Source organism: Okeania hirsuta (genome assembly GCF_003838195.1).
Lineage (GTDB): Bacteria > Cyanobacteriota > Cyanobacteriia > Cyanobacteriales > Microcoleaceae > Okeania > Okeania hirsuta.
Genome location: NZ_RCBY01000040.1, coordinates 1 through 43914 on the forward strand (window position 1 = coordinate 1; position 43914 = coordinate 43914).

Annotated in this window: 39 protein-coding genes and 1 pseudogene; 22 read left to right on the plus strand and 18 right to left on the minus strand. The window is 34.6% G+C overall.

The window, feature by feature from the left end:
• Window positions 1-135: 135 nt before the first annotated feature.
• From D5R40_RS09465 to D5R40_RS34920, 3 genes are all read left to right on the plus strand, one after another.
• Window positions 136-615, plus strand: coding sequence for an MEKHLA domain-containing protein (locus D5R40_RS09465; protein ID WP_124154549.1), 480 nt, complete (start codon window positions 136-138; stop codon window positions 613-615).
• Window positions 616-902: 287 nt separating this feature from the next.
• A complete protein-coding gene (locus tag D5R40_RS09470; RefSeq protein ID WP_124154550.1) occupies window positions 903-1676 on the plus strand; it encodes an SDR family oxidoreductase in 774 nt (257 codons plus the stop codon).
• Window positions 1677-1728: 52 nt separating this feature from the next.
• Window positions 1729-1875: a hypothetical protein gene (locus D5R40_RS34920; RefSeq protein WP_161564564.1), complete on the plus strand. Its 147-nt coding sequence runs from the start codon at window positions 1729-1731 to the stop codon at window positions 1873-1875.
• A gap of 2 nt (window positions 1876-1877) precedes the next feature.
• Here the strand turns inward: D5R40_RS34920 and D5R40_RS09475 are convergent, their stop codons facing one another.
• The 3 genes from D5R40_RS09475 to D5R40_RS42505 all read right to left on the minus strand — a co-directional run bounded on the left by D5R40_RS09475 (window position 1878) and on the right by D5R40_RS42505 (window position 4110).
• Window positions 1878-3095, minus strand: coding sequence for an FAD-dependent oxidoreductase (locus tag D5R40_RS09475; protein ID WP_124145331.1), 1218 nt, complete (start codon window positions 3093-3095; stop codon window positions 1878-1880).
• A 1-nt stretch (window position 3096) separates the two neighbouring features.
• Window positions 3097-3600 (minus strand): hypothetical protein, encoded by a 504-nt coding sequence (locus D5R40_RS09480; protein ID WP_124145330.1) that lies wholly within the window; start codon window positions 3598-3600, stop codon window positions 3097-3099.
• Window positions 3601-3951: 351 nt separating this feature from the next.
• Window positions 3952-4110 (minus strand): ATP-binding protein, encoded by a 159-nt coding sequence (locus tag D5R40_RS42505; RefSeq protein WP_205127387.1) that lies wholly within the window; start codon window positions 4108-4110, stop codon window positions 3952-3954.
• A gap of 1408 nt (window positions 4111-5518) precedes the next feature.
• Between D5R40_RS42505 and D5R40_RS09490 the strand changes: the two genes are divergently transcribed.
• The 6 genes from D5R40_RS09490 to D5R40_RS09515 all read left to right on the plus strand — a co-directional run bounded on the left by D5R40_RS09490 (window position 5519) and on the right by D5R40_RS09515 (window position 11540).
• A complete protein-coding gene (locus D5R40_RS09490) occupies window positions 5519-6550 on the plus strand; it encodes a chlorophyll a/b binding light-harvesting protein (RefSeq protein WP_124145328.1) in 1032 nt (343 codons plus the stop codon).
• Between the two features lie 1139 nt (window positions 6551-7689).
• A complete protein-coding gene (locus D5R40_RS09495) occupies window positions 7690-7878 on the plus strand; it encodes a hypothetical protein (protein WP_124145327.1) in 189 nt (62 codons plus the stop codon).
• An 81-nt stretch (window positions 7879-7959) separates the two neighbouring features.
• Window positions 7960-8472 carry a flavodoxin FldA gene (gene fldA / locus D5R40_RS09500; RefSeq protein ID WP_124154551.1) on the plus strand — a complete coding sequence of 171 codons (513 nt, stop codon included), beginning with the start codon at window positions 7960-7962 and terminating at the stop codon, window positions 8470-8472.
• A gap of 656 nt (window positions 8473-9128) precedes the next feature.
• Window positions 9129-9878 carry an alpha/beta fold hydrolase gene (locus D5R40_RS09505; protein ID WP_124145325.1) on the plus strand — a complete coding sequence of 250 codons (750 nt, stop codon included), beginning with the start codon at window positions 9129-9131 and terminating at the stop codon, window positions 9876-9878.
• Between the two features lie 309 nt (window positions 9879-10187).
• Window positions 10188-10502, plus strand: coding sequence for a hypothetical protein (locus tag D5R40_RS09510; protein WP_205127386.1), 315 nt, complete (start codon window positions 10188-10190; stop codon window positions 10500-10502).
• Between the two features lie 477 nt (window positions 10503-10979).
• Window positions 10980-11540, plus strand: a complete 561-nt coding sequence (locus D5R40_RS09515; RefSeq protein ID WP_124145324.1) for a Crp/Fnr family transcriptional regulator — start codon at window positions 10980-10982, stop codon at window positions 11538-11540.
• Here the strand turns inward: D5R40_RS09515 and D5R40_RS09520 are convergent.
• On the minus strand, window positions 11530-12333 hold the full coding sequence (locus tag D5R40_RS09520) for a 5'-methylthioadenosine/S-adenosylhomocysteine nucleosidase family protein (protein ID WP_124154552.1): 804 nt from the start codon (window positions 12331-12333) through the stop codon (window positions 11530-11532). The two genes, D5R40_RS09515 and D5R40_RS09520, sit on opposite strands and share 11 nt — an antisense overlap.
• Window positions 12334-12587: 254 nt before the next feature.
• Between D5R40_RS09520 and D5R40_RS09525 the strand changes: the two genes are divergently transcribed.
• The 11 genes from D5R40_RS09525 (at window position 12588) to D5R40_RS09570 (ending at window position 23367) form a co-directional block, all read left to right on the plus strand.
• Window positions 12588-13382: a class I SAM-dependent methyltransferase gene (locus tag D5R40_RS09525; protein WP_124154553.1), complete on the plus strand. Its 795-nt coding sequence runs from the start codon at window positions 12588-12590 to the stop codon at window positions 13380-13382.
• A 1077-nt stretch (window positions 13383-14459) separates the two neighbouring features.
• Window positions 14460-15377, plus strand: coding sequence for a M23 family metallopeptidase (locus D5R40_RS09530; protein ID WP_124154554.1), 918 nt, complete (start codon window positions 14460-14462; stop codon window positions 15375-15377).
• 1391 nt (window positions 15378-16768) lie between these two features.
• Window positions 16769-17548, plus strand: coding sequence for an MBL fold metallo-hydrolase (locus D5R40_RS09535; RefSeq protein ID WP_124145321.1), 780 nt, complete (start codon window positions 16769-16771; stop codon window positions 17546-17548).
• 443 nt (window positions 17549-17991) lie between these two features.
• Window positions 17992-18492, plus strand: coding sequence for a DUF3122 domain-containing protein (locus D5R40_RS09540; protein ID WP_124145320.1), 501 nt, complete (start codon window positions 17992-17994; stop codon window positions 18490-18492).
• A 41-nt stretch (window positions 18493-18533) separates the two neighbouring features.
• Complete coding sequence (gene petJ, locus D5R40_RS09545) at window positions 18534-18869, plus strand: cytochrome c6 PetJ (RefSeq protein WP_124145319.1); 336 nt, start codon at window positions 18534-18536, stop codon at window positions 18867-18869.
• Between the two features lie 414 nt (window positions 18870-19283).
• Window positions 19284-19460 (plus strand): hypothetical protein, encoded by a 177-nt coding sequence (locus D5R40_RS34925; protein ID WP_161564562.1) that lies wholly within the window; start codon window positions 19284-19286, stop codon window positions 19458-19460.
• Window position 19461: 1 nt separating this feature from the next.
• Window positions 19462-19572, plus strand: a complete 111-nt coding sequence (locus D5R40_RS09550) for a GTP-binding protein (RefSeq protein ID WP_124145318.1) — start codon at window positions 19462-19464, stop codon at window positions 19570-19572.
• A complete protein-coding gene (locus D5R40_RS09555) occupies window positions 19565-20548 on the plus strand; it encodes a CobW family GTP-binding protein (protein WP_124154555.1) in 984 nt (327 codons plus the stop codon). The genes D5R40_RS09550 and D5R40_RS09555 overlap by 8 nt, the downstream gene beginning before the upstream one ends.
• Window positions 20549-20672: 124 nt before the next feature.
• Window positions 20673-21311 (plus strand): GTP cyclohydrolase I FolE, encoded by a 639-nt coding sequence (gene folE / locus D5R40_RS09560; protein ID WP_124145316.1) that lies wholly within the window; start codon window positions 20673-20675, stop codon window positions 21309-21311.
• Window positions 21312-21593: 282 nt separating this feature from the next.
• Window positions 21594-21731 (plus strand): cytochrome c family protein, encoded by a 138-nt coding sequence (locus D5R40_RS39365; protein ID WP_240038973.1) that lies wholly within the window; start codon window positions 21594-21596, stop codon window positions 21729-21731.
• Window positions 21732-21924: 193 nt separating this feature from the next.
• Window positions 21925-23367, plus strand: coding sequence for an ATP-binding cassette domain-containing protein (locus D5R40_RS09570; protein ID WP_161564561.1), 1443 nt, complete (start codon window positions 21925-21927; stop codon window positions 23365-23367).
• A 117-nt stretch (window positions 23368-23484) separates the two neighbouring features.
• On the opposite strand, the gene D5R40_RS09575 is transcribed toward D5R40_RS09570, so the two are convergent.
• The 9 genes from D5R40_RS09575 to D5R40_RS09615 form a co-directional block, all read right to left on the minus strand.
• A complete protein-coding gene (locus tag D5R40_RS09575) occupies window positions 23485-24633 on the minus strand; it encodes a glycosyltransferase family 4 protein (protein WP_124145314.1) in 1149 nt (382 codons plus the stop codon).
• Window positions 24634-25331: 698 nt separating this feature from the next.
• Window positions 25332-25733: a helix-turn-helix domain-containing protein gene (locus D5R40_RS09580; protein WP_124145313.1), complete on the minus strand. Its 402-nt coding sequence runs from the start codon at window positions 25731-25733 to the stop codon at window positions 25332-25334.
• Window positions 25717-26070, minus strand: a complete 354-nt coding sequence (locus D5R40_RS09585; RefSeq protein WP_240038972.1) for a type II toxin-antitoxin system HigB family toxin — start codon at window positions 26068-26070, stop codon at window positions 25717-25719. The genes D5R40_RS09580 and D5R40_RS09585 overlap by 17 nt, the downstream gene beginning before the upstream one ends.
• Window positions 26071-26428: 358 nt before the next feature.
• The gene (locus D5R40_RS09590) at window positions 26429-27919 is read right to left on the minus strand and encodes an MFS transporter (protein WP_124145312.1); all 1491 of its coding nucleotides are present in this window, start codon (window positions 27917-27919) and stop codon (window positions 26429-26431) included.
• A 194-nt stretch (window positions 27920-28113) separates the two neighbouring features.
• Window positions 28114-28998 (minus strand): DNA repair protein RecO, encoded by an 885-nt coding sequence (recO, locus tag D5R40_RS09595; protein WP_124145311.1) that lies wholly within the window; start codon window positions 28996-28998, stop codon window positions 28114-28116.
• Window positions 28999-29453: 455 nt separating this feature from the next.
• Window positions 29454-30134, minus strand: coding sequence for a deoxyribose-phosphate aldolase (gene deoC, locus D5R40_RS09600; RefSeq protein WP_124154557.1), 681 nt, complete (start codon window positions 30132-30134; stop codon window positions 29454-29456).
• A 345-nt stretch (window positions 30135-30479) separates the two neighbouring features.
• The gene (rpsU, locus tag D5R40_RS09605; RefSeq protein WP_011613894.1) at window positions 30480-30668 is read right to left on the minus strand and encodes a 30S ribosomal protein S21; all 189 of its coding nucleotides are present in this window, start codon (window positions 30666-30668) and stop codon (window positions 30480-30482) included.
• Between the two features lie 272 nt (window positions 30669-30940).
• On the minus strand, window positions 30941-31615 hold the full coding sequence (locus D5R40_RS09610; RefSeq protein ID WP_124154558.1) for a Uma2 family endonuclease: 675 nt from the start codon (window positions 31613-31615) through the stop codon (window positions 30941-30943).
• A gap of 69 nt (window positions 31616-31684) precedes the next feature.
• Window positions 31685-32326: a Uma2 family endonuclease gene (locus D5R40_RS09615; protein WP_124154559.1), complete on the minus strand. Its 642-nt coding sequence runs from the start codon at window positions 32324-32326 to the stop codon at window positions 31685-31687.
• Window positions 32327-32389: 63 nt separating this feature from the next.
• Here D5R40_RS09615 and D5R40_RS40895 point away from each other — a divergent pair, with 63 nt between their 5' ends.
• Window positions 32390-32518, plus strand: coding sequence for a hypothetical protein (locus D5R40_RS40895; RefSeq protein WP_282433618.1), 129 nt, complete (start codon window positions 32390-32392; stop codon window positions 32516-32518).
• 67 nt (window positions 32519-32585) lie between these two features.
• On the opposite strand, the gene D5R40_RS09620 is transcribed toward D5R40_RS40895, so the two are convergent.
• The 4 genes from D5R40_RS09620 to D5R40_RS09635 all read right to left on the minus strand — a co-directional run bounded on the left by D5R40_RS09620 (window position 32586) and on the right by D5R40_RS09635 (window position 40537).
• The gene (locus tag D5R40_RS09620; RefSeq protein ID WP_124154560.1) at window positions 32586-33230 is read right to left on the minus strand and encodes a Uma2 family endonuclease; all 645 of its coding nucleotides are present in this window, start codon (window positions 33228-33230) and stop codon (window positions 32586-32588) included.
• Window positions 33231-33309: 79 nt separating this feature from the next.
• On the minus strand, window positions 33310-39594 hold the full coding sequence (locus D5R40_RS09625; RefSeq protein ID WP_124154561.1) for a WD40 repeat domain-containing protein: 6285 nt from the start codon (window positions 39592-39594) through the stop codon (window positions 33310-33312).
• Window positions 39595-39869: 275 nt separating this feature from the next.
• Window positions 39870-40316 (minus strand): type II toxin-antitoxin system VapC family toxin, encoded by a 447-nt coding sequence (locus D5R40_RS09630; RefSeq protein WP_124145308.1) that lies wholly within the window; start codon window positions 40314-40316, stop codon window positions 39870-39872.
• Window positions 40304-40537, minus strand: coding sequence for a hypothetical protein (locus D5R40_RS09635; RefSeq protein ID WP_124145307.1), 234 nt, complete (start codon window positions 40535-40537; stop codon window positions 40304-40306). Before D5R40_RS09635 ends, D5R40_RS09630 begins: the two co-directional genes overlap by 13 nt.
• Before the next feature lie 166 nt (window positions 40538-40703).
• Here D5R40_RS09635 and D5R40_RS09640 point away from each other — a divergent pair, with 166 nt between their 5' ends.
• Window positions 40704-41621 carry an Rpn family recombination-promoting nuclease/putative transposase gene (locus tag D5R40_RS09640; RefSeq protein ID WP_124154562.1) on the plus strand — a complete coding sequence of 306 codons (918 nt, stop codon included), beginning with the start codon at window positions 40704-40706 and terminating at the stop codon, window positions 41619-41621.
• Window positions 41622-42015: 394 nt separating this feature from the next.
• Here the strand turns inward: D5R40_RS09640 and D5R40_RS09645 are convergent.
• Window positions 42016-42956, minus strand: a pseudogene (locus D5R40_RS09645) (MBL fold metallo-hydrolase).
• Between the last annotated feature and the right edge of the window lie 958 nt (window positions 42957-43914).

A 43914-nucleotide genomic window follows, 5' to 3' on the forward strand; every position in this document is an offset into this window, starting at 1 on the left:
GTCAATCCTCTCCTTGAAAAGAAGAGGTAATTCTAAATTCTAAATTCTAAATTCTAAATTCTTGAAGAGCAATCTAATTTAAAAGGTAGAAAATCAAGATAGAATGCTTGATAATTAACTGTTGAAAAATCATCAATGACTGAAAATATCTTATATCCCTGGAAACAAGAAACTATAATTCGCCATACTCAAAGACTGTTATGGAGCTATAAATATTGGACTGGTCAAACTCTGCTCGATATCGACGGAACACCGGAAGCAATAGCTCAAGCTTTATGGGAAGCTTCATTTGTTGTTGCTTCTGGCGGTATGGAAGAAAACCCTATCTTAAATTATGGTAATCAGCAAGCATTGGATTTGTGGGAAATGAGTTGGGAGCAGTTCACTCATACCCCATCTCGTGAGACAGCACAACCTGTAGAGCGCAAAGAACGCGAACTATTACTGACCCAAGCCCAAACTCAAGGGTATATTAGTGATTATCGGGGGGTTCGTATTTCCAGTAAAGGCAAACAGTTTTGGATTTCAAATGCTGTCATCTGGAATCTTCTAGATGAAAATCAACAGCAATGTGGTCAAGCTGCTACTTTTAAGGAGTGGGAGTATATTCAGTAGTGGTGAATTATGATGATTTAGTGCCACTACGCGGAAGTTAAAAGTCAATCATTTTTGATTGGTAATGCTTTTAGGATTTTGTAACTGGTTAGTTATTTCTGTCATCCTGCACTAGGGAAGAATATATCAGGTATTTTAGACTTTATTTTATGTGCAATGATTTATCATTAAAAGGCTGAAATGATACAATCTTAATTGATAAGTTTTTTGAATTTTTTATGTAATAAAACCACTATAAATACTAAGATTAGTTTGAACATAATAATTTTTTGAAAAGGATAAAAGCAATGAATCTAATTAAAGAATTTGAGGGCAAAGTTACTCTAATTACAGGAGGTAGTTCAGGTATTGGTAGAGCTGCCGCCCTAGCTTTTGCCAAAAAAGGAGCAAAGGTAGCGATCGGCAGTCGTAGGGAAAAAGAAAGTCAAGAAACAATAGCAATGATTGAAGAAATAGGTGGCGAAGCTATCTTTGTGAAAACAGATATTACTCAAGCTACTGAAGTTGAAAACTTAGTTAATCAAACAATTAATACTTATAATCGTTTAGATTATGCCTTCAATAATGCAGGTACAGAAGGCATATTAGGACCTAGTATTGAACAAACTGAAGAAAATTGGAATCAGATTATTAATACCAATCTTAAAGGAGTTTGGTTATCAATGAAATATCAAATTCCACAAATGTTAAAAAATGGTGGGGGAGCAATAGTAAATAATGCTTCTATATTTGGATTAGTTGGTGTTCCTAATGGTTCAATTTACTGTGCTAGTAAACATGGTGTAATAGGGTTAACAAAAGCTGTTGCTTTGGAACAAGCTGAAGCAGGTATTAGAATTAATAGTGTTTGTCCTGGTGTAATTCAAACGGATATGAATGACCGTATTTTTGGCAAGGATGATGATAGTGAAGGTAAAGTACAAATGGCAGCAGCACACCCTATTGGTCGTTTAGGTAAACCAGAAGAAGTAGCTAATGCTGTTGTTTGGTTATGCTCCGATGCGGCTAGTTTTATTACAGGTCATTCCCTAGCAATAGATGGTGGTTATACTGTGAAATAGTTCGAGTTATATTTCCTAGTTAAGTCGAGAATTTGTACAAAAAAAGAAGGTTTTGCAAATTGCAAAACCTCTGTTAAAACTATTAAATTATCCACTGAATTCTTACATAGATTCTCTCCCAGAATTACCAGAAAAATTCCCAGAAAATCTGAATTTACCTGATGGGAAAGTGGTATTACTCAAACCGTCTAATCATTAAATTTAACTATTCAAACGTACAGGTGCAATGCCAAATGCAATCAACCGCGCGAGAATATCTCGCAGTATAGGCAACCGCAAAAAAGCAGGAATAGTAAACTGCTGATTTTGATTCAGCGCACGAGCAATCATTCGTTTTTGAGCTAACCCCTGAAACCATTGAATAACTGTAGTTGGAAATTCTCTTTGCCGTTGCACCTCTGCCAAATCCCACAAATGCCAACTCCCACGTTTTAGCGGTTCGCTGAGAATATTTGTTGCTACAACTGCATCTTGAATAGCATAGTTAATTCCGACTCCACCCACAGGAGACATCACATGAGCAGCATCACCAATAAGTAGTAAACCTGGTCGATACCATTGAGGAAGACGACTAGACTCTACAGACAAAAAAGCAATATCAGACCAATCTTCAAGTAAATGGGAGCGGTCGCTAAATTCCGGCACTAACTCAACCAAAGATTTTCGCAAAAAATCTATACCAGCAGTACGCAGTTGTGCGAAAGCACCCTTAGAAATCATATAACCTACTTGCCAAAAATCTGAGCGATCGAGCAAAACTACCATCTTGCCATTACCCACACGACCTGATAAACCATTAGGTTCCTCTGACTTGCGTGGCAAACGAAACCACATTACATCCATTGGTGGAGAAGTTTTAATTGGTTCAAAACCTGCTAACTGACGCATTCGGGAGAAACGACCATCTGCACCGACTGTTAATAATGCTCGAACTTCGTGCCAACCTCCATGACCGCGATAACGTATCCCACTCACTACTCGATCCTCTTCAATAATTTCCTGTACGTTTGCACCCATAATTAAATTAAAATTAGGATACTGTTGCGCTTCAGTAGCAATAAATTCTAAAAATTTTGCTTGTGGGAGGATAGTAATATAAGGATATGCACTTTTTAAGTGACTGAAGTCAGTCAGAGTAATGTCACCAGTGGGAGAATTTAACTTGAGTGTGCGAACTTTGGAATGGGGTAACTCTAACAAACGGTCAGCTAAACCTATTTGTGCCATTATTTCCATTACGGAAGGATGAATAGTATCTCCTCGAAAGTCGCGATCGAAGTCTTGATGTAATTCCAGTAGAGTAACTGGGATACCTTGACGCGCTAATAGTAATCCTAATACAACTCCTGCTGGTCCGCCACCAACTATACAACAAGTTGTTTGCTGTACATCAATAATTTCATGGGTATGATTAGTCATTTTATTTAAGTTTTTCTTTCAATTGATTTAACTGTTCTGGTGTTAGTTTAATTTGTACTTCTAATAACTGAGTTGCATCCTGAAATAAGATAATATTTTTTTCGACTAAAACTGCAGGATTATTAATTTCAATTCTTTGATATTTTACCTCTGGCAATGCAACTCTAATTACCAATTGTTGTTGAGATTTAGGAAAAATATATAATTCCTGACTAGTATGATTTAATTCTAACTTTTGCACAGTTGTATTGCTTTCTGTCGGAGAATTAGGTTTCCGCCAATAAAGAGTAATGCCACGAATTTCTGGTGTAGCTATCTCAAATATTTCATCAAATCTTTGAGGTTCCCAATCAAGTTCTGTAATATCGCCACTAGCAGGAATAAGTCGCTGTCGCCAGGTAATTTCTGTGTCAGCTATGGCTGCCCACCATTGACGGATCGTGTCTAGATTATTTGGATTTTCTGGATTATTGCTACCTAATTGCCAAATAGTTTTAAGCTGCATATATAGATGGTTTTAGTTAAGTGAGTATGAATTGATTTTATCATAGTTTTATAGTATAAAATTGAATCAAATTGAAATAATACGACAAAAAAATGACTAATCTTTTTTACCGTTTAATATTAACAAAAACAGGAGGGTGAGCAATCACTTTTTGGGTGCATCTCATATTTGCAAAAATACTTTTTTACTATATATTCCCTGTTCCCTGTTCCCTGTTCCCTGTTCCCTAAAAGCAATATTTTTTTGGCTTTATTCAAAATTGAGGTGCACCCCACTTTTTTCTCTTCCATTCAATCAATCATTTTAAATCAAAGGAAGAGAAATAATCAATTCTGTGCGTTTATCTAATTCTCACTTAAAAGTTATTGTTCCGCCATGTTTTTCTACGATAATTTGCCACGCGATCGCCAGTCCTAACCCTGTTCCTTTGCCCACCCCTTTTATTGTAAATCCCTGCTTGAATATTTTTGAGTGCGCTTTTTCACTAATTCCTTGACGATTATCCGCAATTTATACCACCGCCATATTTTTCTCAGTACTTAACTTAATTTCGTACTAATAGTAATGCGATTATTGTTGACTTCAATGTCAGCGTAAATTTTGCCTTCACTTGCTTCGTCTAATGCGTCAACTGAAATGGTGTTTTAGATGGGGAGATGGGGAGATGGGGAGATGGGGAGATGGGGAGATGGGGAGATGGGGAGATGGGGAGATGGGGAGATGGGGAGATGGGGAGATAAAGACACCTAGAAACAAAAATAAGAGTGCACAGTTTTAGCTGTGTCAGTCTAGTAGAGACCTTCCATGGAACGTCACTACTGTGGTCTATTCAAATGAAAACTGCTGTAAGTTGTGGAGAATGGCAAATAAAAAGAGTCCCTAATTGCTTTCCAGTCAAGCTATGAATATTTTCAGTATGACTGAGGGACTCCGTTGTCCTACCAGAGAGAAGAACACCATAAGCAATGTAATTTATATTATTAAATTAATGACAAGCTTTGTCAATACTTTTAGGTGATTAATTTCAGATTCGTTTTGTATCAACCATTTGTAGCAGCAAAATCAAAGAGTTTTATTTCATGAATTTTAGGGATTCTTAAGATTTAACTTTGGTAAGGCCAAAAAAAAATAATGATCAAAAATATCAAAAAAACTCTTGACAAATCCAGAAATTTATTGAATATTAGTTGCAATAAGTATGTAATATCCTCTGTAACAAGAGGTAAAAGGCCATAACTATCAATCTGGACATCAGAGAAAAAGTATTCAAACTTACTCTAGTCCAGAAGCAAAAAAAATGACCACTGTAATTAGTGGCCAAAGCTATGTATTTTGATTAAGAATATGATATCACAATTAGAACCTTCCACCCATTTCAGCAATACAGAATAGAGCTGAGTCATTACTGAGATGAGCGATCGCATTTCTACATACTGCCATCTGCTCAAATTAGTGACTTGGCCGACACAAAATTAGAATTTATGCTAGGGCAGTCTCCAATTTTATACTGCCATAGTTGTTGACTTTATGAAAGAAAGTTTTACCAAAAATGGTGTAACTTTCTGATAGATTGTCAACCAATTTTATCTGTAAAAAATAGATAATTATTCCCGGTATATATCTGCTTTATCAGTAGTTTAATTTACATATTTAGTAGACAATAATCTATTAATAGCCATCTTAAGCATAACTGCCTAAGCATTATTTAGTTGTAAAATTTATTGAACAAAATTAAATTGATATTTTTTCAAAAGACTCTTCAATAAGTTTTTTTTACAAAAGTAATTAATCATACTGTTTTTCTATGATTATGTGTATAATATATTTTTATATACACAGATATTAACTGATGTATAAAAAATAGTAGTAATTGTTGCCATAACAATTGCTAACCGGACTATAATCCAAGGAAAAAACCATGCAAACTTATGATAATTCAGAGGTTAAATACGATTGGTGGGCTGGTAATGCTCGCTTCGCTAAACTATCTGGTTTATTCATCGCTGCTCACGCAGGTCAAGCAGCTCTAATTACCTTTTGGGCAGGAGCTTTTACTCTATTTGAAATTTCTCGATATTCCCCTAGTTTACCTATGGGAGAACAGGGCTTAATTTTACTGCCACACCTAGCAACTTTAGGTTTAGGTATAGGTAACGGTGGAGAAGTGGTAGATACTTATCCCTATTTTGTTGTTGGTATTGTACATCTAATTTCATCAGCAGTCTTAGGTGCAGGAGCACTTTTTCATACTTTTAAAGTTCCAGAAAACTTAAAAGATGCAACAGGTGGAGCTAAGAAATTTCACTTTGAATGGGATAACCCAAAACAGCTCGGAATAATCTTAGGTCATCACCTACTTTTTTTAGGATTTGGTGCTCTATTATTAGTAGCCAAAGCTATGTATTTTGGTGGGCTTTATGATGCGACAACTCAAACTGTACGTTTAGTAACTAATCCCACTCTCGATCCATTAGTAATATATGGATATCAAACTCATTTTGCCAGTGTTAATAGCTTAGAAGACTTAGTTGGAGGCCACGTTTATGTGGGAATTCTGCTAATTTTAGGTGGCCTTTGGCACATTATCAAAGAGCCACTTCCTTGGGCAAAACGGGTTTTAATCTTCTCTGGCGAAGCAATTCTTTCTTACTCTCTAGGTGGAATAGCTTTAGCAGGATTTGTTGCGGCTTATTTCTGTGCCGTTAATACTTTAGCTTATCCTGTAGAGTTTTATGGCCCAGTTTTGGATATTAAGCTTGGGATTACTCCCTATTTTGCTGATACTTTAGAGTTGCCTTTAGGTGCTCATACTGCTCGTTGTTGGTTAGCTAATGCCCATTTCTTCTTAGCTTTCTTCTTCCTTCAAGGTCATCTCTGGCACGCTCTGCGAGCTATGGGTTTTGACTTTAAGCGTGTTGAAAATGCTTTGAATGGTGTTGCTGAGTCTTAACAACTAACGCCTAAAACTCAGGAGTCAGGATGTTCTTTTACTTAGGTCTGAGGAACTGACTCCTGTCATCAAAGTGTTTCAGGGAAGAGGGAACAGGGAATAGAGGAATGTCCGCGCCATATTTGCGTAGCGCTATAGTTTTATAGTCAGTAGTCTATCTTCAGTAGTCAATAGTCGGTAGTTATGAGCAAACAGCAAATATGATGTTTGAGCGATGAACGCTGCTTTTTTTCCTTGCAAGCTTACTTATTTCCTTCTGAAGTAAGTGCTTTTGAGTTTTCTTGATATCAAGTGGAAAAAATTTTGTTTTTAGACTTGACAAGTTCACTTAGGTTGTGGGTTAATATTAATAGAAATATTTCTCATTAGTTTGACGGAAATCTCCACTAACAATACAAAGGATTAAACATATTGTAAACTAAGACTTTAACCAAAAATATTTTTCGCATTTTATTGAGATATTTTATCATCTTTTCTCAGGTAAATTTTGAGTACAGTAAGCTTTCAGGTATCTAAAATTGCATATTTTTCAAGAGTTATTATGGATAAAATACTTATATGTAAAGGGCGATCGCGATTTTATCCGATAGTAAAATATGCAGCTTGAATAGGCAACAATTCAATAGATATTGCTTTAAATAGAGTAGTTTGTCTTCAAAGCATAGCAGGAAACAGCGGTGCTACCCCTCGTCGGAGCTTCCCGTAGGGTGGGATGACGTTCCGGTTCCGGGACTGTAGGGAACAGTTTCCTCGCCATATCCAATCGACCAAGAGAGGGAACGCCCACTCCTGTGAGAGAACAGTGGGAAAAACATTTCCCCTGATTCAGATCATCATCCGCATAAGTCTTAACCTATCTCTCTATTACTATAAGTTAGTTAGTTGGTTCCCATGAATAAGTGGACTGTATATTTATTTTGTGCTATTTTCAGCCACCAACTTACACGCAAACGACGATACCTTTATTAGTTGTTCTCTGTTCGATAATAATTACTGCTTTGTCAAGTGATTTCAGATAAATAAACAATCAGAATTAATGGTAATTTGAATGATATTTAGCTACTGAAAAGTATGAATTACTAAACTTTACTTAAGCAACTTAATTTCAGAAATCAAATAAATATAGGAAATCAAAACAAATGCAAACTTCACGAAAACTAGCTTCATGGAAAATCAGACAAGTCAACAAAAATGGTCATCAAAAAAACCAGACTAAATATTTAGAAGTAGAAACTAATGGGCAAAATCAAACAATCAATGCCAACAATAATTTGGATCGATTACAAAGTGATTGGTCTGGTTATTGTGATGAATTAGATATTGATTAATTCTAATTCAAGAACTTTAATTGCCAAAAGTTAGTAACATCTAACTACCATTAATATAAATCATTACCAAGGAGGTAAAAAATGTCAAATATTGGTCTTTTTGTCGGTAGTACAACAGGGAAAACTGAATCAGCAGCAGAGATGGTTCAGGAAGAATTTGGTGGAGACGATGTGGTTACTATCCATAATATGAATGAGGTAAATACCGAAGATTTTGATGGTTATCAAAACATTATAATTGCTAGTCCCACCTGGAATATTGGCGAACTACAAAGTGATTGGGAAGGTTTTTTTGATGAACTAGACAATATTGATTTTAATGGTAAAACAGTAGCCTATTTTGGCACCGGCGACCAAATAGGATATGCTGACAACTTTCAAGATGCCATGGGTATTTTAGAAGAAAAAATCTCTAGTTTGGGGGGTACAACAGTTGGATATTGGTCAACAGATGGCTATGAGCATACTGAATCTAAAGCTGTCAAAAACGGTAAATTTGTAGGTTTAGCTCTTGATGAAGATAATCAAGCTGAACTTACAGAAGAACGCGTCAAAAAATGGGTAGCACAACTCAAAATAGATTTTGGAATTTAGTCTGATTTTATTTAGAGGGTAAAAGGAAATTTACTAAACTGTATTGATTTATATAAATCTATCTAACTCTCTGAATAGATCAATGCTTTCTTCCTTCTAGAAAGCTAGGAACATCTGATTTTATTTAGAGGGTAACAGGAGATTTACTAAACTGTATTGATTTATATAAATCTATCTAACTCTCTGAATAGATCAATGCTTTCTTCCTTCTAGAAAGCTAGGAAAAAAAGAGAACTAAACAAACTCGATCAATACAAAATTCAGAAGTCACGCCCGTCATAATTTCTGAATTTAATTCTGTACAATCCGCAGATTTCGGGAGTAATTTTGAGAGCCAAGTTCAATCATAAATTTGCTGGTATTTTATTAACTAGTAGGAAATTAATACCCACCACTAATTAATATGAAATGTGAAAAAGAATGCTATAGAAAATATTCTCAATTCTTGCTTTTAAGAGAGAGATATGTAGCAAGATTTTACTATTTAATTTAATTATTTATCTTGATTTTTCCTCCTAACTACTGACATCAGATTTAATCTATGAAACTCTCAACACCTACTCCTGAAATTACCTTCTTGCTTCTGCACAATTATTTTGTACTTAAAGATACTATTTACTAATTATTATCTTGATAACTTAGGAGAATGAAAAGCAATGTCTAAGATTCCAGACGTATTGTGGTTAAAGACCAGTCCTAGTCTACAAGTTTTTGACCGACGATTGATTAATTACCTATCAAGAAAAGTATTAATTGCTGAATGGGATTATTTTCAAACTGCTGATGAACCTTGTACTCTAGACGTAGCTGTAACATTACTCCATGATTATCTCAAATCTTTGAATAAACCTATTCATCTTATTGGTCATAGTACAAGTGGATTAGTAGGATTAATGTATGCTCGTAAATATCCAGAAAGAGTGAAGTCTTTAACTTTATTATCTGTCGGCGTTCATCCTACAGTTGATTGGCAAGCACATTATTATGTACATCGCCATCTTTTACCTTGTAGTCGCCAAACAATTTTGATTAATATGGTGCAAAGTTTATTTGGCGAACAAGATAAAAGAAATACTCAAAATTTAATCAGGATATTAGAGAGAGATTTAGATTTATCTCCATCACCTCACTCATTGTTAAAACGCCAAAGTATGGTTCCTAGAGGAGTTCCTGTACCTTTAATGGTATGTGGTGGCAATGACGATCCGATTATCGATCCTAATTTAATTGGAGGATGGCAACCATTTTTAAAACCCGGAGACCGGATTTGGGAATGTCCTGAAGGTGGTTATTTTTTCCATCATTTTTATCCTCTAAATGTAGCACAAGCACTGCTAGAATTTTGGCAGAATAATGCACTGGTTTTATCGGATATAACTCAGGAAGTAATAGCGAGTAAAATTTGATATTCGTAAAGTAACTAGGCAGAAAATTATTATTGCTAATTATTGGCTTATTTTTCTGAAAAATAAGTGTTTTATTTCTTTTGAAAAAACCGTAAGTAAATAGTTAGCAATCTCTTAAAATTTTCCTAGTTATAGCGTTTCTCAGGTTAGCGAGGTACAGTTATCTTTTTTCTTTATATTTCCCTGTTGCCTGTTGCCTGTTGCCTAAAACCCAGAATTGTGTACCTCACAAGTATGATAATTACTATATACGACTAAATATAATTAGTAATTTTTCCCAAATTATTAATTCAGAATAGAGTTAAAACTATGATTAATTTGATTCCAGAATATCTACTTCAAGAGCTAGGTCGTATCATTTTTATGATGGGTCTTCTATCATTAATTACTATAGGTTTGCGGAATTTTTGTTTGACCTTTCAGCAAGGAATAAGTTATGTTAGACGACTGCATCAAATTCCTTGTAGTCGCTGTATATTTTTTACAGGAGATTATCGTTTGAAATGTACCGTACATCCTTATAATGCTCTTACCGAAACAGCTCTAAATTGTAGTGATTATGAACCAAATAATTATCTAGCAAAACCAATCTTACAACAATGTAAATCTAATTCACAATATTAGTCAGCATTCAGCTATCATATCATGTCCGGTAGCATCGGTATTGTATAGCTAAGGTAAGGAAGAGGGTAGAGGGAAGAAGGAAGAGGGAAGAGGAAGGAAGACTTAAGTTAAGAGCAAGAAAAAACTTAAATTTCCTATATATATTCATATATTCATGCTTGGGTTTACACAAACTATACAAACGGACATGATATCAGTTATTAGTTATTAACTTAATTATCTTAGAAGGAGAATTCAAAATTATGTTTGCTAAGACATTTTTCAATCCTGTTTCCTGACGGATTCCGCAGGAAAAAACCTTTTACAGCTAGCTATTCCCTGCTCCCTATTCCCTAGTGCTACGCGCTATAAAATGAAGTAATTTTGCGATTAATGTATAACCTGATTTTATATTACTCTTTGTTTTGAGAAATTTAACAGCAAATTTTGCTTAGTCAAATCCGGGAATTTTCAGCACAAATAAATAGGAGAATAATTATGAGCTTAAATTCAGTAATTACTAAACCTCAAAAACTGAAGCAGCATCAATTTAAACGTCGCCAATTAATACCATTAACAGATATATTATTATGGCGAATAGATGCTGGGGTGGTTCGCACTCTTACCAAAAATGAAGAAGAAAATACGATCACTTTAGGATTTTGGGGTACAGGAGACATCGTTGGTCAACCTCTATTTCCATCTTATCCTTATCAAGTTGAATGTTTAACTATTGTAGAAGCAAGTATCTTACCAAGGGGTTATTTCTATACTCAAGAAGTAATGCTTTCTCACATTCAAAAAACTCAAGAGTTACTAAGAATTATTCATTCTAGAAAAATTAAATTACGACTGTTGAGATTATTAAAATGGTTGACCGATAGATTTGGTAATCAACTGCCAGAGGGAAAAATATTGGATATGAGGTTAACTCATCAAGAATTAGCTGAAATTATTGGTACAAGTCGCGTTACTATAACACGACTACTAAATCAGTTTGAAAAAGAACAGAAAATAGGATGGTCCCAGAATAATTGCCTAATTATTTTTAATCACTAAAAAGACAACTTGTAACCTCCTGCAATACTTTTAATCCTTGAATACTACCTCGAATAAGTTGGAAAGCAGGCAGTGGTTGGCGAAACATAGTGTTTGCCAATGCTAAAGGTTGCAAACTTCCAGATGATGTCAGAGCAGAAGAGATATTGGGAAGGTCATGATAACAGTCATCGCTGACCACTCTCACCATCGCCACGGAGACAGGTAAATGAGCAAAGAAATTTAGAATTGCAAAACCTTCCATATCTACCACTTCTGCATCAGTATTTTTTCCCAATAGTTGTTTTTCCGCTGCTTTGTAGATGAAGCGATCGCTAGTTAAACCCGTTACTAAAGAAGCTTTTCCTTTTAAATGTGTTTGCAACTTAGCTGTTAAAACACTATCGCACTTTTGCCGGAGTAACTGAGAATAATCTTTTGATTTTGGGTTTAATACCCTGCCGTCTACATGGTGTTTACACTTGATTGGAGTTTGAGTCCCCATCCACTTCTTCCTTCTTCCCTCTTCCTTCTTCCTTCTTCCTTCTTCAATATATTCAACACACTCATTATAAATAACCACATCTCCAGGTTGATATTGACTAGATAAACTACCACACAATCCCATAACCAATATTGTAGAGGGTTGATGGGAGGAAAAATCTTGTCTTTTTTGCCAGTTATTCAAATAACGAGTAACAGATGCAGCACCTATGGGCAAAGACAATAATTTAGGCTGAGATAACTCAGGGGTAAGGCCGCGCTTCACAGATTTTAGTTCTGGCCCTTGGACAACCAAAATTGTATCAATCATTTTACAGCAGTTTTCGAGTCTCGGAGGTACAAAGTTTTATTCCTTTAGGGAACAGGGAACAGGGAACAGGGAACAGGGAACAGGAAATATAAGAATAGCCTTACAACTGTACCTCACGCTTCCTCAAAAGTGCTGTAATTATAAATACAAATGTTAAATAATTCTAAATTTTTGAACATCTTAAATTGCATACCCTCTTATGTTGTTGGAAATATAAGTAATTAGCCAACAATAGAAGGGGGATATTTTTATAGATGTCAGGGTCTACAGACTATATTTTTAGCAATACTCAAAATCTCAAAGAATTAGAAAGACTACAGGCGATCGAACAAATTTTTGACCAAAAAACTCGTGAACGAATTTTAACAACTGGAATCACAGAAAAATGGCAATGTCTGGAAGTAGGAGCAGGAGCAGGAGCGATCGCTAAATGGCTCGCAACAGTTATTGGAGATAGTGGAAAGGTTATTGCCGTTGACCTAGATACTCGTTTTTTAGCAAAAATTCAATCATCTAATATTGAAGTTTTAGAAGCAGACTTTTGCCGTCTTGCACTGGAAAGTCAATCTTTTGACTTAATTCATGCACGTTGTCTTCTCATCCATATTCGAGACTTTCAACTTGCCTTATCAAAAATGGTAGATTTGCTCAAACCTGGTGGATGGTTAGTCATTGAAGAACCAGATTTTTCTGCAGCTAAAGCTATTGCGGGAGATAGTCAAATGTGTCAGTCAGTAGACCAAGTCAATCTTGCTATTGAGAAAATGTTTGCAGATAGAGGAACAGATTATGCTTTAGGAGCGAAGTTACCAGAGATATTGCAAAAGTATGATTGGCAAAAGTTATCCGTAGAAAATGATGCTCCTGTTTCTCCAGGGCGATCGGGAATAGCCAAAATGATGAAAATGTCTGCAATGCAGCTTACAGAAAAATATATTGCAACTGGTAAAGCAAGCTACTCTGACGTTGACAACTATTGTTTGTTTGCAGAAGACCCTAATACGCAAGCAATTTATCACGCAACAGTAGGAGTTATTGCACAAAAATAAAAATTGGCGTTGCTGAAGCACGTGTATGGTATTAATTTTAATTCTTTAGGAGTCAGGAGTCAGGAGTCAGTCCTCAGGAAGGAAGAAAGAATAAGAAACCCCGAGTAAAAGGAGAAAGTTTTTTGCTCGCCCTCTTATCCGGACAAGATATCATACCTCAAATCAGCAACGCCTAAAAATTTTATAGCAGGGAACAGGGAACACCAGATATGGGAACAGCAGTGCGACCGTGAGCGCACGACAGATGTAATATCAAATCCGGTAGCATCGGTGTAATTAGATAGTTAATCTAGGAGAACCTCCTCAGGAAGACCTCCTCAGGAGGGAAGAGAATGCGCGAAACATTTACTCTTGGATGAAGATGAAAATTTTTTTTATACCGAACCCGAGCGGATTTGATATAAATTAGCAAAACCCTATGAGAATGCTGATTCCTGTGAGGGAACAGCGGAAAAAACTTTTTCCTGTATTTGATTCACGATCGCAATAAATCCTAAATAACTCAATATTTGCTATAGAACCTATTAGACCTCTGCGGAAAAGAGGGAGCTAGGGAGCAGGGGGAAAGAATTGATGATTTTTGCGCGATCATTGATTGAATTTTTGGGCGTTGGTAATTTGAGGTATGATACCATGTCCGGATAAGAGGGCGATAGAACTCCGTTACCTTTACGCGACCAAAAAACTTTCTCCTTCTACTCAGGGTTTCTTCTTCTTTCTTCCCTCCTGAGGACTGAGTTCTGACTTCCCCTCCTGGGAGGTGCACGCGGGTGGGTTGACTCCTAAAGAATTAAGATTAATATCATACACGCGCTTTACCAACGCCGATTTTTGATGATCACCAGATGTCTATTTGGGATCTATGCTGTTGCGTATTGCCTATGTTTACTACTCCCCCACTCCCCTACTCAATAGCCAAGTTGAAAAGTTTTTGAGAAATGATATTACTCATCATCTCACTCTAGCTCTAGAAAATTTCAACGTTTCTTCCTCAGACAAAAATTGTCTAGGGGAAAAAATCTCTAATCAAAGGCTAATATCAAACTGGTAACTATTTTTTTCCAATTTGTACTGCTTATGACTTCTCAATCCTACCTTTACCTTTTTACTACATTATTGTGGTTTATTAATCCACTTTTATTAATGCAGGCAAATGCTCAATCTCAACCTATGAAAATTCCTGCTCCTTCCATTTCAGAAGAAGCAAAAGAAGTTTGTCCCCCACCAGCTTTATCTCGCCTCCAACGTCATACAATTACCACTGGAGAAACCATTGAAACTATTGCTCAAAAATACAACCTCATTCCTCCTACCCTGTTAGCATTTAATCGAGTACTACAGAAAAGTCCGCCAACCGTAGGTACTGAGATAATTATTCCTCCCTATAATGGTATCGCTGTGAAAGTACCTACTGGCACAACTTGGAAAAATGTTGCAGAAAATTATAATATCCGTGCTGACGCATTATATGAAGTTAATGGTTGTCCACAAACACCAGAACAACAGACACCAGAAGTGGTTTTTTTACCAGGAGTAAATTGGTCTCCAGGGCGAAAAACACCCCCACAAATTTCTTCATTAAAAGGTTATCCTTTACCTTTTGAAACTAGGGTTATTTTAGGTTATGGTTGGTTACTACATCCGATTAAAAATCAAGTAGTTTTTCATAGTGGTTTAGACTTAATTGCTAATAGTGGTACATCAGTTTTTTCTGTAGGAGAAGGGATAGTGGCATTTGCTGGCAAACAAGGTAATTATGGCAATTTAGTAGTAATTAACCACGCTGCTGGCAAGCAAACTCGTTATGCCCATTTAGATTCTATTAATGTTAAAACTGGTCAAAAAATAGCACAGGCAGAACTTTTAGGTACAGTTGGTCAGACAGGAAAACCTGATTTTGAGGAAGCTCATCTTCATTTTGAAATTAGATATAATTCTCCTTTTGGTTGGGTTGCTGAAAATCCTAATTCTTATATTGAAGTTATTTTTAAGTAGCTGAAAATAACTACTAATAAAGTGTAATTACTGATAAGTATACACCACTTAAATATTGACTCAATATATCTCTATTTTGCTTCTGTGTGTTATTAATAAATTTCTCTCCAGTAAATACCAATTTTTCCTGTTGGGATGACAACAAAAGCAAACTATGTCATAATTAATCTTAGGGGTCTTTTTGGTTTTTATAGGAAATGGTTAATAAGTTTCCTAGAAAAAATGAAGATATAATTGATTCCCAAACAATAAAAAACACACGAACTAGAATAAAAATTAGGAGTATAGATGATGATAAGCGTACCACTTTACTTAATGATGTTATGTTTCCTAGCTACTATTATCTGGGAAAAAGTAAAATATAATTCTGAAGCAGATTCTCAAAGCTAAATTCAGAACTCAGAAAATTTTTTCTCCTCCAATGGTTATGTACAAAATGATTTAAACTCCCTAAATTTACCGATCGAATTTGGTTATTTATGGAATATATAGCAGAAGTCAAGAAAGAAGAAAGCTTTACTTATCTAGGAGAGAAGGAATAAGGTTGAGTATTGATATTCCATTGTTTTAAATATTCCATAAGTCAAGAGTAATCATAGCAGTTACTATATATTCTTCCCCTATCTCTCAAGATTACTGCTATCTATAACTTTTATATAAGCAGGTTTTTTACGAAAGTTATCGGAAATATAAATTCACTTTTTTTGTTATATCTAAGTGGCATTATATCAATAGTCCTGATCTGAAGTTAATGAATATTAATACTCAATCCCCACCAGTAAAAGACCTTGAAAAAAAACACAAAATTTTACCTTGGTAAGAAACTTTTAGGATATTTTTTTCAAAGTTAATCACAGCTAGATTTAAGAAGTAATATCATGTGCGTTGGTATTGTTTGTATAAAAACTTGGGAAATATCTACTTTTTCTTTTTTTCAAATCTTCTTCCTTCTCTCCCAGATAACTAAAGTCTTCTTTCTTCCCTGAACTTTATAATACTGATCCTGCCGGACTTGATATCAGATATTTGCGAGCAAAATTCTCACACCGTTTACCCAGCAAATTTAATTAAACTAGACACAGTAATACTATCGAACATATTAGACATCTGGTAAAAATCCAAAATCAAAGCAATTCTTATCTATAAATTGTCAATTATTTATCCCTGTTACCTCTCTTTGTCCGCTACCAGGTGCATCTGCCGCCGACCCGGGGTCGCACCACTGTTCCCTGTTCCCTCTTTTCTGGAAATGTCTATTATTAATTTCCTCTACTCAGCTATCTGCGATCGCCTCTTAACCCTAAGCAACTGATGGCCGATGGACAATATCCCATCAATTGTAATAAATTGTTACAATAATGATTGAAAGATAATTTAATTTTATAAATATTATGCATCTGACTTGGTTAGATAGTAATTCCTGGTTAATTGAAATTGGAGGCAAACAACTCCTGCTGGACCCTTGGTTAGTTGGCCCCCTAGTTTTCGGTAATCTACCTTGGTTATTCAAAGGAGAGAGGCGTACTCCCCGTGCCATACCAGAAAATATAGATTTAATTGTATTGTCTCAAGGTTTAGAAGACCATGCTCACCCTCAGACCCTAAAACAGTTAAACAAAAATATTCCTGTAGTCGCCTCTCCCACTGCAGCAAAAGTAGTACAAGAGTTGGGCTATTCTCAAATAGTCACACTTGCCCATGGTGAGACATATTCTTTTGATAATAGTATTGAAATTAGAGCAGTTCCTGGTTCACTCGTTGGCCCAACTTTAGTAGAAAACGGTTACATTTTTAAAGACCTAAGCACTGACAATACAATCTACTATGAACCACATGGCAGCCATTCTGAAAAAATCAAAGAATTTGCTCCTATAAATGTGGTCATCACCCCTATTATAAATTTGAATTTACCGTTAGTCGGGCCGATAATTAAAGGAAATGAAAGTGCTTTACAAGTAGCTCAATGGTTGAAACCCCAAGTCATGTTACCTACAGCAGCAGGGGGCGATATAGATTTTCAAGGATTATTAATATCTTTACTCAAAGCAGAGGGTAGTGTGGAAGAAACACAACTTCAGTTAACCAAAAATAATCTGGATACAAAAGTAATAGAGGCTCAACCTGGAGAACGTTTTGAACTACAATTAGAACAGAGAGTATTAGCTAATTAGGGTTTGCTGAATAAATCTTTTGGTATGAGCTAGGAGTCAGGAGCAGGAGTCATAAGTCAGGATAAATGGGGAATTTATAGTAGATAGTCGGATATTTTCTCCCTTGATTTTTCTGCAATTATTCTGCCTTTTATCCTAACTTTTTGGTTGCTCAATCTTCAAAAGTTGCACTTTTTTTCGCTGTAAAAAATCTAAAACCTTTACCTGTCAGTGCTTTTATATTTAATCAGCATAGCAATAATTAAACTACATTTAATTAACAGCTTTTAATGATAGTTAGTATATTTTGAAAGCTGCTGACTATTAATGTTATGAAGCTAATTTTTGAAGATTTGAGGTTAATCATATTGTTAATCAAATGCTGCACAACTGACTTCTCCTAACCATAAAACCCTTTAACAGTTTACTATTCCCTATTTCCTATTCCCTAATGCTATAAAAGTATGATTAATTTTCGTTGGATTTTTACAGTAATATTATCCTTGTTTTTGATTATTGGTAATTCTCAACCAGCTTTAGCTTCTATTCATACTTACCCCGAATCTTCTACACAAATCATGTATCGTTCTCGGCAAAGTTTGCGAGACCTTTCAGATAGAGCATGGCAAACTGTACTATATAAAAGGATCAAATCTGGCAAACTAATAACTTTAAACTTACGATTGGTAGGATTTCCTGGAATAATTGAACTAGCTCATCCCCAAAAATTGCAAATTACTACTGGCACTGGTAATATCTGGAATGCAGAGGATATTTTGGTTGATTCTTCTTTTCCTGCTAATGTTGGAGAATATGACTTTTTGGAAGTAATGAAACACTTAAATTATGATGCTCCACTGCGAATAAATATACCTTTGCAAGGTGAAAAATCAGCAGAATTAGTCGTACCAATTTTTGCTGTTAAAGAATGGCATAAATTATTTGATGAAGTTAATTTTTGGTGATTTTTTATTGTATTAGTTTTCATTAATTAAGGAGAAAAAAAGTGAAAAAAATAATTACAGTTTGCTTATTAATATTCACATTGATAAACTTTATAGAAATACCTCCTGCATTAGCAGCAGAAACAGCGAAAGGAGCAGAAATTTTTCAAATTAATTGTGCTGGATGTCATGCTGGAGGAGGCAATATAGTTAGATGGTGGAAAAACTTAAAAATCAGAACTTTGAAAAGAAATAAACTAGATTCTGTTGAGGCGATCGCTTACTTAGTTAAGAATGGAAAAAATAATATGTCTGCTTACAAAGACCGTTTAACAGAAACAGAGATAGAAACTGTATCAGATTATGTATTGAAGCAGGCAGAAAATGGTTGGCATTAGTAAATATAGCTATAAGAGCTAATATTTAAACATTACACATCTCCAGAAAAGAGGAAGTAGAGAGTAGGGAGAAATAATTGATGATTAATGTACAATAATTAATTTTATTTTTGATTATTGGAGATGTCTATTATGGTGTATATGACTTACTGTTGCTTTATTCTTACCAATATGTGGATAAGTATAGCCAAGAATCTTTGTCAAAATTTACGCGTAAGGAAGAAGATTTGAAAAAAAGAAAAATATAGATATTTCCCAAGTTTTTAAACAAACTATGTCAATGGACATCACGATTATCCCACCAATTATCAATGCCCATTCAAAAATAAGATTGAGGCGTTTGTCACTCTATTAATGAAAATTTTCCCGAATCTCCATTGACCATTGACTAGATGTCAAATTTTGATTATGATCATGATTATCATAGAGACCCCAAAAGTAAAATATCCACATATTGAAGCAAATCAGCTCAAAGAATCTCTTAAGTCAACTAGAAATAGCAATTTTCCAGCTAGTCAGCAACCCATATTAACAATGCTTTTCTACGGAATGCTGCGCAAACAACCAGAGGTACTGATAACTGATAACTGAAATGACTGGTTTTCTTGTTAATGACAAAACAACCTTTCTCAATCGTATTCTTCAAAATCAACAAGATTTAAGAGTAGCTGTTTTCGTCAATGAATTTAGCCATAATGAATAATTCACTACAATTAGATATTCCTAAAAGAGGGATGCCAATAACAATAGTAACTGGATTTTTAGGCAGTGGTAAAACAACCTTAATAAATCAAATTTTGCATAATAAGCACAACTTAAAAGTTGCAATATTAGTTAATGAGTTTGGGGACATTAATATAGATAGTCAGTTATTAGTAGATATTAATGAAAATATGGTAGAACTTAGCAATGGTTGTATTTGTTGTACTATCAACGAAGGATTAGTAGATACAGTCTACGAAATTTTAGAACGGGATGAAAAAATTGATTATCTAATTATAGAAACCACTGGTTTAGCAGACCCCTTTCCAATTATGTTAACTTTTTTGAGTACAGAGTTAAAAGATTTAACTCACTTAGATTCTGTACTAACTTTAGTAGATTGTGAAAATTTTACACCAGACCATTTTGATAGCGAGGCAGCTTTTAAACAGATTGCTTATGGGGATATTATTTTACTCAATAAAACAGATTTAGTCTCCCGAGATCGAGTAGATTATTTAGAGTCTTATATTAAAACTGTAAATAATGGAGCTAGGGTTTTGAGAAGTGAGTACAGTAAGATACCATTATACTTAATTTTAGATGTAAATCTATCCAAGCTTCAACCTTATTCTCTAGAAGAGAATAATAATCAGCATGAACTACAAAAAATTCCTAAAAATCATCTAATAAATGATGGTTTTACATCTATTTCATTCCAAAGTAAAAGACCTTTTTCTGCCCTCAAATTTCAACATAATTTTCTAGATGAATTACCAGATAATATATTTAGAGCAAAAGGAATTCTTTGGTTCAAAGAAAGTGAATCAAAACATATATTTCAATTGAGCGGTAAACGCTATGATATGCAAGTAGAGGAATGGTCAACTACTCCGACAAATCAGTTAGTATTAATTGGACGAAATTTGAATCCATTAATTATTCAACAAGATTTAACAAACTGTCTAACTATGTGATAAATTAAGAGTAGCTATTCTCAGATAAATCGCAGGTAAGAATTCCCATAATTAATCAGAAATTTATGTGGGAAAATATCTGCCAAACTGTTCAACAAAATATTAAGCTTAAAGCCTTTCAATTATGACTTTACCAACAGTTCCAGATTTTGTTTCTACCAATGATTTGAAAACAAAATCTCAGCCTCCTGTTACAGAAGCTGAAATGATTCAAGCGGTGAGAACTTTATTAATAGGATTAGGAGAAAATCCAGACCGAGAAGGATTATTAGATACTCCCAAACGAGTTGTAAAAGCCCTAAAATTTCTCACTTCAGGTTATCATCAATCTCTAGATGAATTGTTGAATGGAGCTGTTTTTAATGAAGATATCTCAGAGATGGTTTTAGTTCGAGATATCGATCTTTTTAGCTCTTGCGAGCATCATATTTTGCCTATTCTTGGTCGCGCTCATGTAGCATATATTCCTAATGGAAAAGTAATTGGACTATCAAAAATTGCTCGAATTTGTGAAATGTATGCCCGACGTTTACAGGTACAAGAACGTCTAACAGCACAAATAGCTGATGCACTTCAAGGATTACTTCAGCCTTTAGGTGTTGCTGTAGTTGTTGAAGCAACTCATATGTGTATGGTCATGCGTGGAGTACAAAAACCAGGTTCTTGGACAACTACTAGCGCTATGCGTGGTGTTTTTGCTGATGATGTGAAAACTCGTCAAGAATTTATGAGTTTAATTAAGCATAGTAATTCTTTTCATTAGTTTTTTTAAGTTAAGCGACAATAATTAAAAGTTGATTGGTATTAAAATTTCTGATGATGCTAAGACAAAAAGCATTAATACTAAAATCAGAAAGGAAGAGACTTTTTGCCCCATACTTAGGATTGCTCCTATCGAGTTACCAAGTAGATGAGCATCAATAAATGTAACAGGACTTACGCACCCAAACAAGAAACCGGGTTTATTGCCCTAATTATTGTTTTTTAAAGCACGAAATTTAGTTGCTAAACCTGATTTTTGCGTAAGTCCTGTTTATTAATATTTATGTTTTTCCATGTTACGAAAATACCTAATGAATTAGGTGCAGAAATGACAGAAGGTGTGGAACTTTTTCAGATTCATTGTGTAGGTTGTCATGCTAATGGAGGTAATATTGTTAGATGGGAAAAAATTTCAAAATAGAGACTTTAGAAAAAAATAAACTAGATTTTGTGAAGGTGATCGCTTACTTGGTTAAGAATGGGAAAAATAATATGTAAGCTTACAAAGACTGTTTAACAGAAACAGAGATAGAAACTGTATATGGTTATGTATTGAACTAGGCAGAAAATGGTTGGTGTTAATATTTAATTTAGACCAACTTAGGATGCAAGTAATGCCAGCAGAATCAGAAAAACTAAATCGACAACCTGAAGACTTTCAGCAAGAAATAAAAAAGCTTATTCAAGATAATCAGCTTGATTTAGCTACTAAAAGAGTAATGGATTTTGCTGATGATTTTGCAGTTTATAAAAAACGTAAATATGAAGCAATTGATTTTCAGCGTCGCTATACTAAACTGAGAGAAGATAAACGAAAGTCTAGTTCTTCAGAAGAAACTATCAGGGAAAAATTTTCAGGTTTAACTTTTTCTGTTTTAGAATTTGTTGATTTAATAGTTGAAGAATATAGAAAAGATTACTCACCAATACCCACAGTTGTTCCTCCACAAGAAAATAACAATAAGTCTCCTTCCAAATCTAATTCAAAAGATAATACTACCAATGTTAATAAAAAACATCTAGACCAAGAAAATACCGAAAAAAATATACCAAAAACTTCATACGAACAAATAAAGGAATCATGGAAAAAGCAAAAAAAATCAAGTATTAAAAGCTCTAATATTAATGTAGTAGCTAATATAATAAATATCACCAAAAAATATTCAGGTAGATTAACAGACTTCCAGTTATCTGTATCGGGATTAGAATTAAAATTTGGTGAAATAACCTCTCTTGTTGGTGAAAATGGTAATGGAAAAACGACTTTATTAAGAATAATTGCTGGTGAGTTACACCAAACCAGCGGTATTATTAAATATCCAGGTTTGACAAAATCAAAAGATAAATCTTGGTACAAAATCAAACAACAAATAGCATACGTTCCTCAAGAGTTGCCACAATGGACAGGAACCCTAGTTGATAATCTGCATTTTGCAGCAGCTATTCATGGTATTAGAAGAAAAGAAAATGAAGATGAAGTTGATTTTATTCTCTGGCGACTTGGTTTAGATAAGTATAAAAATGCAAGTTGGAATGAGATTTCTGGTGGTTTTAAAATGCGATTTGCATTAGCTAAAGCATTAGTCTGTAATCCTCAACTTTTAATATTAGATGAACCTTTAGCAAATCTTGATGTTAATACTCAGTTACTATTCTTACAGGATTTAAGATATTTAGCTGATTCTTTTGCTCATCCCAAAACTATACTTTTGAGTTCACAACATTTACATGAAGTTGAAAATGTCACTGATAATATTATTTTTATCAAAGAGGGTTCTGTAGTTTACAATGGTAAATTAAAAAATTTTGGTGAAGATAGGGAAGAAAATGCCTTTGAATTAAGTTGTAACCTATCAAAAAATGAATTAATGGATTTACTTGAAGAAATATCATATACTCAGATTGAAATGGTTGCTCACAATCAATATATTATCAACACCTCAAAAAATGTTGGTAGTAATGAAATAATTAAATTTTTTCTTGATAATAATATTACCTTGAAATACTTTAGAGATATAAGCAGTTCTACTCGACGTTTATTTAAGACAGAAAAATGAAAAATCCACGGCTAATAATAGACTTTTTAAATCCTGGATTTCTCAAGAGATTGGATCGATATTTGTTAAGGTTTTAGCAAGTATTGATACTTGTTATGAATAGTCTGGAATGTGGGTCTAAATAAAACTACTTAACTTTAGATTTCTCTCTCGCAAAACTTCGCCATAAAGCATTTCCAATTGAGCAATATTTCCACTCAAAGTATAACGTTCTAAAACTCTCCGACGCGCTTTTTGACCCAAAATACTAGTTAACTCAGGATGATCCTTAAACAAAGGCAATAAAGTTTGCAACTGAGTAGTAACATTATGAGTATTTAAAATTATACCCGCACCATTCTCCAACACCTCACCATCAGCACCCGCATCCGTCGCCAAACAAGCCAAACCACAAGACATTGCTTCCAACAAAGCCAAAGACAAACCCTCAACCAAAGAAGGTAAAATAAACACATCCGCACCACGAAAAATTTCTATCCGTCGTTGTTCATCACTCACATATCCAAACCAACTAACTCCCTTCACATCGCTATAAAACATTTGCAAAGAAGCAGCTAATGGTCCATCACCAACAATAATCAAATGGCTACCATTTCCCATATCAGAATGTTTCCAAGCCTTAAGTAGAGATTCAACATTCTTAGCTGTGGAAATACGACCTAAATATAGGAATATACGTTGAGCATTTAACTCAGCCTTGAGACTAGACATACCAGGAGAATATTTATCTATATCAACCCCATTAGGAATTACTGCTACCTTTTGACTAGGGACTCCTAATTTCACCAAAAAATCTCTCTGTATTTCAGAAAAAATAATAACTCGGTCATAATGTGCCAAAAAAGGAGCATATAACTGATAAGCCAAAAATTGAGTCCCCGATTTTATATTGCGCGGTTTACTATCAAACTGGGCATGAAAAGTAGCAACTAAAGGAATATTTAGCTCTTCGCAAATTTCAGGCAGTAAGAAATCAAGAGGAGAAAGAGTTAAAGAAGCATGAACAATATCAGGCTTGAGTTTCTGTAAAGCCTCACTCAAAACTTTGCTAGATTTAAGACTAGGTATGGTGTAACCCTGAGATTTGTAGATACAAGGTAGAGACACTTCATGAAATCTTGGCCATTTATCAGGTTCATTATCTTCAGTAGCAAAATGAAGAAAGCTAACCTGATAGCCCCGGTCTAATAGAGCATTGGTTATTTCTCTAGAGTAGGTAACGTTGCCACAAAAAGGATATTTTTTTCCAAGCCAAGCAATATGCATTCAGATGAATAGGCAGATATTATTTTTGAGAGATTTTATCATTGATATAGCAATCCTATTTTATTCGTCTCAAAAATCTTACTGCTTTTTAGGGAACAGGGAACAGGGAACAGGTAAGAGTTTTAATTTTTTTATTTACTTTTTGATTACCCGCAACCTATTTAGAATTGCTATAGACAAAAACGCCTCAGTTTGTAAATAATACCACTTGCTATCTAAAAAGTTAGATAAGCTAGTTATTAGTCATAAGTCAGGCATTAAAAGTCAGAAGTCGGTATACTTAATGTTTGCTTTTTTCTCTCTGTATTTCATTTAATCCTCATTCCTGACTTCAGCGATCGCTACTTGTGAAAAGTTTTAATTATCAATCTGAACTTCTGATTTTAAAATTTTCAACTTTGTCATCAATCTCTGACAAAAAATAGGAAAAATTTCCTGAAATCGCCAACATAGTTTCAATAGTTTCAGCCTTTCCGTGATAGTATAAATGAACAATAATCCAAGGGTTTTTATTACCTAAAAATATTTTACAGCCTGAAACACTTATGATTTAGTTGCTTAGACAGGCGATCGCCTCATATTGATTTAAGGATGACGAACTAATTTTTTCAAGTTACCTATACGCTCGTTTGACGTATTTGCAATTATATGGTATCTAGGAGAATCTATCGAAATCAACTTTATCCATTAACTAAGACCTACAATTGAAAAATAGTTGGAGAGATTTGGAAATAATCTGCTAGAGCTTTTGACTGCCAGTTATTCAAAGAAAGTTTACCATCCATAAGCTGAGAAACTACCTCATCAGAACCAATAATTCCCACTAAATCTTGTTGACTAATTCCGCTTGCTACTATTAAATGCTGTAAAATTTCGTAAGGCTCTACCGGTGTCATCGGATAATTTTCAGTTTCATAGTTTTCTACTAACAAAACTAACAATTTATATAAAGCTTTTTCCTCCTGGGTGAGATTTTTAGCAAAAGTAAACTCTTCTAATACTGCCAAATATGCTTCGTATTCTAGTTCTGTTTCTATAACTTTTGGAGTAAATTTGATTAGTAAATTACGATAATATATCTCGTCAAAAGTAAGGGTCATCTTTCCACTTGTTCTTGTCATATTCAGCATGGGTTAAAAAGTATTTATAGTACATAGTTTGATTTTCGTAATTAATTCCAACAATCAAACGGTAACTATTTCCTTTAATATTAAAAACCGTAAAATTTCCTACAGCTTCAGCATCTCGATAAATTCTGCGAACTTCTTCTAAATTTTTCCACTTAGCACTTTTAACAGTTGCATACCAAGCATTGACTTGGTTTTGAACATCATGCTGATGTGGTGCTAGATCGTGACGGAGATTCCGTATAGAAATTAGGTGCATAATCAATAATGTACCAGAATAGTTTAACACCCAATTGTAATTAATACCCATCCGGGTTTTATGATTCTGGCAGTCAATTTTTCAGCTTCCTGAACCCTTATAGTTTTTAGGAGCCTGAAGACGGCTTTCCTAAAAACTTTGTATTTTAAGAAAAAATACCAAATGGGTTATATATTTCATATACTTGGAATCTGCTATATCTTTATTTTGTCAAAAGTGCGCCTGTTTCAGCTCTTCATGCTCATGCATGGAGCGTATTTTAGGCGCATAGTTGGGCAGAACAATTCTGGGACAATTCTTACCGAAAAATTGTGGTTTAAAGCCTCCCCTTGTAAGGGGATAATAAAGAAAAATTTTCATTATTAGTCAATCCTCTTCTTTTCAAGGAGAGGTAATTATTCATTATTCATTATTCATTGTTGAATTCTACCTCCTCGCTCATTCCCATGTCTCCTGTCTCCTGTCTCCTGTCTCCTGCCTCCTGCCTCCTGTCTCCTGTCTCCTGTCTCCTGTCTCCTGTCTCCTCAAAATTCGGTATAGAAAAGAAACTGAAGAAAACACCTGCTAATATTGCCACCCCTGCCAACCCAAGAAGAACTGTCGATAAACCCAAAAAAGTTTCTGCAACTCCCGCTAAAGCCAAAGGTAAACTAAGAGCAATATTAACCGCATTATTCTGGAGACCAAATACCTTACCCCGCATTTCTTCAGGAGTTTCAGCTTGGACAGTAGTTTGCATTGGCACTCCCACTATTGCACCAAACATTCCCAAAAGACCAATCAAACCCATACTCACCCACAACTGTTGGTTAAATATGGACAAACCAACCAAAGAAATTGCCATTCCTATAGATCCAATGAGACTGAGTTGGAAATGGGATAACCAATGTCCAAGTTGACTAACTATTCCAGCGCCTATAGCCATACCTATGCCAGCAGCAGCTAATAAAAATCCAAATTCTTCAGCCTCCATACCAGGAATAATCTCTGCCAGACGTACAGCTAAAACTGCCAAAGCTGCAAAAATAGAAAATAAAATGATTTGCTGAATAATCGCGTTACGAACTTGAAGATGATTTTTCAGATAATTTAGGCCATCCCCCAGGTCTTCCAAAATATGAGGTTGTTCCTTTTCACTTAAGTCCTTCTGTTCCCCAGTTGTGATTAAAATTAGTAATAAACCAGCGATCGCGTAACTCCCTCCTACAACCAACTCTTTACCTATAGCTTCACCTACACCAATTTTACTTACTAAACTATCAGCCAACTCTAATAATGGGTCTCCCACTGCAAAGCCAATAATTACAGAAGCCATCATCGTCGTTGTATATAAAGAATTAGCCGAAAGTAGATGTCGCTTTTCCACAATTAAAGGAATTACCGCTTGTTCAGCAGGGGCAAAAAATTGAGTTAGGGTAGAGACTAGAAAAGTTAAAAGTAACATTAAGCAAAATCCCAAAGGTAAATTGCCCAGGTTTAAATCGTTAGACAGCCACAATATTAGTGGCAGAATCAAAACTAATCCTCCTCTTAGTAAATTAGTGGCCACTAATACTATCTTTTTCGGCCACCTATCCACATAGACACCAGCTCCAGCTCCAAATAGCACCGCAGGAATAGTAAAAGCAATCATAATTGCCGATACCCATCTACTTATAGTTTGGTCTGCTGCTTGGAATTGATTAGCAATAATAGCGATCGTGAGTACCAGATAAACTTTATCTGCAAGTTGGGAAAATACTTGACCGCCCCAGAGGATTAAAAATTTACCATTTTTCAGTACTGGCAAAAGTCCACGTTCGGGTTCTATGTCTGCTAAGGATGCAGCCGAAATAGGGTCTGCTTTTGGTTGTGTTTGTTCTTTTTCTGTTGTATTTAACTCGGAATCAGACAATTGCATTTTTTATTAAAGGAGATATAGATTCTAAATAGGGCTTGCTGATTAAATATCAAAGCATTGACTGATATTGGTTTCAGCCTTTTTTAGTCAAAAAAAGTGCGCCTGTTTTTGGTCTGAAAAACTCAAAAAGCTAGTATTTTGGGATGATTATGGCAGAAAAATCACTCTTACAATTCTTACTCCTACCTCCTCGCTCATTCCCCTAACTCCTGTCTCCTGTCTCCTGTCTCCTGACTCCTACCCATACCAAAAGAATTTCCATACGCAAATCCTAAATAAGTATCGATAAGAGCCGCAGAGCGGATAGAGTAACCCAAATGATATTGAGTATATTTTCTTAAAAGTTTTTCAACGATGACCCAATCTTGATGAGAAGTAAGTTCTACCTGAGCGTTGAGCTGAGGTTGAGCTAACTGCTGAAATAGTGAAAGTTGATTGGCATTGAGCATAGTATTTATCCTAACTTGCTGCTGTGAAGATGAAATCACAGAAGTATGGGCAAGTTTAATGGTTCCACCTGAATCTATACTAAATCCCACTTGCCAATTAGGATGATTAAAGTTTGGCTGTAATGGACGTCCAGTAATACAACAGATTTGTACTTGGGGGGCAATTCCTTCTATGGCTAATAGATGATAAATGCCATGAGCTAGATATGATATAAGTTGGGTATGCCAGAGGCGGTCGGTTTTATTTTTTAGTTTTTCGATACGTTCCAAATGTTCGCTGAGAAGATAGAAAAGTTCTGCTTGGGGATGTTCGCTCAAGGCTTGATGGAGAACTAATTCTGCTAAGTATTGACCTGCTGCTAGTTTTCCTAAGTTTTGACTAAGACCCGCATAGGATAATATGGTTTCTGCTTGATTTATTCTATCAAGCGATCGCCCCTGGGAAATTAATAATTGATTTACGACAAATAGTTCACTTCTGCCCCCCAATTTGGATTTTGGCTTCCTCACTCCTGGTGCTACTACTCGAATCAAACCATATTCTGGAGTCAAAATGGTTAATAAACGGTCTGATTCGCCTATGGGTATAGCTTTAAGATTTATTCCAGTTGCTTTGTAGGTTCGGGACATATTTTAAGAAGGAAGAAGGAAGAGGGAAGAAGGAAGAAGGAAGAAGAAGTTTAGAAGTCAAAAGTCAAAAGTCAAAAGTGAAGAAGAAGTTAGAAGTTAGAAGTCAAAAGTGAAGGAGAAGTTAGAAGTTAGAAGTCAAAAGTCAAAAGTCACCCTTTCCTTCCACTGCCATATCAGCTAATGGCGATCGCTTTATCTTCGTCAAAATCTAGGCAAAACACTATATCCAGTAAGTAACAACTATAGTGCTACACTAAATATAGAGTTTATCAATATTTTCTAGATGTGATGCGCAATTTTAATAGTTAATTATTATATCAAATTAGTTTAATTCAGTATAAAAATATGTGGAGGCAGGCATCTTGCCTGCCCAAAAATATAAAGAACGGATATAAAGAACGGGCCAGAGGCCCATTCCACAAAACCCATTCCACAAAACTATTAAAATCATAATGTCAATATCCGGATTTGTCCTTTTGCTGATTGAGCAATTCTAGACCACGAGATGTACCTAACCTAGTAGCACCCACAGAAATTAGATCCACTGCTTGCTCATAACTTTTAATTCCTCCAGCAGCTTTAATTCCCACATTAGTCTTGGTCATTTCCTTGAGCAGTTGCACATCCGCCACCGTTGCTCCACCATACCATCCCGTATTAGTAACAATAAAGGCCACACCAGAATCCATTAAAACTTCTGTCGCTAATCGCTTTTCTGCTTCTGTAAGTAATGCCATCTCTAAAATGGCCTTAACTGCTTTACCAGTTTCCTCAGAAATTTCCGCAATTTCCCGATGTAATTCATTAGTTTGGCCTGTTTTGATTTGACTCAAATTAATCATCACATCTAATTCTGAAGCGCCATTTTCTACAGCTTCTGAAGCTTCATATAATTTAGCTTTACCAGTACTTTGACCATGAGGAAAACCAATTACAGTACAAACTTTTGGATGTTTGCCGTGGAGAAATTCAGCTACTTGTTTGACATAGTAAGGATATACGCAAACTGATGGAAACTTAAATTTTTCAGCGTCCGTACAGAATTTTGAAACTTGTTCTGGGGTGGCGGTAATTGTTAATAAAGAATGGTCAATAAAAGGGGAAATATCTATAAGTTCCGGCTGCTCTACAGCCATTTTTTTTCTCTCCCAAAATTATAGTGTCAAATTCAATTATTAAATTAAGATTAATTTAGCAGAAAATTGTGATGTATAAATATGATTTTTGAAATATAAGGTTTTTTACTACTAGGTGAGGTACAGTTGTCTTTTTCTTTGCTGTTGCTTGTTGCCTAAAAGCTAGAATTTTGTACCTCACCAAATATTAGTAATTGCTGATGTTTAGTTCTTTTTTTGTTAGTAGTCTTAGGGAGACGCACCCAGGCGTCTCAACAACAGTTATCTTAACAGCTTCTTAATGAGTTATAGACTTAGAAAGACACTAATTGACAACAAATTAAAATTACAATAAAGCAATAAAGATTAATAACGGGAACGTCTTTTCCTTTGTTTCTGTAGAGCCATTGCCTTACGCTTCCGTTTTTCAATGGGTGTCTCAAAGTGACGATGCTTTTTCATATCTGGGAATATTCCAGCTTGAGAAACTTGTCGTTTAAACCGACGTAATGCAGATTCAATTCCTTCATTTTCTCCTAGTATCACTTGGGTCATCTATGCATTATCCTCCTAATAGATATTTTGACTTTATTTTTGTTTTGTGGAGCAAAAGCAGTTATTCTTTGCTAGTTCTGATTACAGAAAGCAAGGTTAGCCAATTTTGGCTACCACTTTAAATAGCTCTAACAGTTCAAGTTTTAGTATATTAGCATAAATCATCTAATCTTCATAGCAGAAGGAGGAAGGAAGAAGGAAATGGTCTAATTCTGGTATAATCGAAGTCAATACTTATGATTCAAGATTATTTCTGAATAAGAAAGAATTGCTTATATTAAGCAACCTGATATTAGTCTGCCTATTTCCTGGTATTGAAACTGACTGAATAACCAAGTATAAATGTCGAGTTGATTTTCTTGACGAGTGCGTTGCAGTGCTTCTTCTAATAAAGAAATGGCTAACCCAGGCAAAACTTGAGACTGGTTAATTCTTTGACTACCTCCATTAGCAATAGCAAAGGCAATAACTTCTAGCTTCTGTACGTCAACTATCCAATATTCAGCTACATTCATTGCTTCATACAGCAAACGTTTTTCCCCTTTATCATCAGCAAGGGAAGTATTGGCAACTTCAATAACTAGATTTGGTGGAGGATAAATATCTAGGTCAATAATAGATGCTTCCCAAGAAACTACATCTGCATTTTCTCTAAAATAATAGGAAGCATCTGGTTGAGCCACTCGAAGTCCTGTTTTGCGATAAATACACTCATTTCTGCCATCTACCTTAATCTTTTTTGCCATTGCAAATAAGTTAACTATGGTAGTAATAACCATGTGGTCTTTACTGTGCTTGTTTGCTGGTGACATTTCGATTCTGAGTCCTCCGTTGTGGTAATAAACTTTGGCTTTTTCGTAACTTGGGTCTTCAATAATTTGGATGTATTCTTCCCAAGTTGCTGTTATCCAAGTGTCTGTGGGTAATTGTGTTTGAGTTTTGTTCATTGCTTTACAGGAAAAAAGGTGTATTTTTTATTATAGCCAAAATAGGCGATCGCTCTACCTTAGCAAATTCTACGACTGAAACTGATTGAATAACCAAGCGTAAACTTGAGCTTGATTTTCTTGACGACTGCGTTGCAGTGCTTCCTCTAATAAAGAAATTGCTAACCCTGGAAAAACTTGAGACTGGCTAATTCTTTGACTACCTCCATTAGCAATAGCAAAGGCAATAATTTCTACCTTCTGTACGTCAATTATCCAATATTCAGCAACATTCATTGCTTCATACAACAAGCGTTTTTCCCCTTTATCATCTGCTAGGGAAGTATTGGCAACTTCTATAACTAGATTTGGTGGAGGATAAATATCTAGGTTAACCATAGAAGTTCCCCAAGGAATGGCATCAGCATTTTCGCCAATGTAATAGGAAAGATCGGGTTGAGTTGCTTGACATCCTGTTTTGCTGTAAGTGCAATTATCTTTACCAGTCAGGGTGATGCTTTTCGTGACGGTAAAGAGGGTAATTGCTGCGACGACAAGTACATGGTCGTTAGAATGATCGCTTCCTAATGGTGACATTTCGATTCTGAGTCCTCCGTTGTGGTAGTAAACTTTGGCTTTTTCGTAACTTGGGTCTTCAATAATTTGGATATATTCTTCCCAAGTTGCTGTTATCCAAGTATCTGTGGGTAGTTGTGTTTGAGTTTTGTTCATGGGTTTACAGGAAAAAAGGTGTATTTTTTATTATAGTCCAGTAGGGTGTGTTAGCGGAACGAAGTGGAGTGTAACGCACCATTTTTAACGTTGCCTGGTGCGCTACGCTATTATCAGTTATCAGTGGCTTTGTTGTCAGAAAATTTTAGTTTGTCAGAAGGATTATTTAATAAAGAATTGGTTAAAACATAGACTAATGATGAATCTTAACAACGGAAATGCTTTTCACTCCTATTCTCTATTCCCTATTCCCTATTCCCTACGACTGAAACTGATTAAATAACCAAGTGTAAACTTGAGTTTGATTTTCCTGGCGAGTGCGTTGCAGTGCTTCTTCTAATAAAGAAATGGCTAACCCTGGCAAAACTTGAGACTCATTAATTCTTTTACTACCTCCATCGGCAACCGCAAAGGCAATAACTTCCGCCTTCAAGGCCGCGTCAACTATCCAATATTCAGAAACATTCATTGCTTCATACAACAAACGTTTTTCCCCTTTATCATCTGTCAAAGAAGCATTGGCAACTTCTATAACTAGGGTTGGTGGAGGATAGATACCAAGATCGATAATAAAAGTTTCCCAAGGAATGACATCAGCATTTTCACCAATGTAATAGGAAGCATCAGGTTGAGCAGCGAGATACTCGGTTTTGTCATAAGCGCCATTATCTAGACCGTTGAGCATGATGTTTTTGGTGGCAGCAAACAGACCAACTACTCCAATAACAAATGCGTGGTCACTAGCATGAGCGTTACCCACTGGTGACATTTCAATTCTGAGTCTTCCGTTGTGGTAGTAAACTTTGGCTTTTTCGTAACTTGGGTCTTCAATAATTTGGATATATTCTTGCCAAGTTGCTGTTATCCAAGTGTCTGTGGGTGGTTTTGTTTGGGTTTTGTTCATGGGTATTTTGGTTATCAGTTATCAGTACGCTCGAATAATAATGAAGTTAAAGAATATTGTAATGTTTTTGAGGAAGGTCTTAATCGCAAAGATGTTTGATATCTTCATTTTCAGTAGTTTTGAGATAAGCGCTCGCCCAATTACAAGCACGGTTAAGTAAGTCGTCTAAGTCTGCATTTAATAGCAAGACTCCTGACTGGTTTTGTACAGCGATCGCTTTCCCATCAGGACTAAATTTTTCGCCTAAGAATGAATTGGTTGTGTAGAGTTCGGTTTCTGTGACAAAGATGCCATTGAGTAGATGGAGTGTTACTTTACCATATTCGTGTTCGATGGTAAGGATATCACTATTAGGACTGAAACTAATACTTTTAACTTCCTCGCTATTTTTAATCTCTTTGTGTTCTCTTGTGTTTACATTCCATATTATGACATTATTATTTTCACTAACTGAAGCGATCTTCTTGCCATCAGGGCTAAAAGTTGCCTTAATAATTTTATCTGTATGAATTTCCTCAAAAGGAGGGTTAATCAATTCTCCGTCAAGACTCCAAAGCTTCAATATTTTTTCATCACCACCAGAGAGAATTGTTTTGCCATCAGGACTGAAACTTGCAGTGTTTACTATATCTTTTTCTTTAATAGTGTTGAGCAACTGACCATCCTTGTGCCAAATTTTAATAGTTTTATCGTCGCTAGCAGAGACAATTTTTGTTCCATCATGGTTAAAAGTAGCGCTATTTACCCAAGCACTATGACCCTTGAAAGTTCTGATTAACTTACCATCAAGACTCCAGAGTTTCAAAGGATATTCTGTTTTACCCCAAGCAATTGTTTGGCGATCATAACTATAGTCTAAAATTTTGGAAAACTCATCACAAGATTTAGATTCTTGAGGAGTATTGAATTTTTTACCATCAAGCTGCCAGAATATCAAAGTCTCACATTCTGAGCTGTCATTAGTAGAAGTAATAGAAGTAATAGAATTATTTTCCTCCTGAAATCTAACTTTATCTCCCCTCACATCTTTTTTTAAAAGATTACCTTCTTTATCCCAAAAAATGATTGTCTTTTCTCCGTCTATACTATATTCATCATCATCATCAATAGAGGCAAAGAAGTTTCCATCTGGACTAAATTCTATAGATTGAACAGGGTATTTATGTCCTCTAAGAGTCTTTATTTCTTTACCATCTTCATTCCAAAGCTTAATAGTTTTATCGTCACTAGCTGTGGCAATTATTTCACCATCTGGACTAAACTTGACATCATTGATTTCTCCATAATGTCCTTTTATAAGGGAAACAACATTTCCATCAAGATTCCAAAGTTTAATAATATTACCAGAAGTAGAAACAATAATATTGCCTGCTGGATTTAACTCAATATTATTAATACCAGGATCATTAATTTGTTGATATGGCTTCATTAGAGTTCCATCACTTTGCCAAAGATTAATTACACTATTTTCTTCCCTGTCAGGGTTATAGCTAAGAGTAATAATTATTTTACTATCAAGGCTAAAATCCAAACTTTCTACTTGATCTCGGTGCTCTAATTTACCAGCATAAGTACCATTCCTTCTCCAAATTTTCGCAAAATTATCATCACCAATAGAAGCAATAATCTGACTATCTGGACTGAAAATAACCTTTTCAACTTTCTGATGATGTCCGCCTAAATCTTTAATTAATTTGCCATTAAGATTCCATAGTTTGACTTGATTGTAACTTTGAGTAGCAATTATTTGTTTATCTTGACTGAGAAGAATTTTTTCAATTTTTTCATTATGGCCATCAAAAGAATTTATTAATTTACCGCTTCTATTCAAAAATATCCCTTGATTATCACATATAACAGTAATGACCTGACTATCTGGACTAAAAAAAATATCTTGTAGTTTTTGATAATCTCCATCTAATTCCGCAATTAATTCACCTTCATTGCTCCAAATTTTAATGCCATAAAAACTGACAGAAGCAATAATTTGGCTATCTGGGCTAAAAGCCAGTTTTTTTACTTGATTATGTTCTAGAATTTTTAGTGGAAATCCTTTGTTATTCCACAATTGAATAATGTTATTATTATTAATAGCTGCAACTGTTTTTGCATCAGGGCTAACTTTGATGTTTTTTAGATATCCAGTATTTTTCTGTAAAGCTATTTCTTTCTTGTCAGTATTCCACAATTTAGGAGTGTAACTATAGTCATCACTATTAGTAATGAAATTTTGATTGTTACGACTGAAACTAAAAACATAAGAATGTGGCACAATTATTGTTGTTATCAAATTTTTATCCTGTTGCTGTATTTCGATTTTTTTGAGGGATGTATTAATTGGTACAATATCTGCATTTAAAGATTTATCAAAACTGTTTTTCCGATGCAGGAAAAAAAAAGGACTATGGTAATCAAAAATTTTCAAAAAATTGTCTATTTTCCAAAGTATTACTGTATCGTCTTCGCTAGCTGATATTATAAATTTGTCATAGGGGCTAAAGCTTAGATGAGATATATTTTCACTATGATTCTTTAAATTTCCGTGTTGAAAAGTGTATAAATAACGGAGGTAAGTATGATAATTGCTTCTTGTCAATATTTGTGCATAATTTTGATTATAATCATCAACATAAACTATAAACATTCTATGATTACTAATAATATTATGAGTATAATCTGCTAAAGATTCACCATATCTTTTTATAAGTTCTCCATTCACTTTATAGATTTTAAAATCATTACCTCGGCTCGAAAAAATAATAGTTTCATCATCTATAAACTCAATATCAGTCGTAGCATAATTATCAATCTCTACTTCTTTCTCTTCATCAATAAACCAAAGTTTCACATTATCATAATTATCTGCAGAAGCAACAATTTTACCATTCGGACTAAAACTAACGTGGGCAACAGGAGCAGTATGACTATCAAAAGTTTTCACTAAACTACCATCTTTTACACTCCAAATTTGAACTTTTCCATCTTTACAACCTGTCGCTACAAACTGATTATCTGAACTAAAACTAACATCCAGTACCTCCTCATTATGTGGTAAAGAAATAGATTCTCTACTATCATCTAACCACCTAACTACTGCCGAATTATCTTTACTAGCAGAAGCAATCATTCTACCATCAGAACTAAAGCCAACCTGGGTAATATCATCCTTATGTTCGTCAAAAGTTTTTTCCTCTTGACTACCATCAACCCACCAAACTTTTACCGTATCATCCTTACTTCCCGTAGCAATCATTTTCTCGTCATTACTAACACTAATATGAGTTACACCATCCTCATGTTTAAATCTATTAAACTCTTTTACTTCCTGAATTGCTGTACTTAATTCTGACAAAACTTCCAGTTTTATTTCTGGCATTGCTCCAAAGGATAACCATTTTAATTTCTTTCCTGTTTCAATAGCAGATACTAACCGATCTAATTCTTGATTTTGCTTAGAAGCAGAACTTAAACCTAACAAATAAGTGTTAACTCCAACTAAGGTAGACATAATAGCAACTGCCCCAAATGCCAACATCATTCCCCCTAAAGTAATAGCCGCACGACGGGCAGAATTTAATTGCTTTTTCAAAGCATCATTTAACATTTTTTCTGTCTGTTTCCGCAGCTCTCTTTCCTTCTCCAACTCAGCAGATATCTGAGCTGCTTCTGACATTTCTTTTCTGACAAAATATGCCAAATAATCGTGAACTAATTGATAATTATCTGAAGGACTTGCGGGAATTCTAAATACCAACCTAGACTTAACTAAAACAGTTAAAATTAATTCCATCCGTTCGGGTTTTTCTGTATATTCTTCCAACTCCACCCGACTTTTCAGAGGGCGAGTATTATTCTCATCTGTGAGGAAATATAAAACTACTTTTGCTAACCTTTCGTTCTCCGGTCCGCAATACTTAATTACCTCCTCTAAATACCGCCCGACGAAAGCTTGTTTCGGACCCTTTTTTTGATACTCTACTAAAGTAGTAATATTCTCATTTTGCAACTGCGACCCCACAATTTGTAACTCAATTGGTCGCACAGTATTCAAATTTCCTGCTAAATCTTTGACTAATTCATCTATTAATTCTGGGGTTAAAGTAAAAGTAGTCTGGGATGTTATCCCTTGAATTACCGACTTAGCATTTTCGATAGAAAAATCACCAATATAATAGATATGCTTTTTGCTGAGAATGTCATTATTAATAATATCTAAACTGACCAGACGATTACATTCTAAAAGATAGTTAATGAAATCTTCCCGCAGGGAAATAATTACATTGACAAAAGATATTTTCAAACATTCTTGGAGAAAATCATAAAATTGTAGTCGTTGATTTATATCCTTGTTATTAAAGAAAAATTCCTCAAATTGGTCGAAGATTAAAACAGTGACTTTATTCTGCTTTTCCAGCGCTCTTAAAATTGACAATAAGTCATCATTAGAAAGAGTCTTCAAAGTCCCCCTTTCTAAGGGGGATTTAGGGGGATTGTCAATGTGCCTCATATTTCTAAGGGAAGAGTCTTCAAAACACCCCTTTTCTAGGGGAGAAGTCTTCAAAGTCCCCCTTTCTAAGGGGGATTTAGGGGGATTATATTCCCTACTTTCCAATTCTGAAATAGCCTTTACCAAACTATCACCAAGATTTTGCCTCCAATCAGTATAAACTTGCTGCAAAACTGGCAAAATATCCCTAGCATCTACAGAATCTCCTTTCAAAATTGGAATTAATCCAGCTTCCACTAAAGAACTTTTACCAACTCCAGAAGAACCATACAAAATTGTGAATCTATGGTGAGAAACTTTAATCCGACTGACTAAATTCTCCACATCCGGCAACCTACCAGAAGTAGCTATTTCTTGAGTTAATTTTTTTGATGCTTGAATCGAGGATAAATCAGGATTAGAACGATGTTTTCTTGGCTGTAATTTCCCAGCTCCAATGAAAGCTTTAATGGCAAACTGAGTCTCAATTTCTTGTTGTTCTAATTTTTGATTAAATGCCCTTAAATAATCTCCTCTATGGAAATAACAATTTCCCAATTCTTTCAAAATTAACCGATAAAGTTCGGGGTCGTAACTAGGCTTAGTTATAGTTTTTGCTGCTTCTAAAGTTGTAACTGCTGTTTCTACTTGGTCAAGGTTTTTTTGAGCTTTAGCTAAAGAAAATAAATACCAACCTTTGTGATAGTGGAGTTCCCAATCTAATACTGGATTAGTTTTTTCAGAATCATTAGATATTTCAACAACAGCTTCTGCTAATAAAGATAATGCTTGTTCAGCAAATTCTTGAGTTTCATGCCAAGCTTTTCGATTCGACTTAACTTCTGCTAAAAATCCATAAGTTCTTGCCATCCTAAATTTGGTTTGATGACTTTGATGAATATTTAAAGCCTTTTCAGCAACTTTTTCCAACTCATCCCAATCCAAAAGTCGATGATTAACCTCTGCCAAATAATTGATAAATCTATCAACTAAATCGCTCCTTTGAGCAAATTCAAAACAATTTATACATTCCTGAAAATAATCTTTTGCTCGTAGACAACTATGCTGATATTCCTGACGATTTCCTTCAGCATAGTCTCGCCACCATAAGCCCAAATAAAATGACAAATATCCTTGTTTTACCAGATTATTATTTTGTTTCCACAACTCCAAACTCTGCTCATAATGCTGCCGAGATTCCTCCAAATCATCACCTAATCTTCCCAGAGCAAATTCTAAACTTGCCTCTAATTCTGACTCTATTTTTACCCCACCATTTAATAACTCTTGAAAAGCCGCCTTAAGTTGGATATCTGTACAACTATCAAAATCATCTTTACCCAGAAAAATATTCCCAGATTCAAAAGTTTTGTAATAAACATCTTCGCTAATTGACCGAATAAAATCAACCACATCATCTGCCGAAGCTTCAAAATCAATTGTGACTGCCCAACTATAAAAATCTGGAGCCAAACGAATCATTTCAGCTAACACATTATCCGTCACCCATAGCACCAATGGAAAGTGAAAATTATCGCTAAATTCTCCCCGAATTTGATTCGCACTAGGCAATAGTCGAGAAATTTCTTTCACCGACTCTAAACCCAATACCATTAAAGCTTGAAATTGTTCATTTCCTATTTGTTTTTCAATAGTAGAATAGAGAGTAATTGCAGAAGGTTCTAAATTAAGTTGCTGAACTTTTACAGAACAGATATTAGCTAATCTTTGTATGAGATTATGTTGTAAACTCTTAAAATTACAATGAACTAAAATCAAGGAAAAATTTTTCCCTTCAGCTTCAAGAGCAAAAGCTAATTCCTGTAAAGAATTTTGATTTTTCTGTGAAAGATTTTCTAGTTTGTTTGGGTTTGTCATTTTGTTAGATTAAGTCCGCTAGCATTGATGTAATTAGATTCAGAACTTTTTCAGGTAGTATTTCATAAAAAATTGTGATACAATATATATATTGGGGGTTGCTCGCCCCTGCGCATGATTTTTTATTCAATTTAAATTATAAAATTAATCGACTAAAGCGATCGCAACGTCATCCCGTAGCAACAACAACTTTCTAAAATGGGAACAAGCAACACCTAAGACGGGAGCAAGATGCTCCCACTGCCATGCACCGAAAATAATATTACTTCGGTTAATTAACTAGACAACAAATTAGATAAAATAAGAACGTTAATACCAGAAAGAGCTTCTAAGCGTTTATCGTTAGTTAAAAAAGTTTCACATCCATTTAAAATTGCAGTTGCACCATGAATTGCATCTGGCAGTCTTAAATTAATCATGGTTCTTAATCGAGCTGATTCTATCAGAATTTTTCGATTTATTGGTACTACTTTAAGCAATTGCGAATTTTGGATGGCATTTTCATAAATTAAACAAACTTCAGTATTATTCTCAATTAATGGTTTTACTAAAACTTCTGCTAAAGTTAATTCGCTAGTAATTGCTTTGAGACTTCCATTATCAAAAGCCTCAAATAACTCATTTAATAAAGCTTGAAATTCAGCATATCCTTCTACTGCATAAATAAAGATATTAGTATCTAAATAAACTCGTGTTCCTGTGATTGCTTCTAAAATTCCCATTGACCTCGCTCTTGATTAATAAAATTATCTACTTCCTCTGGAGTCGCAAAACATCCTTTGCCACTACCGATGATACTTTTTAAAGAACTTTTTTTGTTGGATGAAGATTTATATTTCTGAATTTTATTAGCAATATAAGCAATTAATTCTAATTGTTGATCCAGATTCATTCCATCTATTTGTTTAATTACATTTTCCACAGAAACAATATTTTCGTTCATAGTATAACTTCCTTTTTGTCTACTATTTGAGTGAGATACTTACTATTACTATAGCAGATATAAATCTATATTTTACATACTTGGAATATGCTATAATAGTTGCCAAATTTGTTAATTGTAAACCTGGCTCAAAAGTCCCCTAATATAAAACTATATCAAAACCATTATGAAATTTATCAATCCCAAGGTCGATTACGCCTTCAAAAAAATATTTGGCTCCGAACAAAGCAAAGACATCTTAATCAGCTTTCTCAATGCCATAATTTATGGAGGCAAAAAAGTAATTCAATCTCTAACAATTCTTAACCCTTTTAATCCCGGTCAATTAATCAATTTAAAAGACACCTATTTAGATATAAAAGCAGTTTTAGTAGATGGCTCAATTGTAGTTATTGAAATGCAAGTAGCTAGAATGGCAGGTTTCAACAAACGAGTAGCTTACAATTTGGCTAAAGCTTATGCCAATCAGTTAGAAACTGGAGAAGATTATCTGCTACTAAATCCAGCCATAGCCGTGACAATTACAGATTTTATTCTGTTTGAAAAAAAGGATGATTTTATCAATAAGTTTGTATTTAAGGAGGAGACTAAAAATTTTGAATGTCTTGATAAACAATTACGATTAATTTTCTTAGAGTTGCCGAAATTTAAGAAAGCTTTATCTGAGTTAAATACTTTGACGGATAAATGGATTTATTTTCTGAAAGAGGCTAACAGATTGGATAGTATTCCTGAAAATTTAGGGGAAGTTTCTGAAATAGAAAAAGCTTTAAATATTGCTAATAGAATTAATATGACGGTAGAAGAATTAGATATAGTTGAGCGTCGAGCAATTGCAATGCAAGATGAAAGAGGACGGATAACTTATGCGAAAGAACAAGGAGAAGAACAAGGAAGGTTGAATCAAACAATTGCTCTGGTTATGCGTTTACTGAAAAAACGTTTTGGAGAAATTCCAGAGACAATAAATAATCAGATTGAAGATTTACTTTTGTCAGATTTGGAAAGTTTAACGGAGGATATTTTGGATTTTAATAGTTTGGAGGATTTAGAAAGTTGGTTGGAGGAAAATTCGCCTTCTTAATTGAATAGATTATATCATGTGCCCCTTCTAGGGCAGATACCCTAGTGGATAATTACTTATAATAAAGTTTTTGTTTGTAGTTGGGCTTTAGCCCTTACAATACTTATATTATACCATCCATGAAAAAAGAATGTGTTCGAATAATAAGCATCATAAAAATACTTTCATCTCAAGTCTATTTGACGAAAAATATAATTTACAACATCAAAAATGATATTAAATCTATCTATTCAGCAATTCTGTTTGCGGAGCATTCCGTAGGAAATTCTAATAAATACCCTAACTATTTGTAGCAAACATTTATCAATTTGGTATTAGGACTAAAGCCCAACTACGAGCCTAGTTATAACTGTTCTACCTATTTTATATAGAGCGACATAACTGTTAGAAAAACTCATAATTTTTCCATCCAATTAATACACTTTTGTAACTGTTGTTCCATGGTTTTTGTATCAGCATAATATCGATGACCATGACCAGGTAATACCCACTCAAAACTATAAGGTATAAGTTTACCCATAGATTTAATTTGTTCTGACCAAGAATACCCACAATAACGGCGAAAAGCATAAAGTTGATTTAAACGACTAGACCAAGCTAGATGGTCGCCAGTAAATAAAAATTTTCCATATAGTAAGACTGTATGACCTTTACTGTGACCAGGTACAGGAATAATTAATAAATCAGGACTTAGGGAAAATGGTTCTGTTCCAGTTAATTTTATTTCTACATTATTAGTAGTTGAAGAAATATCATCTACATGAAGAATGCGATCGCAGTTAAAATGTTGTCTAAATTTTTGATGGTCTGCTACATCATCTTGGTGGGTTAAATACATATATTTAATTCCTCCCATTTCTTCCAAACGCTTCACTAATGGAGGTAAAAATTGGGAGGAATTAAATACATATATTTAATTCCTCCCATTTCTTCCAAACGCTTCACTAATGGAGGTAAAAATTGGGGTGAGTCTACTAAAATATTCCCCTCTGGTCTGACAATAAAATAACTAGCTGCTCCAAAAGATTTTTCTGAATGATATCCACAATGATAAACATTATCTGCTACTAAAATTGGCAAGGTTTGCTGAATTTTTTTAATATCTTTTGGTGCTTCAATAGTACCGATAGAATTTGTCGGACAAGATAGTAAAGCTTGTATTGCTTCCTGTCTTTCTTTGTCGTTTTTTGGTTGATGATAAACTGCTGATTTATCTCCATTTCGATGAAAAACTGTAGGTGACATCCAGCGACAAGTATCACAGTCTATACAGGTACTATCAACGTATATATCGCCATTAATATTTTCAGTACGTCGTAATTTAATTTTAGCCATTTTTACCTATTCAAAAAAGCTTATTATGAATTATGATTAATTTTGTAAGCATTTAGCTATTAGCGGTCAGCGGTCAGCTTTTTATTTTTGCTTAACCTGTTAATAATAATACCATTTATCAAAAACTTTTCTACACTTTTTTAAGTAGGGGATTCATTAATGGATAATGGATAATGGATAATTGATAATTACTTCTCCCTAAAAGAAAGAGGATTGACTAAAAGGAAAAAAATTATTTTTTCCCCTTTCAAGGGGAGGCTTTAAACCTGAATTATTTAATTATTTAATTATTTTATTATTAATTCTTCGATAAGGGAGTGGGGGATTGGGGGAGAGACAAACATCAGAATAATTAGTATTAACTTGCTAATAATTAGGAAATAAGTTATTAGACCTGTATTAATTACTTGATAACTGAAGTTTCAGCCAAGTATAACATTACTTTTTGGTATTGGTATAATCCCTCTGACAAAGATAATTATATTCTGTATGTTGGAATAACCACAAGAAAAAATTTAGGAATTAGGGAGTAGGGAACAAGGGGAAAGAACGAAAAATATTCTCACTTCAACAGCTATATAATTTTTATTATGAATTGATATTAGCTTATGGCTGATAACTGATAGTTGGGCTTGAATGCTTACTTGATTTTAACATTTTCCGACAGGAATTCAGATGTAAGAATTTGAATGTTCCTTCAAAGTAGAGAATATAGCAGTTATCATGTTCATATATATTCATTTTTTTCTTTTTTTCTGCTCCCTGTTCCCTGTTCCCTTTTTCCTGTTCCCTGTTCCCTAAAATTCTCCAATATTTCACAAGTTAAATCATATTGCTATAAAAATAATGGATAATTGATAATTGATAATTGATAATTACCTCTCCCTAAAAACGGATAGGATAGAATAAAAGGAAAATTAATTCATTGTTTCTCCTCATTAGGAGAGTATTTTTACCT

What these genes read in the sequence shown, in the direction of transcription:
- D5R40_RS09465 (WP_124154549.1), top strand. Translation starts at nt 136, where the DNA reads ATGACTGAAAATATCTTATATCCCTGGAAACAAGAAACTATAATTCGC.
- D5R40_RS09470 (WP_124154550.1), top strand. Translation starts at nt 903, where the DNA reads ATGAATCTAATTAAAGAATTTGAGGGCAAAGTTACTCTAATTACAGGA.
- D5R40_RS09475 (WP_124145331.1), bottom strand. Translation starts at nt 3,095, where the DNA reads ATGACTAATCATACCCATGAAATTATTGATGTACAGCAAACAACTTGT.
- D5R40_RS09480 (WP_124145330.1), bottom strand. Translation starts at nt 3,600, where the DNA reads ATGCAGCTTAAAACTATTTGGCAATTAGGTAGCAATAATCCAGAAAAT.
- D5R40_RS09490 (WP_124145328.1), top strand. Translation starts at nt 5,519, where the DNA reads ATGCAAACTTATGATAATTCAGAGGTTAAATACGATTGGTGGGCTGGT.
- D5R40_RS09495 (WP_124145327.1), top strand. Translation starts at nt 7,690, where the DNA reads ATGCAAACTTCACGAAAACTAGCTTCATGGAAAATCAGACAAGTCAAC.
- fldA (WP_124154551.1), top strand. Translation starts at nt 7,960, where the DNA reads ATGTCAAATATTGGTCTTTTTGTCGGTAGTACAACAGGGAAAACTGAA.
- D5R40_RS09505 (WP_124145325.1), top strand. Translation starts at nt 9,129, where the DNA reads ATGTCTAAGATTCCAGACGTATTGTGGTTAAAGACCAGTCCTAGTCTA.
- D5R40_RS09510 (WP_205127386.1), top strand. Translation starts at nt 10,188, where the DNA reads ATGATTAATTTGATTCCAGAATATCTACTTCAAGAGCTAGGTCGTATC.
- D5R40_RS09515 (WP_124145324.1), top strand. Translation starts at nt 10,980, where the DNA reads ATGAGCTTAAATTCAGTAATTACTAAACCTCAAAAACTGAAGCAGCAT.
- D5R40_RS09520 (WP_124154552.1), bottom strand. Translation starts at nt 12,333, where the DNA reads ATGATTGATACAATTTTGGTTGTCCAAGGGCCAGAACTAAAATCTGTG.
- D5R40_RS09525 (WP_124154553.1), top strand. Translation starts at nt 12,588, where the DNA reads ATGTCAGGGTCTACAGACTATATTTTTAGCAATACTCAAAATCTCAAA.
- D5R40_RS09530 (WP_124154554.1), top strand. Translation starts at nt 14,460, where the DNA reads ATGACTTCTCAATCCTACCTTTACCTTTTTACTACATTATTGTGGTTT.
- D5R40_RS09535 (WP_124145321.1), top strand. Translation starts at nt 16,769, where the DNA reads ATGCATCTGACTTGGTTAGATAGTAATTCCTGGTTAATTGAAATTGGA.
- D5R40_RS09540 (WP_124145320.1), top strand. Translation starts at nt 17,992, where the DNA reads ATGATTAATTTTCGTTGGATTTTTACAGTAATATTATCCTTGTTTTTG.
- D5R40_RS34925 (WP_161564562.1), top strand. Translation starts at nt 19,284, where the DNA reads ATGATTATCATAGAGACCCCAAAAGTAAAATATCCACATATTGAAGCA.
- D5R40_RS09550 (WP_124145318.1), top strand. Translation starts at nt 19,462, where the DNA reads ATGACTGGTTTTCTTGTTAATGACAAAACAACCTTTCTCAATCGTATT.
- D5R40_RS09555 (WP_124154555.1), top strand. Translation starts at nt 19,565, where the DNA reads ATGAATAATTCACTACAATTAGATATTCCTAAAAGAGGGATGCCAATA.
- folE (WP_124145316.1), top strand. Translation starts at nt 20,673, where the DNA reads ATGACTTTACCAACAGTTCCAGATTTTGTTTCTACCAATGATTTGAAA.
- D5R40_RS39365 (WP_240038973.1), top strand. Translation starts at nt 21,594, where the DNA reads ATGTTTTTCCATGTTACGAAAATACCTAATGAATTAGGTGCAGAAATG.
- D5R40_RS09570 (WP_161564561.1), top strand. Translation starts at nt 21,925, where the DNA reads ATGCCAGCAGAATCAGAAAAACTAAATCGACAACCTGAAGACTTTCAG.
- D5R40_RS09575 (WP_124145314.1), bottom strand. Translation starts at nt 24,633, where the DNA reads ATGCATATTGCTTGGCTTGGAAAAAAATATCCTTTTTGTGGCAACGTT.
- D5R40_RS09580 (WP_124145313.1), bottom strand. Translation starts at nt 25,733, where the DNA reads ATGACCCTTACTTTTGACGAGATATATTATCGTAATTTACTAATCAAA.
- D5R40_RS09585 (WP_240038972.1), bottom strand. Translation starts at nt 26,070, where the DNA reads ATGGGTATTAATTACAATTGGGTGTTAAACTATTCTGGTACATTATTG.
- D5R40_RS09590 (WP_124145312.1), bottom strand. Translation starts at nt 27,919, where the DNA reads ATGCAATTGTCTGATTCCGAGTTAAATACAACAGAAAAAGAACAAACA.
- recO (WP_124145311.1), bottom strand. Translation starts at nt 28,998, where the DNA reads ATGTCCCGAACCTACAAAGCAACTGGAATAAATCTTAAAGCTATACCC.
- deoC (WP_124154557.1), bottom strand. Translation starts at nt 30,134, where the DNA reads ATGGCTGTAGAGCAGCCGGAACTTATAGATATTTCCCCTTTTATTGAC.
- rpsU (WP_011613894.1), bottom strand. Translation starts at nt 30,668, where the DNA reads ATGACCCAAGTGATACTAGGAGAAAATGAAGGAATTGAATCTGCATTA.
- D5R40_RS09610 (WP_124154558.1), bottom strand. Translation starts at nt 31,615, where the DNA reads ATGAACAAAACTCAAACACAATTACCCACAGACACTTGGATAACAGCA.
- D5R40_RS09615 (WP_124154559.1), bottom strand. Translation starts at nt 32,326, where the DNA reads ATGAACAAAACTCAAACACAACTACCCACAGATACTTGGATAACAGCA.
- D5R40_RS09620 (WP_124154560.1), bottom strand. Translation starts at nt 33,230, where the DNA reads ATGAACAAAACCCAAACAAAACCACCCACAGACACTTGGATAACAGCA.
- D5R40_RS09625 (WP_124154561.1), bottom strand. Translation starts at nt 39,594, where the DNA reads ATGACAAACCCAAACAAACTAGAAAATCTTTCACAGAAAAATCAAAAT.
- D5R40_RS09630 (WP_124145308.1), bottom strand. Translation starts at nt 40,316, where the DNA reads ATGGGAATTTTAGAAGCAATCACAGGAACACGAGTTTATTTAGATACT.
- D5R40_RS09635 (WP_124145307.1), bottom strand. Translation starts at nt 40,537, where the DNA reads ATGAACGAAAATATTGTTTCTGTGGAAAATGTAATTAAACAAATAGAT.
- D5R40_RS09640 (WP_124154562.1), top strand. Translation starts at nt 40,704, where the DNA reads ATGAAATTTATCAATCCCAAGGTCGATTACGCCTTCAAAAAAATATTT.